The 57,051-nt window shown below is 71.4% G+C and carries 49 protein-coding genes and 2 pseudogenes (1 of these 51 only partly in view); 33 read left to right on the top strand and 18 right to left on the bottom strand.

Annotated elements, in window-relative coordinates:
• The 6 genes and pseudogenes from ACZ42X_RS14720 to ACZ42X_RS14695 form a co-directional block, all read left to right on the top strand.
• Positions 1–261, top strand: partial view of a hypothetical protein gene (locus ACZ42X_RS14720; protein WP_468288941.1) — the 3' portion only. It extends 27 nt beyond the left edge of the window; 261 of the gene's 288 nt are visible here — the last part of the coding sequence; its start codon lies beyond the left edge, outside the window; the stop codon is at positions 259–261.
• 97 nt (positions 262–358) lie between these two features.
• Complete coding sequence (locus ACZ42X_RS14715) at positions 359–1,048, top strand: hypothetical protein (protein WP_468288938.1); 690 nt, start codon at positions 359–361, stop codon at positions 1,046–1,048.
• Complete coding sequence (locus tag ACZ42X_RS14710; RefSeq protein ID WP_468288935.1) at positions 1,048–3,303, top strand: SEL1-like repeat protein; 2,256 nt, start codon at positions 1,048–1,050, stop codon at positions 3,301–3,303. Before ACZ42X_RS14715 ends, ACZ42X_RS14710 begins: the two co-directional genes overlap by 1 nt.
• 95 nt (positions 3,304–3,398) lie before the next feature.
• On the top strand, positions 3,399–4,265 hold the full coding sequence (locus tag ACZ42X_RS14705) for a GNAT family N-acetyltransferase (protein ID WP_468288932.1): 867 nt from the start codon (positions 3,399–3,401) through the stop codon (positions 4,263–4,265).
• A gap of 64 nt (positions 4,266–4,329) precedes the next feature.
• Complete coding sequence (locus tag ACZ42X_RS14700; protein WP_468288929.1) at positions 4,330–4,818, top strand: DUF4265 domain-containing protein; 489 nt, start codon at positions 4,330–4,332, stop codon at positions 4,816–4,818.
• Between the two features lie 264 nt (positions 4,819–5,082).
• A pseudogene (locus ACZ42X_RS14695) lies at positions 5,083–5,388 on the top strand (transposase); the annotation flags it as partial.
• 3 nt (positions 5,389–5,391) lie between these two features.
• Here the strand turns inward: ACZ42X_RS14695 and ACZ42X_RS14690 are convergent.
• Positions 5,392–6,585, bottom strand: coding sequence for an FAD-dependent monooxygenase (locus tag ACZ42X_RS14690; protein WP_468288926.1), 1,194 nt, complete (start codon positions 6,583–6,585; stop codon positions 5,392–5,394).
• A 126-nt stretch (positions 6,586–6,711) separates the two neighbouring features.
• Between ACZ42X_RS14690 and ACZ42X_RS14685 the strand changes: the two genes are divergently transcribed.
• Positions 6,712–7,335, top strand: a complete 624-nt coding sequence (locus ACZ42X_RS14685; protein ID WP_468288923.1) for a TetR/AcrR family transcriptional regulator — start codon at positions 6,712–6,714, stop codon at positions 7,333–7,335.
• Positions 7,336–8,010: 675 nt separating this feature from the next.
• Here ACZ42X_RS14685 and ACZ42X_RS14680 read toward each other — a convergent pair.
• Positions 8,011–8,304, bottom strand: coding sequence for a hypothetical protein (locus ACZ42X_RS14680; RefSeq protein WP_468290181.1), 294 nt, complete (start codon positions 8,302–8,304; stop codon positions 8,011–8,013).
• On the opposite strand from ACZ42X_RS14680, the pseudogene ACZ42X_RS14675 reads away from it, so the two are divergent.
• Positions 8,207–8,607, top strand: a pseudogene (locus tag ACZ42X_RS14675) (hypothetical protein); the annotation flags it as partial. The gene ACZ42X_RS14680 and the pseudogene ACZ42X_RS14675 overlap by 98 nt on opposite strands.
• A 36-nt stretch (positions 8,608–8,643) precedes the next feature.
• Here the strand turns inward: ACZ42X_RS14675 and ACZ42X_RS14670 are convergent.
• The 4 genes from ACZ42X_RS14670 to ACZ42X_RS14655 form a co-directional block, all read right to left on the bottom strand.
• Positions 8,644–9,363, bottom strand: coding sequence for a hypothetical protein (locus ACZ42X_RS14670; protein WP_468290112.1), 720 nt, complete (start codon positions 9,361–9,363; stop codon positions 8,644–8,646).
• A 74-nt stretch (positions 9,364–9,437) separates the two neighbouring features.
• On the bottom strand, positions 9,438–10,022 hold the full coding sequence (locus tag ACZ42X_RS14665; protein WP_468288920.1) for a Uma2 family endonuclease: 585 nt from the start codon (positions 10,020–10,022) through the stop codon (positions 9,438–9,440).
• Positions 10,012–10,854 (bottom strand): helix-turn-helix domain-containing protein, encoded by an 843-nt coding sequence (locus tag ACZ42X_RS14660; protein ID WP_468288917.1) that lies wholly within the window; start codon positions 10,852–10,854, stop codon positions 10,012–10,014. Before ACZ42X_RS14660 ends, ACZ42X_RS14665 begins: the two co-directional genes overlap by 11 nt.
• A 280-nt stretch (positions 10,855–11,134) precedes the next feature.
• Entirely contained in the window at positions 11,135–11,575 is a 441-nt protein-coding gene (locus ACZ42X_RS14655; RefSeq protein WP_468288914.1) for an ATP-binding protein, read from the bottom strand.
• A gap of 144 nt (positions 11,576–11,719) precedes the next feature.
• Here ACZ42X_RS14655 and ACZ42X_RS14650 point away from each other — a divergent pair, with 144 nt between their 5' ends.
• From ACZ42X_RS14650 to ACZ42X_RS14640, 3 genes are read left to right on the top strand one after another with little or no spacing between them, the layout of a single operon-like run.
• The gene (locus ACZ42X_RS14650) at positions 11,720–12,559 is read left to right on the top strand and encodes a helix-turn-helix domain-containing protein (RefSeq protein ID WP_468288911.1); all 840 of its coding nucleotides are present in this window, start codon (positions 11,720–11,722) and stop codon (positions 12,557–12,559) included.
• Positions 12,556–12,762 carry a DUF397 domain-containing protein gene (locus ACZ42X_RS14645; RefSeq protein WP_468288908.1) on the top strand — a complete coding sequence of 69 codons (207 nt, stop codon included), beginning with the start codon at positions 12,556–12,558 and terminating at the stop codon, positions 12,760–12,762. Before ACZ42X_RS14650 ends, ACZ42X_RS14645 begins: the two co-directional genes overlap by 4 nt.
• Before the next feature lie 3 nt (positions 12,763–12,765).
• Positions 12,766–12,954, top strand: coding sequence for a DUF397 domain-containing protein (locus ACZ42X_RS14640; protein ID WP_468288905.1), 189 nt, complete (start codon positions 12,766–12,768; stop codon positions 12,952–12,954).
• A gap of 46 nt (positions 12,955–13,000) precedes the next feature.
• Here ACZ42X_RS14640 and ACZ42X_RS14635 read toward each other — a convergent pair whose 3' ends face one another.
• On the bottom strand, positions 13,001–14,296 hold the full coding sequence (locus ACZ42X_RS14635; RefSeq protein ID WP_468288902.1) for an LCP family protein: 1,296 nt from the start codon (positions 14,294–14,296) through the stop codon (positions 13,001–13,003).
• Positions 14,297–14,414: 118 nt separating this feature from the next.
• On the opposite strand from ACZ42X_RS14635, the gene ACZ42X_RS14630 reads away from it, so the two are divergent.
• Positions 14,415–14,963 (top strand): acyl-CoA thioesterase, encoded by a 549-nt coding sequence (locus ACZ42X_RS14630; protein ID WP_355362269.1) that lies wholly within the window; start codon positions 14,415–14,417, stop codon positions 14,961–14,963.
• A 44-nt stretch (positions 14,964–15,007) separates the two neighbouring features.
• Here ACZ42X_RS14630 and ACZ42X_RS14625 read toward each other — a convergent pair whose 3' ends face one another.
• Positions 15,008–15,205, bottom strand: a complete 198-nt coding sequence (locus ACZ42X_RS14625) for a hypothetical protein (protein ID WP_468288899.1) — start codon at positions 15,203–15,205, stop codon at positions 15,008–15,010.
• A gap of 160 nt (positions 15,206–15,365) precedes the next feature.
• Between ACZ42X_RS14625 and ACZ42X_RS14620 the strand changes: the two genes are divergently transcribed.
• The 5 genes from ACZ42X_RS14620 to ACZ42X_RS14600 all read left to right on the top strand — a co-directional run bounded on the left by ACZ42X_RS14620 (position 15,366) and on the right by ACZ42X_RS14600 (position 22,775).
• Positions 15,366–15,755, top strand: a complete 390-nt coding sequence (locus tag ACZ42X_RS14620; protein WP_468288896.1) for an effector-associated constant component EACC1 — start codon at positions 15,366–15,368, stop codon at positions 15,753–15,755.
• Between the two features lie 2 nt (positions 15,756–15,757).
• Positions 15,758–18,328, top strand: a complete 2,571-nt coding sequence (locus tag ACZ42X_RS14615; protein WP_468288893.1) for a caspase, EACC1-associated type — start codon at positions 15,758–15,760, stop codon at positions 18,326–18,328.
• 247 nt (positions 18,329–18,575) lie between these two features.
• Entirely contained in the window at positions 18,576–21,992 is a 3,417-nt protein-coding gene (locus ACZ42X_RS14610; RefSeq protein ID WP_468288890.1) for an RHS repeat-associated core domain-containing protein, read from the top strand.
• Positions 21,993–22,014: 22 nt separating this feature from the next.
• Positions 22,015–22,218 carry a hypothetical protein gene (locus ACZ42X_RS14605; protein WP_468288887.1) on the top strand — a complete coding sequence of 68 codons (204 nt, stop codon included), beginning with the start codon at positions 22,015–22,017 and terminating at the stop codon, positions 22,216–22,218.
• Positions 22,219–22,652: 434 nt separating this feature from the next.
• Positions 22,653–22,775 (top strand): hypothetical protein, encoded by a 123-nt coding sequence (locus ACZ42X_RS14600; RefSeq protein ID WP_468288884.1) that lies wholly within the window; start codon positions 22,653–22,655, stop codon positions 22,773–22,775.
• 166 nt (positions 22,776–22,941) lie between these two features.
• On the opposite strand, the gene ACZ42X_RS14595 is transcribed toward ACZ42X_RS14600, so the two are convergent.
• Entirely contained in the window at positions 22,942–24,420 is a 1,479-nt protein-coding gene (locus ACZ42X_RS14595; protein ID WP_468288882.1) for an LCP family protein, read from the bottom strand.
• Between the two features lie 125 nt (positions 24,421–24,545).
• Here ACZ42X_RS14595 and ACZ42X_RS14590 point away from each other — a divergent pair, with 125 nt between their 5' ends.
• Positions 24,546–25,562: a glycosyltransferase family 2 protein gene (locus ACZ42X_RS14590; protein ID WP_468288879.1), complete on the top strand. Its 1,017-nt coding sequence runs from the start codon at positions 24,546–24,548 to the stop codon at positions 25,560–25,562.
• 81 nt (positions 25,563–25,643) lie between these two features.
• Here ACZ42X_RS14590 and ACZ42X_RS14585 read toward each other — a convergent pair whose 3' ends face one another.
• The 4 genes from ACZ42X_RS14585 to ACZ42X_RS14570 form a co-directional block, all read right to left on the bottom strand.
• Positions 25,644–27,299: an LCP family protein gene (locus tag ACZ42X_RS14585; RefSeq protein WP_468288876.1), complete on the bottom strand. Its 1,656-nt coding sequence runs from the start codon at positions 27,297–27,299 to the stop codon at positions 25,644–25,646.
• A gap of 30 nt (positions 27,300–27,329) precedes the next feature.
• A complete protein-coding gene (locus tag ACZ42X_RS14580) occupies positions 27,330–29,114 on the bottom strand; it encodes an LCP family protein (RefSeq protein WP_468288873.1) in 1,785 nt (594 codons plus the stop codon).
• Positions 29,115–29,313: 199 nt separating this feature from the next.
• Entirely contained in the window at positions 29,314–30,651 is a 1,338-nt protein-coding gene (locus ACZ42X_RS14575; RefSeq protein ID WP_468288870.1) for an LCP family protein, read from the bottom strand.
• A gap of 230 nt (positions 30,652–30,881) precedes the next feature.
• A complete protein-coding gene (locus ACZ42X_RS14570) occupies positions 30,882–31,634 on the bottom strand; it encodes a TIGR03089 family protein (RefSeq protein ID WP_468288867.1) in 753 nt (250 codons plus the stop codon).
• A gap of 138 nt (positions 31,635–31,772) precedes the next feature.
• Here ACZ42X_RS14570 and ACZ42X_RS14565 point away from each other — a divergent pair, with 138 nt between their 5' ends.
• The 3 genes from ACZ42X_RS14565 (at position 31,773) to ACZ42X_RS14555 (ending at position 35,489) form a co-directional block, all read left to right on the top strand.
• A complete protein-coding gene (locus tag ACZ42X_RS14565) occupies positions 31,773–33,251 on the top strand; it encodes a peptidoglycan recognition protein family protein (protein WP_468288864.1) in 1,479 nt (492 codons plus the stop codon).
• Between the two features lie 110 nt (positions 33,252–33,361).
• Positions 33,362–34,444: a mannose-1-phosphate guanylyltransferase gene (manB, locus tag ACZ42X_RS14560; RefSeq protein WP_468288861.1), complete on the top strand. Its 1,083-nt coding sequence runs from the start codon at positions 33,362–33,364 to the stop codon at positions 34,442–34,444.
• A 73-nt stretch (positions 34,445–34,517) separates the two neighbouring features.
• Positions 34,518–35,489, top strand: a complete 972-nt coding sequence (locus ACZ42X_RS14555) for a DNA-3-methyladenine glycosylase family protein (protein WP_468288858.1) — start codon at positions 34,518–34,520, stop codon at positions 35,487–35,489.
• A gap of 111 nt (positions 35,490–35,600) precedes the next feature.
• Here the strand turns inward: ACZ42X_RS14555 and ACZ42X_RS14550 are convergent, their stop codons facing one another.
• Genes ACZ42X_RS14550 through ACZ42X_RS14540 form a run of 3 tightly spaced genes read right to left on the bottom strand, consistent with a single transcriptional unit; the run spans position 35,601 to position 38,411 of the window.
• On the bottom strand, positions 35,601–36,923 hold the full coding sequence (locus tag ACZ42X_RS14550; protein ID WP_468288855.1) for a coenzyme F420-0:L-glutamate ligase: 1,323 nt from the start codon (positions 36,921–36,923) through the stop codon (positions 35,601–35,603).
• Positions 36,920–37,876, bottom strand: a complete 957-nt coding sequence (gene cofD / locus ACZ42X_RS14545) for a 2-phospho-L-lactate transferase (RefSeq protein ID WP_468288852.1) — start codon at positions 37,874–37,876, stop codon at positions 36,920–36,922. The genes ACZ42X_RS14550 and cofD overlap by 4 nt, the downstream gene beginning before the upstream one ends.
• Positions 37,877–37,889: 13 nt before the next feature.
• Positions 37,890–38,411 (bottom strand): cysteine dioxygenase, encoded by a 522-nt coding sequence (locus ACZ42X_RS14540; RefSeq protein ID WP_468288849.1) that lies wholly within the window; start codon positions 38,409–38,411, stop codon positions 37,890–37,892.
• A gap of 685 nt (positions 38,412–39,096) precedes the next feature.
• Between ACZ42X_RS14540 and ACZ42X_RS14535 the strand changes: the two genes are divergently transcribed.
• From ACZ42X_RS14535 to ACZ42X_RS14525, 3 genes are all read left to right on the top strand, one after another.
• The gene (locus tag ACZ42X_RS14535; protein ID WP_023588371.1) at positions 39,097–39,360 is read left to right on the top strand and encodes a WhiB family transcriptional regulator; all 264 of its coding nucleotides are present in this window, start codon (positions 39,097–39,099) and stop codon (positions 39,358–39,360) included.
• Positions 39,361–39,805: 445 nt separating this feature from the next.
• The gene (locus ACZ42X_RS14530) at positions 39,806–43,459 is read left to right on the top strand and encodes a glycosyltransferase family 2 protein (RefSeq protein WP_468288846.1); all 3,654 of its coding nucleotides are present in this window, start codon (positions 39,806–39,808) and stop codon (positions 43,457–43,459) included.
• Positions 43,456–45,048 carry a DUF5719 family protein gene (locus ACZ42X_RS14525; protein ID WP_468288843.1) on the top strand — a complete coding sequence of 531 codons (1,593 nt, stop codon included), beginning with the start codon at positions 43,456–43,458 and terminating at the stop codon, positions 45,046–45,048. Before ACZ42X_RS14530 ends, ACZ42X_RS14525 begins: the two co-directional genes overlap by 4 nt.
• 47 nt (positions 45,049–45,095) lie before the next feature.
• Here ACZ42X_RS14525 and ACZ42X_RS14520 read toward each other — a convergent pair whose 3' ends face one another.
• Entirely contained in the window at positions 45,096–45,503 is a 408-nt protein-coding gene (locus tag ACZ42X_RS14520) for a metallopeptidase family protein (RefSeq protein ID WP_361428781.1), read from the bottom strand.
• A gap of 243 nt (positions 45,504–45,746) precedes the next feature.
• On the opposite strand from ACZ42X_RS14520, the gene ACZ42X_RS14515 reads away from it, so the two are divergent.
• The 8 genes from ACZ42X_RS14515 to ACZ42X_RS14480 all read left to right on the top strand — a co-directional run bounded on the left by ACZ42X_RS14515 (position 45,747) and on the right by ACZ42X_RS14480 (position 54,586).
• On the top strand, positions 45,747–46,187 hold the full coding sequence (locus ACZ42X_RS14515; RefSeq protein WP_468290109.1) for a DUF3499 domain-containing protein: 441 nt from the start codon (positions 45,747–45,749) through the stop codon (positions 46,185–46,187).
• Between the two features lie 45 nt (positions 46,188–46,232).
• Positions 46,233–47,600, top strand: a complete 1,368-nt coding sequence (locus tag ACZ42X_RS14510) for a phosphomannomutase/phosphoglucomutase (protein ID WP_468288840.1) — start codon at positions 46,233–46,235, stop codon at positions 47,598–47,600.
• A gap of 643 nt (positions 47,601–48,243) precedes the next feature.
• A complete protein-coding gene (locus tag ACZ42X_RS14505; RefSeq protein WP_355362308.1) occupies positions 48,244–48,426 on the top strand; it encodes a Trm112 family protein in 183 nt (60 codons plus the stop codon).
• Between the two features lie 92 nt (positions 48,427–48,518).
• The gene (locus ACZ42X_RS14500; protein ID WP_468288836.1) at positions 48,519–49,655 is read left to right on the top strand and encodes an SIS domain-containing protein; all 1,137 of its coding nucleotides are present in this window, start codon (positions 48,519–48,521) and stop codon (positions 49,653–49,655) included.
• 38 nt (positions 49,656–49,693) lie between these two features.
• Positions 49,694–50,908: a mannose-6-phosphate isomerase, class I gene (gene manA / locus ACZ42X_RS14495; protein ID WP_468288833.1), complete on the top strand. Its 1,215-nt coding sequence runs from the start codon at positions 49,694–49,696 to the stop codon at positions 50,906–50,908.
• An 88-nt stretch (positions 50,909–50,996) separates the two neighbouring features.
• The gene (locus ACZ42X_RS14490; protein ID WP_468288830.1) at positions 50,997–51,965 is read left to right on the top strand and encodes a cation diffusion facilitator family transporter; all 969 of its coding nucleotides are present in this window, start codon (positions 50,997–50,999) and stop codon (positions 51,963–51,965) included.
• A gap of 330 nt (positions 51,966–52,295) precedes the next feature.
• The gene (ahcY, locus tag ACZ42X_RS14485; protein WP_468288827.1) at positions 52,296–53,753 is read left to right on the top strand and encodes an adenosylhomocysteinase; all 1,458 of its coding nucleotides are present in this window, start codon (positions 52,296–52,298) and stop codon (positions 53,751–53,753) included.
• A gap of 218 nt (positions 53,754–53,971) precedes the next feature.
• Positions 53,972–54,586, top strand: a complete 615-nt coding sequence (locus ACZ42X_RS14480; protein WP_468288824.1) for a hypothetical protein — start codon at positions 53,972–53,974, stop codon at positions 54,584–54,586.
• A gap of 7 nt (positions 54,587–54,593) precedes the next feature.
• Here ACZ42X_RS14480 and ACZ42X_RS14475 read toward each other — a convergent pair whose 3' ends face one another.
• The gene (locus tag ACZ42X_RS14475) at positions 54,594–55,508 is read right to left on the bottom strand and encodes an RDD family protein (protein WP_468288821.1); all 915 of its coding nucleotides are present in this window, start codon (positions 55,506–55,508) and stop codon (positions 54,594–54,596) included.
• 130 nt (positions 55,509–55,638) lie between these two features.
• On the opposite strand from ACZ42X_RS14475, the gene ACZ42X_RS14470 reads away from it, so the two are divergent.
• Complete coding sequence (locus tag ACZ42X_RS14470; RefSeq protein WP_468288818.1) at positions 55,639–56,646, top strand: stage II sporulation protein M; 1,008 nt, start codon at positions 55,639–55,641, stop codon at positions 56,644–56,646.
• Positions 56,647–57,051 lie beyond the last annotated feature (405 nt).

Below are 57,051 nucleotides of genomic sequence, written 5' to 3'. Positions count from 1 at the left end.
GCGTTGTTCCTCATCGTGACGAGCTTCGCCATCGAACCGAGTGGGTGTGGCGGTCGCTTCCACCAGTCGTGTTCCGGCGAGACGTACTGGCGCGGCGGCATCGGCTTCGGTCTCATCGCGCTGGCGCCGGTCCTGAGCAAAGTCGTACCGAGCGTTCCGTTCGAGCAAGGCGTCGGCCGGACGGCGGCCATCGCGGCCATGCTGCTGGGCGCGGCGGTCGGTGTCGGCGTCACCGTGGTGGCTGCTCGCGCGGTGTTCTGAGGCGGGCGGCCAGTCCCTGCCTCCTGACGGCGGCCAGGGCGTGTCGCTACCGTGGCCGCGGGCAGAGACGGATCGCCGCGGAAACGGAGCTGGCTGCATGCCGAACCCTGGATGGCGCGGACGGGTGCTGACCCTGGGGGCGGTGGGGGTCGGCTCGGCCGCCGTGGCCGGTGCCTTCATCTGGGCCCCCGGTGAGGTGCTGACGTGGACGGGCGGGGTGGCCGCCGCTGCCGCGGCGGCGTACCTCGGGCAGGAGGTGCCCCGCCGGATCGGTGACTCGCTCGGACGGCGCAGGGCCGACCGGGAGCTGGCGACGTCCGATCCGCTGACCTTCACGGTGCGGATCAGACACCAGGACTACGTCGTGGTCGACGACGGCGGCCGGACCATCGACGTGCCCGCGAGCGGGCACAGCGTGCGGGTGATCGTCACCGGTTCCTCCCCGTCCCCCGTGCTGCTGACCGAGCTGCGCGCCGAGGTCGTGTCCCGGGAGGAGCGCCACGGCGAGGTGTCCCCACACGCCGCCGAGGTCCCGGTGCGGCGGTTCGAGGTGCTGCTCGACGCCGATCCGCCGTCCGTGCGGCCTGTGGGGGACAGCGACTTCCCCTACAGCGTGGCGCGGGACGAGTCGGAGGTGCTCGATCTGGTCGTCACCACGGACAGCGGGGACGTCCGGTGGGTGCTGTGGCTCGACTGGACCACCGGGGGGCGTTCGGGCAGTACGCGTGTCGATCTCGGCGGGCAGCCGTTCCGGACCGCTGCCCGGCACCCCCGGCTCGGCGCCTGATGTCCGGGACGCGTGCGTTACGGGACCTGGCCCTGAAGGCAGGGCTTCCGCTGGTCGCGGGCGGCGCCGTGCTCCTCGCGGCCGGGATACGGGCGTGGCCGCCCTGGATCGCGGTCGCCGCGATCGCCGTGGTGGCGGCCCTGGCCGCGACGCGCGCCCGCCGCCGGGGACGAGCCGCGCCGCACGGTGACGCACCCGCGGCCCCCGGCGCGCCCGCGGAGACCGGGCCGGGAACAGCCATGTACGCGATGCAGCGGCCGGTACGGGCCGTCGCGGTATGCGGCCTGCCGGACGACGTGCCCTTCGAGGTCAGGGTGGTGGTGCACAGCCAACTCGCGCTGCTGGTCGAGCCAGGCGTCTCCGGCGCCCCGGAGGCCGAACAGATCCCCGTGACCGGGCACAACCTGCTCTTCACGGTCACCGCGCCCGGCGGACCGGAGGGGCGGGACGTCATCGTCCGCTCCCTGCACGGGCAGGTCACCGGGGAGCGGACGCTCCAAGCACACGGCACGAGCGTGGCGTACGACCGGATGCCGGACCTGGTGCTCGCCCCCGACCTGGCCGAGTCCGCCCTGCGCGCGGTAGCCGCGTACCGGCCGCTGCTGCGCCCGGACTTCGAGATCCGCCTGGACCGGTCGCCCGCCGCGCTCCGGGCCGTCGGACCGCAGTCGCCCGCCTTCCCGCTGACCGTTCCGGCGGGCGGGAGCGCCACGGTGGTCTGCGCGCCGGTCACGGATGCCCCGCACCAGGTGCACTGGCGGCTGACGGCCGAAATCGCCTACGGAGAACGGATCCTGAGGCCGCATTGGGACCTGCTGATCACGGCCTCGACGGGCATGGCGTCCTTCCATCCGAACGGTGCCCAAGAGCCGCTCCCGGTTCACCAGCTGTACGCCGACCACTGGGACCCGGACGCCCCGGCCGGCCTCGGACCCGGACCCGGAGCGCCGGAGACCGGGTCGAAAAAGCCTTTCTGGCAGCTCGCACACGCCACCTCCGAGGGAATACTGCTGGGCACGCCGTGGCGCGGCCCCGACCCGGAGCCGCCGCAGGCGGCGAAGGGGCGTGCGCGGGGCGACCGGTTCCTCGCGCAGGGCGCGTACGAGGCAGCCGTCGAGGCGTACCGGGCGGCGGCCGAGGAGGGCAGCGCACAGGCCGCGTTCACGCTCGGCAAGCTGCTGGACGACCTCGGCGACGTGGACGGCGCCGTCCACTGGTACACCCAGGCCGCGCGGCAACGGGTCGCCGCTGCCCACCACAACCTCGGCGTGATCGAGCGGCGACGGGGAGACCTGGCCCGAGCCGAGAGCTGGTTCCGGCAGGCGATGCGCGCCGGTGACTGGGCGGGGGCGGTGGGCCTCGGCGCGGTCATGCACCAGCGCGGCGATCTGGCGCAGGCCGAGATCCTGTGGCGGCTGGCCGCCCGGCACGACGTACCGAACGGACTGCACAACCTGGCCTTCCTGCTCGACCACCAGGGCCGTACCGACGAGGCCGAGGAACTGTTCGCCCGCCTGGCCGAGAAGGGCGAGGCGCCGGCCGCCGAACGCCTGGGCATGCTCAGGTTCCGGTCCGAGGACACGGCCGGGGCCGAACGCTGGTGGCGCACGGCCGCCGACAACGGCAGCACCCGGGGCGCCTACTACCTCGGGATGCTGCTGTACGAGGAGGGCCGCACCGAGGAGGCCGAACGCCGCTGGCGGCAGGGCGCCGAGCCGCTCGACCCCGACCGTGCCGGAACCGGAACCGCCCAGAACCCCGCGACCACCGCCGACGCGGGCGAGGTGCTCTGCGCGCACCAACTCGGTGTCCTGCTGTACGAGCGCGGCGAGCACGCCGAGGCGGAACGCTGGTGGACCCTGGCCGCCCGAGCCGGGCACCCCGCCTCCCCGGTGCTGCTCGCCGAGCAGGCCCTCCACGACCGCGAGGACCACGCGGGCTTCCTCCACTGGGCCCGCATCGCCGTGGAGCGCGAAACGACACCCGCGAAGGACCTCGGGGCGCTGGCCACGGCGCTCCACGGCCTCACCAACCGTGTGGTCACCGCCCCCGGTGCGCCCCCGCTCGCCTTCGCGGTGGAGCTGTGCACGCTGGCCGCCGACGCGTACCGCCGCCTGCACGCCACCGACGCGTCCCACCGGAAGGCATACGTCGACACCCTGCGCTTCCTGGAGTTCCTGGCCATGGCCGCCGGGGACGAGGGGGCCGCCGCTTCGGCCCGCGGCCAGCTGCTCCGCCTGGGCGTACGGCCTTAGAGGTCTTGCGCTCCGGCTAGGGCGTGTCCTGTCGCTTTGACTGGCTGAGTAAAACCAGGTGCGGCCGGTCGCCGCGATGGTGTGCGATGCGGGACATGAGGATCGTTCTGAACGAGCCCGGCGTCGACGGGCTGATCGGGGCCGTGGATGCCCTCCGCGCATGGCAGGACGACCGCACGCCGCTGCAGCTCCATCCAGGAGACCTCGGCTGGGCCTGGGCGCTGGGCGCGGAGAGGCTGGCCGCGGCCGTCCGCACCTGGAGCGTGGACGGACGGATCATTGCCGTCGGATACCTGGACGCCCCTGATCTGCTGCGCCTGACGACCGCGCCGGACCTGCGACAGGACGGTGATCTGGCGCGCCAACTGCGGGCGGACCTCGATGACCCGGAGCGCGGGGTCCTGCCGCCCGGGAAGGTCGGCCTCGAAATCCCCAACGGCGCCCTGCTCCGCGAGGTGCTCTTGGAGGCGGGCTGGAATCTGGACGAGCCGTGGACGCTCCTGCGCCACGACCTCGCCGAGCCGGTGCAGGACGCCGGCCTGCGGGTCGAGGTAGCCGGTCCGGAGACGGCGGGGGTGCGGACCGCGGTGCACCGCTCGGCGTTCGGCAGCCCGAGGTTCACCGAGGAGATCTGGCACGTCCTTGCGGCCGGGCCGGTCTACGCCGACGCCCGCTGCCTGATCGGCTACGACGACCGGGACAACGCGGTGGCCGCGGCGACGGTCTGGTCGGCCGGGCCCGGCAAGCCCGGCCTGCTGGAGCCGGTGGGCGTGCACGCCGACCATCGCGGTCGCGGCTATGGGACCGCGATCAGCATCGCCGCTGCGGCGGCGCTGCGTGAACTGGGTGCATCAAGCGCACTCGTCAGCACCCCCAGCTCGAACGTTGCCGCCGTCGCCACCTACAGGGCAGCTGGATACGAGCCGTTGCCCGAACGGCTGGACGTCAGCCGACCCGCCTGAAAATGATCAGGCGGCGGTATCGCTCGGCTCAGACCCGGTGCGGGGGACTTGTGCCGGACGGCGCATGATGACCGTCATGGAGAACGTGGTCGAGAAGATCAAGGTCTGGTTCCGGTTCGTTCCCCGCGAGGGGTGGCTCCCGCAGGACACCGAGGGCCTGTGGGCGACCAAGCTCGCTGATGACACGGCCCGTGTGCAGAACGCCCCATTTCTTCAGGACGGGGTGGCCGAGGGCGACATAGTGCGGTACCAGACCGACTTCGATGGGCTCCATTGGGCTGTCGGGCGGGTCAGTTCCTCCGGCAACTGCACGATCCGTGTTGTGCCCGTGCCCACCGGTCCCCTGGGACGTAGTCCGCAGGCGGTGCACCAGCGTCTTTCGATGTTCGGGCTCGGGGGCGAGGTCTTCAGTGAGGACTTCCCGATGGTGGCCTTCACCGCACCATCAGGTGCGGACTTCGCCGGGATCAAGGCCCTCCTGACCCGAGGGCAAGAGGAAGGATGGTGGCACTACGAGGTCGGCTGTGGCACCGACGAATGGTGGAACGCCTGACCTCTGCTGGACTTCTCGCGGCCGGCCTGTGGCACGTGCTGGCTCGAATGCTGCCCGAACTATCCAGCTCCCCTGGGCATTCGCCGGACGAGTGGGCGGCCTCGTCTGATCATGTGCTCCGACCAAGGTGCACGTGAACACGACGAAGGCCGTAAGGGCGAGTCTGCTGTCTGATGCTGTTCGGACGGACGCGTTCGCGGAAGCGTCGCGCTTCCGGGGTGAGTTCTACGCATGTCTGACTGCCCGAAGCGACGAGTTGTTGTAACGGCCGCCACCGCCGCCCAGCTTCGGGAAGTTGTGCAACGGCTCATCGCCGCAGGCCAGTGGCAGACAGGCGAACCGGACATTGTCGTCGTGTCCGACGCCGGCTACGACGTCACCCGCTTGGCCTGGGTCCTGCGGGATCTCCCCGTTGAGCTGGTGGGCCGGGTCCGTGGCGAGTCGAATATCAATCCGTACGGCACCTTCCGGCTGGAAATGGACAAGCGCCTCGACCTTGGCCCCCTGGCTGTTCCCCGCCCGCGGCGGGCCACCGAGGACGTGGCACAAGCAGCGCGATCAACCCCATGAAGGTCAGAGTCGTGAGCCACGGGCCCGGGAGTCTCCATCCGTCCGGATGGTCGGCAGTTCGCCGCAGTCGTGGGTGTAGAGCCAGGCTGTGGCCTTCTCGTAGAAGAGGCGGACCGCCAGCGGCATCACCAGGTCGCGTATCCGCCGGGTGAGCGGGCCTGCCGTCTTGGCGTCGCGGTTGTCCGAGGCCGCCTTGACCATCTTGGCGATACGGGCCGAGCGGGCGGCTTCGTACGCCGAGAGGGCGGCCGCCACCGAGGGCTCCGCAGCCAGTGACTGGGCCAGGACGAGTGCGTCCTCCAGGGCCATCGACGCGCCCTGGCCCGCACCGACGGGGTGTCCGGCGTCGCCGAGGAGTGCGATGCGGTCGTTGTGGCGGACCGGGACCGCGTCGAGTTTGTGCATCAGGGTCGGGCGGTGCAGTTCGGTGGTGACCCCGAGGATCGCGGTCGGCAGTTGTTCGTGCCGGTGCAGTTCGCCGAGGCGGTGCAGCCATTGCGCGTCCGTGAGGGCGAGATCCGGCTGTGCGGGGCAGGCGACCTGGGCCGACCACCAGACCTTGCCGCCGGGGGCGGCGAGGTGGATGAAGGCGCCGTTGCGGGTGAAGGTCATGTTGAAGACACCGGGGTCGGTCTCGATGCCTTCGGCGATGCCCGAGATGCTGTAGAGGCCGGCGTACTCGGGGGTGGGCGCGTGCGGGTCGAGCAGTGACCGGGTGGCCGACCAGATGCCGTCGGCGCCGATGAGCAGGGACGCCTCCGCCGTACGGCCGCTAGCGAAGACCGCCCGTACCCCTGCCTCGGTGGTGACCGCGTCCACCAGGCGCTCACCGGTGACAATGCGCGCCCCGGCCGCCAGCGCCTCCGCGCGCAGCGATGCGACCAGCGCGCCCCGCATCAGGGTCACGCTGTGCAGATCGTCGCCGCTCAGCCGACCCCGCGGCACATCACCCAGGAGCTTGCCCGAGCTCGACCACATGCGCTGGCCCGGCATGTCGATCCCGGCCCCCCGTATCTGCTCCAGCACGCCAAGGGAGCGCAGCACCCGCAGGCCGTTGGACGCCAGACTCAGGAACGAGCCCACCTGACCGGCTGGTTCGGCGTACGCCTCGTAGACCGTGACCTCCACACCGATGCGCCGCAGCGCTATCGCGCCGGCTGCTCCGGCCACTCCGCCGCCTATGACGATGGCAGTCATGTGCCCTCCCTGATCTCTCGTGCGGCTTCCGTGAATCCATATTCAGTGAATTTAGATTCATGGAACTGTGATTCACTATGATGAGGGCGAGGGCGACACGTCAAGCCGAACAGGAGCGCCGGGAGCATGGGCGTACGCAGGGAGCAGGCCGCCGAGACCGAGGCGGCACTGAAAGAGGCGGCGCGGCGGCTGTTCGCCGAGCGCGGCTACCTCGACACGAAGATCACCGACATCACCCGCGAGGCCGGTCGCGCCACCGGCTCCTTCTACGCCCATTTCGCGGACAAGAACGCCCTGCTCCAAGCGCTGATGCAGGACATGGACACGCAGGCCGACACGGAGATCGGCGCGGACGGCCACCCGGCCGACCACGATCTGACCGACGGCAGGCAGCTGCGCGAGCATCTGGCCGTCACCTGGCGGGTGATCCGCGACCATCTGCCGGTGGTCGCGGCCCTGATACAGACGAACTTCGCCGGCCCGCCCGGCGAGGGCCGCGCCTGGGCGAGCCTGACCGGGGAGACGGGCACCCTCCGCGAGCACCTGGACTGGCTCCGCCGACGGGGCCACCCGCTCCCGGGCGACCCCGAGCTCGTCGCCGCGGCCATGGGGGCGATGGTCTCGATGCTCGGCTACGCCGTCATCACCGCGGGGGAAGGCGGCCCGCAGGTAACCGACGAGGAGATCGTCGACACCCTCACCGCCCTGCTATTGCACGGCCTGGCCGGACCCACGCCGAGCACCAACTGACCGGTCGACATGAATCAGCGGCACCCGACGTGAGAACTCCCGGGCGGGCTGAGAAGTGTCGGCAAACGAACGTCTGCCGACACTCACTCCCGTGATCACGAACCCGCAGGTGGGCAGTGTCGGCAACTCGCGTCGGAAATCAACGTCGAAGAACGGTCCTTCGGGTAGTTTCCGGCGGTGCTCATCGGCTACTGCCGCACCTCGACGGCCGACCAGAACCCGGCGAGGGCGCCACACCCCGTTTCGTGCGCTCAAGCGGCTGTTGGCCCGTGGCGTCAGGACTAGCCTCCGCCGGTGTTGTCCGGCGCATGACCTGGTGCTCTGTGGCCGTCCGCCGTCCTATGGCTGGGGTCACTGCTCCGCTTCCAGCGTCCAGGGCTCAAGATCGTCCGCGCGAGGACGAGGCGGAGAAGTGCGGTGAGCTGGGGTGATGGGTGCGGTACCAGCCGCACCCATCACCCTGGTGAGATGGTGCAACGGCCTGTTAACAGAAGCCGGTGTAGGCTCTCGCCGCCCATGGCCAGCGGCGGTGCCGGTACCTGGTAGTTGTCACCGTGTCTCACGGCATGGCCAGCCGTTCAGTCTCACGATCGTCGCTGGCTAACCACCCGCTGACGGAGTGCAGAAGGCAAGCAGGGCACCGGCCAGAGTGGCTGGCGCTCCGCTGCCGTGCCGTCAGGCCGGTTTGGGTGTGGGCGTCTCGGTCCGGCTGCCGCTCAAAACGTCCACGATGCGGAAGTCGTCGCGCTCCAGGGCCTCGATGATCGCCACGGCCATGTCCTCAAGGCTGTCCGTGTCGGCAGGTAGGCCGCCGTGCGCCTTCTGGTAGGCGAGCATGGTGTCCACGATCCTGAGCACAACATTGAACGACCCGAAGGGCGGCCGGCCATCGAAGCAGGGTCCGGAGTTCCGGTTCGCGAAACCAGAAACCTGGCCCGCACCGACCGTCACCACCATCACGGCGACCACGAACTACGGCAAAGCTGAAGCGCAGGCGTGGGACCGGGTCCACCCGCGGCTGACCCACCGGGCCGCCTGGCTGGCGTGGGAGAAACCCGCCGACGTCAGTCCGCTAACACTGCACGGGTCCGCCGGGGGTTTCGGCACCTCCGCGCGACCATGCCCTGCCCCGCCAGAGCACCGAAACCCCACCCCTCCGGACCCGGACGGCCACCCGGTACGAAGAACAAACACCGGGCAGCCCGCTACGACGTGGGCAAAACCGTCCGTCGGGAGAAGACACTCATCGCTCCACAACGGTCGAAGAGTTAATAGACACTCCCGCACCGTTGGAGACGGGTGCGTAGGTCAAGGAGTCAGGGCGGTGGCAACCCGGGCCAGACGATCGGCTGACAGAGCGAAGGGGTTGGTGGGGTTGCGGAAGGAGTACTCGCCGTCATTCACGGAGAATCCGTGCCCAGCCACCGTCCAGCGCGCGGGGCCGGGGGCCCCTTGATCCTCCAGAAGAGCAGAGGCGAGGGTTTCGGGGTCTTCCACGCTCGTACGGGCGCGTAGCCCATCCGCCAAACGGACAACAGCCTCGTCGGGGACTGCGTCGTCGCCGAACGCAGGCAGCAGGAGCAACAGACGGGAGTGGGGATCGGTAGTGCTGCCGCCGGGCAGCATGTTGTCCGCAGCTGCCACGAGCTCGGGCCAGGACAGGCCCGGACCCATGAAGTGCCCGTCATCCCGGGCGAGGATCTCGGCCTGGTCCCAGTCGGGGTGGTGAAGGAAATAATCGATTCCGGTGTCGTTTGCGACAGTCCGGTAGACCACGTGAAGACGGTGATCAGCCGCGAGCGGAACCGTGAATGCCGGCCACTCGGACCGCTCCCAGAGCTGCCGCTGGAAGTCGCCGGCCGCGTCGTAGTCCGCGCCGAACAGCAACTCCTCGGCCTCCTCGCTCTGGACACACGAGGAGAGGTGCCCCAGCCAGAAGAGCGGCTCATCCAGGAGCCCGGCCTGGTACGTGAGAGGGCCACCGTCGTAACCCGCTATCCGGGCAGGCTGCAGGTCTGCACTGTTCATCACGGGGACATCATGCCGCCCTGGCTCCCCGCTCTTGAGGCCGGGCGCACCCGCCGCTCATCGCGGGACAGCCCTTAGGCGGAGGGGTAGCGGGGGAGGCCCCCGGTCGGGATGGTCCACTCACGGATCGTGACGTCCTCGCCGTACACGAACTCCTTGCGCGTGGCGTAACGAGGCCCCGACGGGGTGGCGTGGATGTCGCCGAGCACGGCCCCCGAGCCGGTGCGCGGGTCGAAGACGGCGTAGACCGGGATGCCCAGCAGGGGGTAGTCCCGCATCTTGCCCACCCAGTCGTTGTCCGGGTTGGAGCGCGAGACGACCTCGATGGCGGCGAGGACGGTGCGCGGGTCGAAGGAGCCCTCGCCCTCCATGTCCGCCTCGGCGATCACCATCACGTCGGGGTGTCGCATGATGCCCTCGGGCGCGCACTCCACGTCCGGTGTGCCGGTGTGGGCCACCAGGTCCTCGGGCAGGGCTTCCTCAAGGAGCTTGCGTAGCCGCAGCACGGTGAGTTCGTGCGGTCTGGCGGGTGCCCTCAAGTCGTGGACGATGCCTTCCCTGGTGATCTCGAACGTGCCGGGAAGGGTGTCGCCCATCGACCGAACGACGTCCCGCATGACCTGGTACTGGCGGGCAATCCCCGCCCTGCTAGGCCGCATCGGCGAGGTGCGTTCTGCACCCGGGGCAGTCGCCCGGCTCCGGGGAGCGGAAGGCGCGGTCGCAGGTGTCGCAGTTCTGGAGCGGGTCGGGGCGGTTGGGCCCCGTCGGTCCCGGCGGGGCGGCGGGCAGGGGTGGCGGCAGCAGTGTCGTGAGCCGGTGGGCGAGGAGCCCGGCGGGCTGTTTCAGCTGCGCGGGCAGGTTGGCGGTCAGCGCCTGCCGTACGGCCTCGGGGGCGGCGTCCCGTTCCAGCCAGGCGGCCACGGCGGGCGCCAGGCGGCGTACGTCGTGCTCGGCGAGCAGCAGCCGGGGCTCGTGACGCCGCAACCCGGCGAGGAGGTCGGTGGCCAGGCGGTGGCGCTCCAGGTCGTGAGCCTTGGGCTCCGGAAGCGGCGGCCGAGGAGCTTTTACGGGCTCGGGCTGGGGCTCAGATACGGGCTCGGGCTCGGGCTCCTGGGGTGCCGACACCGCACGGGGCTGGTTGTACGAGACCGTCCGCGTGACCAGCTTGCCGCTGGGCAGCCGCACCCGCGTGCGCTCCAGGTAGCCGAACTCCTCCAGCTCGCGCAGCGCTTCCGCGATCTTGGCCTCGCTGTCCGGGAAGCGTTCCGCCAGCGCCTTGATGCCGACCTTCGCGCCTTCGGGCAGCGACTGGATGTGAACTGCCAGCCCGATCGCGGCCATCGACATCTCGCGGTGCTGGGCGAGGTGGTTGCCCACGACGGTGAAGCGGCTGCGCTGCGCGGACTTCACGTGGGTCACCCCGGAGACGGTGACGCGCCCGGAAGCACGGGACGAGGCGCGCGACGGCGCGCTAACCTGCTGAATGTCCATCGGGAAGTCGTCTCTTCCTCGGTGGTCAGGCCCTCGTCCGGGATGCCAGTCCCGGCGGGGGCCGTCGCATGTCTGGTGTTGTCGCGGCGAGCATATGCCCGCCAACCCGCCCGAAATCCAGCCCAATCGGGAAACCTCACCCGTGTGAGTGAGCCAGGGGCAGGGTGGGGAGGGGAGGTTCTTTCCCCGGTTCTTTCCAGGGTCTTTAAAAGCTTTTGTGTCGTGCGGCACCGCGTCGCGCTCCACCGGGTCGTGGAAAACCGCGACCCGGTGAAGCCGGTCACGGTAGGAGGTCGAGCTCGGCCCAGACGGTCTTGCGCGGCACGGGCTCCAGCACCACACCCCACCGGTCCGCGAGCGCCTCCACGATCAAAAGCCCCCGCCCCGCCTCCGAGTCACTGGCCGGTACGGCGACGGCTCCGGGCCCGGGCGGCAGACGGTCACTCCGGGTGTCGGTGACCTCGATCCGCAGGCGCTTGCCTTCGTCCTCGACCGCCAGGTCCAACCGGAAGTCCCTGCCCGGCACGCGACCGTGGACGGTGGCGTTGGTGGCGAGCTCCGCGACGATCTGCGCAGCCGCCTCCGACTCCACGCCCCAGTCGCTCAGTTGCGCCGATGTCAGCAGCCGGGCGAGCCGGGCCCCCCGGCGGGTGGGGGAGAGCAGCACGGTGAACTGCCGTGCGGGAGCGGAACATTCAGTTCGGGTGATTTCCAGATTCACGTGACTCAGAGTGGCCGGTTGGCGCTTACGCTGAAAGGAGCGACGCCTGTACGGAGAGTGACTGTCCAGGTGAGGTACGACCATGTCCAGCCTGTACGGCGTCGCACGGAGGCACGGCACGGACACGGGTGAAGGTGGTGTCGTATGACGGATGAACCGGACCAGGACGTCGACCTGGAGGACGACGACTCGGGCGCGGTGATCGCGGTGGTCGGCAGGCAGATCCGACTCTGGCGCGAGGCCGTGGGCATGAGCGCGGCGGAGCTCGGCAGGGACATCGGCTACAGCGAGAACCTTGTCTACAAGGTGGAGGGCGGTAAGCGGATCCCCCAGCCGGAGTTCCTGGACAAGGTGGACCAAGTCCTGCGCGCGGGTGGCAAGATCGCCGCGATGAAGAAGGACGTGGCGGAGGCGAGGTACCCGAAGAAGGTACGGGACCTCGCGAAGTTGGAGCGGGAAGCAGTTGAGCTCGGGGCCTACGACAACCACAACCTGAACGGCCTGCTCCAGACGGAGGAGTATGCCCGCGCGCTGTACGAGATGCGGCGTCCGTCGTTCAGCCGAGACGAGGTTGATCGGTACGTTGCGGCGCGGATGTCACGCCAGGAGGTCTTTGAACGGCAGCCGCTCACCATGCTGACGTTTGTCCTGGAAGAGGCGACGATCAAGCGGCCTCTCGGGGGCAAAATGGTGGCACGCCGTCAGCTCGAACGCCTGCTGGAAATCGGCCAGTTGCGAAACGTTGAGATTCAGGTGATGCCGACAGACCGGGAGGACCATGCCGGGATGGGTGGGCAGTTCCAACTGCTCAAGTTCGACGACGGCACAGCGGTGGCACACTGGGAGGGCCAGCTGTCCAGCCGCCTGATCTCCGACCCCAAGGAGGTCCGGATCATCGAGCTACGGTACGGAATCATCCGGGCCCAGGCTCTCACCCCACGGGAGTCGCTGGCCTCCATCGAGAAAGCGCTGGGAGAGACATGACCCGCAACACCTCAGGCGGCTCCCACTCCGAGCTGGAGTGGATCAAGAGCAGCTACAGCAGCAACGACGGCCCTGCGTGCGTCGAGGTGGCGGCCGCCCCCCGCACGGTCCACGTCCGTGACTCCAAGAACGTCCCCGGGCCGCAGCTCGGCTTTACGCCCGCTGCCTGGGCAGACTTCGTGACGTACGCATCCGGGCGCTGACCCATGACCCACAACACCTCGCTGACGTGGGTCAAGAGCAGCTACAGCAGCAACGACGGTCCCGAGTGCGTCGAGGTCGCGGCAGCGCCCCGTACGGTCCACGTCCGTGACTCCAAGAACGTCTCCGGCCCGAAGCTTCGCTTCACGCCCGCCGCCTGGGCGGACTTCGTGACGCACGCCTCCGCGAGCTGAGCCGGGCGCTCGCGCCCCCGGGCCGGAAGGCCGGGGGCCCGAGGCTCTACTTCTCGGTGACGGTCACCTTCTCGTCGTTCTGGATCTGCTTCACCAGCTGCTGCACCTTCGCCTTGTCCCAGACGAGGTTGCTGCCACGGGTGCCGTTGGTCGGCATGTTCATCGACGTGCCCTCGCCGCCGCTGATGCCCTTCATCGCGAAGAACATCTCGCCGAGGTCGAAGAGCGACATGTCCTTGTCGACGATGAGGGTGTCCAGGCCCGCGCCCAGCGTCGGGTAGAGCTTGAACGGGTTGAGGATCGTGCCCGGGGTGGCGGCCTGGCTGGCGAGGGCCGACAGGAACTTCTGCTGGTTCTTCGTACGGGCGAGGTCCGACTCGGCGAAGGCGTACCGGGTGCGGACGAAGGCGAGGGCCTGCTCGCCGTTGAGGGTCTGCTTGCCGGCCTGGAAGTCGGCGCCGGACTTCTTGTCCTTGAAGCCCTTCTCGATGTTCATCTCGACGCCGCCGAGCGAGTCGACGATGTTGGCGAAACCGGCGAAGCCGATCTCCGCGTAGTGGTCGATGCGCAGCCCGGTGTTGTGCTCGACGGTGCGGACGAGCAGCTCGGGGCCGTCCTCGGCGTACGCGGCGTTCAGCTTCACGCGGCGGCCCTGGGCGGGGAAGGTCTTGCCGGACTGGGAGCCGACGAAGGACGGGATCTCGACGTCCGAGTCGCGCGGCAGCGAGATCATGGTGTTGCCGCTGGAGCAGGCCGCCAGGATCATCATCGAGTCGGTGCGCTTGCCGTCGGCGGAGCCGGTGTGCAGCCGCTTCTTGTCGTCGGCGGTCATGCCCTCGCGGCTGTCGGAGCCGACGATCAGGTACGTGGTGCAGTCGCCCTCGGCCGGGCGGTCGATGACCTTGGCGAGGTCGACCTCGCGGCGCATCTTGCCGTCGGCCCAGAAGTACGTGCCGATGCTCGTGCCGAGGACGGCCACCAGGACCACGATGGAGCCGACCTTGATCCGGCGGCGCCAGTCGGGCGCGGGACCCGGGGCACGCACGGAGCCACGGTCGGGGACGCGGGGCCCGCCGCCGCGGGGACCGCCGGGCCGGGGGCCCTGGGGGGCGCCGTAGACCTGGCCTGTGTTGTAACCGCTGTCGTACGACGCCGGCGCCTGCGGCGGCACGGCGGCGGCCTGCGGGGCGCCCACCGGCTGCGGCGGGACCGCCTGCGGCGGCACCGCGGGGCGGCGCCGCACGTGCGGCATGGACCGTACGCCCTCGGGCTGGGCATCGGCGCTGCCACGGCCGTAACGGGCGTTGCGGTCGTCGGACCATCCTTCAGGCCAGTCATTCATGCGGACCAGTGTGCAGGCCGCCCAGGTCAGGCCGACAGGGTGGGTGGGATTCCGCAGCGGGGCTGTAGCGAAGCTGATGCAATGAAGCCGTAACGTACTCGGGCATAGGGTGGAGGGCATGACAGATCAGGCCCCGCCGCAGGGCGTCCAGCTGGAGGGAAAGCCCACGTCGGCCTCCCGTACGACCCTCAGCCACATCATGACCGGCAGTGACACCAACCTCCTCGGGACGGTGCACGGCGGCGTGATCATGAAGTTGGTGGACGACGCGGCGGGCGCCGTCGCCGGACGGCACTCCGGCGGCCCGGCCGTGACCGCGTCCATGGACGAGATGGTGTTCCTGGAGCCGGTCCGCGTGGGTGACCTTGTTCACGTGAAGGCCCAAGTGAACTGGACCGGCCGGTCCTCGATGGAGGTCGGCGTCCGCGTCCTGGCCGAGCGCTGGAACGAGTCCACCCCGGCGACCCAGGTCGGCTCGGCGTACCTCGTCTTCGCGGCCGTCGACGCGGACGGCAAGCCCCGCCCCGTACCGCCGGTCATACCGGAGACGGAGCGCGACAAGCGCCGCTACCAGGAGGCCCAGATCCGCCGCACGCACCGCCTGGCACGCCGCCGCGCGATCAAGGAACTGCGCGAGAAGCGCGCGGCGGAGGGCATCGAGGACTGACCCCCGAGGACCCGTGGCCTGCTGCCTTGAGGCAGCGGGCCTTTTCACTGGCTGGGGCGCTCGCCTGGGGCGTGGGCGTGGGTGAGGTCGCCGGGGGCGTAGACCTCCGTGCCGGATGCGGGGAACCTGACGAGCACCTCGCCGTCGGTGGTGACCATGACGACCTCCCCGACGGGATCTTCGGGGTGATCGAAGGCGACCGTCGGTGTGACGAGGGCCCCTACGGGCCATTCCGTGGCCATGCTTCCTCCGGCGTGCTCGGGTCTATCGGAGCGCGACAAGCGACGTCTCGGAAGGCCTGTGATTACCCGCCCGTGACGGGGGTCGCTGCCGATAGGATCGGTGCTCCTGGTGCTGTTCGGGTGGCGGGCCGCCCGAGTGGGGGACGGAGGGCGCAGGCGCATGCAGGTCGACATCGTCGTGGAAGCGGGGGACGACGACCGCTTATTGGCCTCCCTGTACCGCTGGCTCGCTCAGGACCCGGACGTGGTCCGGCACGCGACCCTCTCCCTCGTACCCGGCGCCGACCAGGACGGGGACATGGGGGGCGGCGCCTTCGAGATCATCAACGCCGTCGTCGCCAACAGCATCGCGCTCGGGAGCCTGGCGGTGGCGTGTGCCACGTGGCGAGGCTCCCGGCGTACGGCCCCGGTGGTGCGGATCACGCGAGGCGAAGTCACCGTCACCGTCGAGAACGGCTCACCGGACGAGGTGAGCGGCATCGTCGACGCGCTGGGCGCGCCGGGTCCTGGCACCGAGCCGAGTGCGGACGACGGGACGGGCCGACCGTAGCCATGGCGGCCCTGCCCGATCCGGCCACCTCGCGGGCCCTCCTCATCGGCGTACACGCGTACCGGACGCTGCCGGACCTGCCCGCCGTGGAGCGGAACCTGACGGGGCTGGCGCAGGCGTTCGCCGCCCCGGACCTGTGGGGGCTGCCCCGGTCGAACTGCGTCACGCTGGCGCAGCCGCCGAACGCCCAGGCGGTGCTCGACACCCTCAACCGCGTGGCCCGGAGCGCCGACGACACCCTGGTCGTCTATTACGGCGGCCACGGCCTCACCGACCCGTACAGCGACGAGCTGTACCTCGCCTTGCCCGACACCGACCCGGAGCGGTCGTACACCGCGCTGCCGTACGACTGGGTGCGCCGGGCGCTACTGGACCCGCGCGTACGGGCCCGGCGCAAGGTGGTGATCCTGGACTGCTGCTACAGCGGGCGGGCGCTGGTCGGCGGGATGAGCGCCACGGACCAGGTGGCCGACCACGCGGGCATCGACGGCACCTCGCTGCTGGCGGCCTCGGCGGAGACGCGCAAGGCGCTGTCGCCGCCGGGGGAGACGTACACCGCCTTCACCGGCGAGCTGATCACGGCGCTCACGGAGGGAGTTCCGGGCGGCCCGGAACTGCTGGACATGGACACCGTGTACCGGCACCTGTACGGGAGGCTGCTGGCCAAGGCGCGGCCGCTGCCGCAGCAGCGCAACCGCAACGCGGGAGGGCAGATCGCGCTGGCGCGCAATCGCGCGTTGACGGTCCCGGAGCCGGAGCCGGAGCCGGAGCCGGAGCCGGAGCCGGAGCCGCAGCCGGAGCCGGAGCCGCCGCAGCCACCGCAGCCGCCGCGTCCGGCTGCGGTGCGGGCACCACAACGTCAGGGGCGGCAGCGCCGGCTCGCCATGGGCGTGGCCGTGGCCGTGGCCGTTGTCCTCCTCGCCGTCGGCATCCCCGCCCTCATCGCCTGGCGGGGCGACGCACCGGAAGGCGCCGACAAGGCGGCGGGCGCGGGGTATGGCGCCGCGAACGACAAGGTGGTCAACAAGTCCAGCGCCACGAGCGGCACGTTGAGTTTCGTCGCCGCCAACGACGCCGACTCCTGGGACCCCCAGCGCATGTACTACACCTACGCGTGGAACTTCGCCCGCTTCTACACCCGCCAACTGGTCACGTACGACACGAAGCCGGGCGTCAACGGCACCAAGCTGGTGCCCGACCTGGCTGCCGGCCCTGCGGAGATCTCCGACGGCGGGAAGACGTACACCTACAGGCTCCGCTCCGGGATCACCTGGGAGGACGGCTCGGCCATCACCCCCCAGGACATCAAGTACGGCATTGAGCGCCTGCGGGACCAGGAGGCCGTCTTCGGAGGCCCGCTCTATCTCAACGACACCGTGAAGGCCATCGAGACGCCCGACGCCAGGACCATCGTCTTCAAGCTGGCCAAGCCCAACGGCGACTTCGAGCACATGCTCGCGATGCCCGCCGGGTCCCCGGTGAAGAAGGAGGAGGACAAGGGCGCCAAGTACGGCTCGCGCCCGTTCTCCAGCGGCCCGTACAAGTTCCACAACTACCAGCCGAAGAAGTCGCTGGAACTCGTACGCAATGACAAGTGGCAGAAGGCGTCCGACCCGGTGCGTGCCGCCCTGCCGGCCAGGATCACAGTCAGATTTGTCGGCACGAGCCTGCAGGCGGAGCACGAGCTTCGCAGTGGGGGTTACGACCTCGACCTGAACGCCACCGGGATGAGTGCCCAGAGCGCCGCCCAGATGCTCCAGGACCCTGACTTGAAGCGGAACCTGGACAACCCGCGGAGCGGCTTCCTCTCCTACGTGGCCCTCCCGCGCACCGTGGCGCCGTTCGACAACGTCCAGTGCCGCAAGGCGGTCCTCTACGCCGCCGATCGCGCGGAGGTGCAAGCGGCTCGCGGCGGCCCCACAGCCGGTGACATCGCGCCGCACATGCTGCCGCCCTCGATCAAAGGCAGCGACCCCGCGTACGACCCGTACGGTGTCCTGCGCAACGCCCGGGGGGACCAGGCCGCCGCCAAGAAGGCCCTGGCGGCCTGTGGCCGGCCGAACGGCTTCACCACCACCATCGCCGTCCGGGCCGGCAATTCGTCCGACGACGCGACGGCCGAGGTCCTCCAGCAGTCACTGAAGAAGGTCGGGATCACGACGCGCATCGAGAGGCTCAACACGGAAACCACGCTGGACCCGTCCGATTACCGGAAGGTGATCAAGGAGAAGGGCTACGGCCTCGTCATCCGGGGCTGGGGCGCCGACTTCCCGACCGGGCAGGGTTTCCTGCTGCCCCTGGTCGACGACAGGGTGGCGGGTTCGTACAACTTCGCCGAGATCGACGACCCTGCCATCCACCGGCTCCTCGACCGGGCCGTGGCCGAGACCGACCCCGACAAGGCGGCGCAGACCTACGCCGAGATCAACCGTGCGGTGGCCGAGGGCGCCCACTATCTGCCGCTCCTCCACGGGAGGCGCCTGCTCTGGCGCGATCCCCGGCTGACCAACGTCTATACGACCGACGCCTACGGCGCCTACGACTACGTCTCGCTCGGCGTACGCGACAGCTGACCACCGAACGTTTCAAGCCATCTTCGGCGGCGAGCACCCGGCGGTGAACTGCCAGGACCGCGACCCGCGAGGGCGCTTTGCCCTCCAGGGGGCCCTATGGGAGGGGAAGCGGTAGGACTCATTCCGCCCCACATATGTTCGAATTTTGGGGGCAGCGGGCCGCTCCTCTTCAACAACCCGTGGCAGGTTGTGGGCGCCCGGTGACCACTGGGGTCACTGTGGCCACTCTTCCTGTGGGGGGAAGTTGATGCGTTCACGTGCTTCGCGCACGTCTCTTCGGCGTGCCCGCAGATCCACCGTCACCTCTCGCTACACCCTGACCGCGGCCATCACCGCCGTCTCCCTCGTCGTGGCCGGCGCCCCGGCCTTCGCGGCTCCGACATCCGCCGCCGAGCTGCCGCAGGCCACCACGCCGTGGACGACTCCGGGCAAGGCGGCGAGCGCGCCGCCCGTTCCGGCGGGCGTGACCAAGGCACCGGCGTCGGTGCCGGAGGCCGAGCCGTCCGCCGCCGTGGCGGCGTGGCGGGCGGCGCAGAAGGCGCGCGCCACCGGCGACGCGACCGGCACCACCACCACGCGCAGTGCCGCCGCCGCGCCTTCGGCGGTCGCCGCCGCCGAAACCGCCACGTACGTGCCGGAGGGTCAGGGCCAGGTCCCCTGGCACGAGTTCTCGGACACGCGCCTCAGCGATGCGCTCGTGGCGCGGGTGAACCTGTCCAACGGCAACCTGATGCTGGCCGCGACCGACTTCGACATCGCCGGAGTCGGGCAGAAGCTGCAGCTGACACGCACGTACAACTCCCTGGACGCGCCCTGGGGGAAGGTCTCCCAGCGGTGGTGGCAGGGGTACGAGCGGTACGCGCAGATCCTCGACACCGAGGTCGTCGTGTACGACGCGACCGGCGACGCCGTCCGCTTCACCAAGAACGCCGACGGCACGTACACCACGCCGACCGGCTACTCCAAGGACCTGAAGAAGAACGCGGACGGCACGTACACGCTGACCGACCGCAAGTCCGGCTCCAAGGACACGTACAGCGCCTCCGGCACGCTGACGAAGGTCACGGACAAGAACAACGGCACCCTCACCGTCGACCAGCACGACGAGACCGGTGAGCACAAGGGCTTCAAGCTGACCGAGAGCCGTTCGGGCCGGTGGATCGACCTGGTGAAGACCGACGCCTCGCAGTGGCAGGCCAAGGACCACACCGGCCGCACGGCCGTCTTCGACCTCAACCCGGCCGGCGACATCGCCCGCTCGACCGACACCGCCGGGAAGACGACGGCGTTCGAGTACGACTCCTCGCGGCGGGTGACGAAGGTGACCACGCCCGAGGGCACGGTCACGCTGTTCACCTACGACGCGCACAACCGGGTCACCTCGGTGAAGCGGGCGACCGGTACGGATGCCACCGGCCACACCGGGCCGACCTGGCGCTACGACCACTCCGGCGCGACCCCGTCCGACGCGGGCACGACGACGGTGACCGACCCCGACGGCGACAAGACCGTGCACACGCACAACGCCGACAACGAGATCACCAAGGTGACCGACCCGCTGGGCCACGCGCGTTCGAAGTCGTACAAGGGCCATCTGGTCCAGACGGCGACCGATGCGATGGGCACGGGCACCGACGGCACGGGCGCGAACGTCACCACCTACGGGTGGGACGCCCGCAACAACCCCTCCTCCGCCAAGCTGCCCACCGGCGCGACCGCGGCCGTCTCGGCGTACCAGACCATCGCGGGCACCGACCTGCCCCGGGACTTCAGCAGCGCCGACGGGCAGAAGGACGACTTCGCCTACGACACCAACGGCAACACCTTGTCGGTGACCACCACCGGCACCGCGGGCGGTACCCGCTCCTACACGTACAACCCCGCCACGCCGACGTGCGGCGGCTTCGAGGGCCAGCGGTGCACCGCCAAGGACGCCAACGGCAAGGTGACGTCCTTCACGTACGACGCCAAGGGCAACCTGTCCAAGGTGACCCCGCCCGCCCCGCTCGGCGCCGTCACGTACACCTACGACACCCTGGGCCGGGTGGAGACCGTCACCGACGGGCGCGGCATCAAGAGCGTGTACGTCTACGACAGCCGCGACCGCGTCACCAAGGTGTCCTCCACCAACACGACCGTCACCTACACCTACGACGGGGACGGCAACCTCACCTCGCGCACCGACGCCACCGGCGCCACGGTCTGGACCTTCGACAAGCTCAACCGCGAGGCGACCCGCACGCTCCAGCACGGCGCGCAGACGGTCCTCGCCTACACCCCGGGCGGCGAGGTCGACCACTACACCGACCCCAACGGCAAGACCGACTACACCTGGGACGCGGCCGGACGCCTGGACTTCCTGATCGACCCGGCGGGCAAGAAGACCGACTTCGACTACGACAACAACGACAAGCGCACCAAGACCGTCTACCCCGGCGGCACCACCCAGACCGTCACCCTCGACCAGTCCAGCCGCCCCAAGGCCGTCAAGACCACGTCCGGCACCACCACGCTCGTGGACCTGGCCTACACCTACGGCTACACGTCCGGCACGACGGCCAAGGACGGCACCAAGATCCGTACGCGTACGGACAACGCCGCCAAGCTGACCACCAGCTACACCTACGACTCCCAGGGCCGGCTGTCCTACGCCAAGGAAGCCGACGCCGCCGGTGCGCGCAAGGCGTCCTGGCTGTACTGCTACGACAAGGCCGGGAACCTCACGCACTACGACTCCACGGCCGCCACCTGCCCCACCACGCCGACGTACGGCTACAACGACGCCTCGCAGCTCATCTCCGCGGGCGGCTCGACCACGGGGTGGTCCTACGACAAGTCCGGCAACGAACTCGCCGGCGACCCCACCTCCGGCTACGCCCGCTCCGGCGAGACTTGGAGCGACCACAGCCAGCTGAAGACCATCACCACCGGCGGCACCGCCCGCGACGCCTCCCACGCCGGCACCGACAACAGCGAGCGCACCAAGCTCGGCGAGACGTGGTTCCACCACACCGCCTTCGGCCTGACCGGAACCACAACCGCCGGTGCCGACACCGGATTTGTCCGCGAACCCGGGGGCACACTCAACTCCATGCGCACCGGCGGGAAGAGCCACTACTACCTCACCGACGCGACCGGCAACGTCCTCGGCCTCGTCGACGAGACCGGTGCCCGCACCCACACCTACGCCTACAACCCCACCGGCCGCGCCCGCACCACCACCGAAACCATCCCCCAGCCCTACCGCTTCGCCGGCGCCTACGCCGACCCGACGGGCCTCTACAAGATGGGCGCCCGCTACTACGACCCCAACACCAGCCGCTTCACCCAGCCCGACCCCTCGGGCCAGGAGACGAACCCGTACCTCTACGCAGCCGGGGATCCGGTCAACCGGACCGACCCCACGGGGCTCATCTCGTTCGGCAGCATCACGGATGGGCTCGGGTACATCGGGGACGCCTTCGACGTCTACCAGATAGGCAAGGATCTGGCCTCGGGAGACGTGGTGGGCGCAGCACGCGGGTCTGCCGGCCTCGCCGCGGGCTTTGTCGTCGGTGCGGCATGCGAGGCAGCGGTGGGGCCGGCAACGGGTTTCCTCGCCACCGCGGGCTGTGCTGCCGCAGGTGCCAACACAGCCGGCCTCGTCGAATGGGCCCTTTCATGAGCAGCCGGAAGGAGGTGCAACCATGAGGAGCCCCTGGATCAGCTTCACCCTGGCGCTGGTCACCCTGTATCTGGTGATCGCAGTGGTGATGACCGTCACCGGAGCGCCCGCCGGCCAGGCGTGGGGAACCCCCGCGGCCGTCTTGCTCGGTCCGGCGCTCGGGATCGCCTTCGTACGCCGCAAAAAGCTCCAGAACCAGCAGAACCCGGACGGTCGGAACACTTAGATTCCGAGGCGCCCATGAGCCCGCCATCAAAGTGATCGGGCTTCTGCTGAGCCTCACGAACTGAGGTGGGGGAGGAACAGCGCCGGCTGCTCCTCCCCCAGCAACTGCACTGAGTGGGTGTACCCACAACTGCAGGGGGTGAACGATGGATTCGGCAGTCCTGACCGGGACCTCCCTCGCTTCCGGAGGCTACATCTGGATGGTCGTCATCGGTTTCCTCCTGGCGCTCGCGATCATCCTCTACGCCAAGAAGAGGTGAGCCTCGTCGGCAGGCCCTCGACCTGACCGGAACCACCTGGGAAAGGAGAAGCCATGGACCTCGCACGGTCCGGATTCGCGAGTCTGCCCACCGCCTTGGCTGTCGCGGTCCTCGTCATAGGCCTGGTGATCGGCGTACTCCTTATCGTCAGGGGCAGAAAGAGAGGAGGCCGATAATGCTCTCCGACATCGCCGCCGGCGGTGCCGGTTCCGGGAACGCGGCTGTGAGCGTGGTTCTCGGTGCGCTGTTCATCCTGGGCCTGGTGGCGATGGTGATAGCCAAAGGGAGGCGACGTTGAGGCCAGAATTTCTCGTGCAATCACCCCCCGACTCGGATGCGCTGGCCTACAAGGGGCTCGACGGCATCCCCCTCTGGGTGCTGTTCGGAATCGCCGTCCTGGCTTTCGTCATCCTCGGAGTCGTACAGGCCAGGAAAAGGAAGTAGACGGCTGACGCCCCAGCCCCCTACCCGCAGATCACCTGGTCCCCCGTCACCACGCCGAACTCGCCCTGGAAGGCGTTCTCCGCCCGTACCGCCACCACGCCCGTGAAGTTCGCGCCCGCCGTCACCTTCAGCAGGGCGCCCTGGCCCGGGACCGGGCGGAGTTCCGCGCCCGGGAGGGCCGTGGCGAGGGAGCGGGCCGAGCGGTCCCAGCGGGGGTCGAACCAGACGATGGTGCGGTGGACGTCGCGCCGCGCCCAGTTCAGCGGCGTACGGGTCGTGCGGAAGCCGGTCCCCCGCAGCGCCGAGTCGACGCGCGCGCCCAGGCCGTGCACGCGGGTGCCGTTGTAGACCTGCACCCGGATCTGCTGGGGCGAGACCTCCACGAGCTTCTTGCGCACGGAGCTGCGGGCCGCGTACGGCGCGAGCGGCTTGTCCTCGCGCAGCGCCCGGAACAGCTTCTTCGACTTCACCGGGTCCCACCGCACCGTCGAGCCGAGCCCCTTCACCGGGAAGCTCGCCTGCGCGACCGGCACGGACGTGAACTCCGACGACGCCGCCTTGAAGCCGCGCATCGCCTTCGCCAGCGCCAGCATCTCCTCCGTACGGAACCCCTCGTCGGCCCGTACGGAGCTGAGGACCGACCCCACGACCTCCTGGAAGCGCACCGGGTTCAGCAGCACGCCCTCGCTCGTCGCCCGGTCGATCAGCGCCGCCAGGAACCGCTGCTGGCGCTGCATCCGGCCCAGGTCGGAGGCGCCGTCGATATGGCGGGAGCGTACGTACTGCAGCGCCTGGCCGCCGTTGAGCTCGTGCGTGCCGGCGGGCAGGGCGAGGCCGGTGTAGGAGTCCTTCATCGGCTTGGCGGTGCAGATCCGCACCCCGCCGACCGCGTCGACGGTCCGCATGAAGCTGGTGAAGTCGACCTCCAGGTAGTGGTCGACCTTCACGCCGGTCATATGCTCCACGGTCCGTACGGTCAGCTGGGGCCCGCCCTCCGCGTACGCCGCGTTCAGCTTCACCGGGTGCTTGGGGTGCAGCTCACCGGTGCGGGTGTCGGTGTGCTCGGGGATCTCGGCGTACGAGTCGCGGGGCAGCGAGACCGTGCTGGCGCGCTTCCGGTCGGCGGAGATGTGGACGAGCATGATCGTGTCGGTGCAGCGGCACCCGGCGCCGCCCAGCCGGTACCGCTGCTTCTCGGCCGGGGTGATCTTGTCGCGGCCGTCGGTGCCGACGACGAGGATGTTCGTGCCGTGGCCCGACGCGGGGCGGTTCTTCATGTCGCGGAACGGGTCCACCCGGCCGATGCCGGTGTCGAGGCTGGTCACGACGGCGTGGCCGATCCCGCCGACGCCCAGCACCAGCACCGAGAGGGTCGTCACCATCCGCATGCCCCACCGGGGCCGCGGCACCGGCCGCGGCGGCTGCGCCGGCTCCGGCCGTCGCGGTCGCCCGGGCACGGGAGGCCTGGGGCCGGCAGGACGGCGGGGCGGCGTGGGCACGAAGGACACCTCCGCGGGCGTACAGGGGGATCATGAGCACAGTAGGCCCATACGATCAGTGCCCGCCCGCATCGCCCGGGCGGCGCGCACCGGTGTCCCCCGTTCGCGGTAACGTGGCGGGCGATATGAACGCCACGCCTCCGCCCCCGGTTTCCGTGATCATGCCGGTCCTCAATGAGGAGCGGCATCTGCGCACCTCGGTCCGTCACATCCTCGAGCAGGAGTACGACGGCGAGATGGAGGTGGTGATCGCCCTCGGCCCGTCCACGGACCGCACGGACGAGATCGCCGCCGAGCTCGTACGGGAAGACCCCCGCGTCCACACCGTGCCGAACCCCACCGGGCGCACCCCCGCGGCCCTCAACGCCGCGATCAAGGCGTCCCGCCACCCCATCGTGGTGCGCGTCGACGGGCACGGCATGCTCTCGCCGAACTACATCGCGACCGCCGTCCGCCTCCTGGAGGAGACCGGCGCGCAGAACGTCGGCGGCATCATGCACGCCGAGGGCGAGAACGACTGGGAGCACGCGGTCGCCGCCGCCATGACGTCGAAGATCGGCGTGGGCAACGCCGCCTTCCACACCGGCGGCGAGGCGGGCCCCGCCGAGACCGTCTACCTCGGCGTCTTCCGCCGCGAGGCGCTCGAACAGCAGGGCGGCTACAACGAGGAGTTCATCCGCGCCCAGGACTGGGAGCTGAACTTCCGCATCCGCGAGGCCGGCGGCCTGATCTGGTTCTCGCCGGAGCTCAAGGTCAGCTACCGCCCCCGCCCCTCGGTGCGCGCGCTGGCGAAGCAGTACAAGGACTACGGGCGCTGGCGCCACGTCGTCGCCCGCTACCACCAGGGCTCCATCAACCTGCGCTACCTCGCCCCGCCGACGGCCGTCTGCGCCATCGCGGCGGGTGCCGTCGTCGGCGCGACCCTCACCCCGCTGGGCTTCGTCGTCCCCGGCGGCTACCTCGCGGCGATCGTCGCGGGCTCCCTCCCGGCGGGCCGCGGCCTGCCGCTGAAGGCCCGCCTCCAGATCCCGGTGGCGCTGGCGACGATGCACATGTCGTGGGGGTACGGCTTCCTGACCAGCCCGCGCTCGCTGGCGAAGAAGGTCATCGCGAGCCGCCGCCCGGCGGTGCTCGCCCGCTAGTCCCCACAGGACGGTGGTACGGCGAAGGGCCCCAGAGCAGTCGCCCCGGGGCCCTTCGCCGTACCGGCGGGCAGAAAGGCCCTACCAGGTGAAGTTCGGGTCGACCTCCATGCACGTCGTCTTGTCGCCCGCGCTGAGCGGGTTCGCCGACTTCGGGGTCTTGCCCTCCGCCGCGCCCGCCGACTTCGGGTAGGTGTCGCCCTCCCGCCAGTCCGCGCCCACGACGAGCGTGATGCGCGTGACGTCGGCGGACTTCTTCACCGCGGAGGCCGGGATGCCGAGCGCCTTCGCGAGCGCCTGCGCGTCCCCCTCCAGCTCCGCGCTCGGGAACCGTACGAGCGTCTTCTCCTGCGGATTGGTCGCGGAGTCCGCCTTCGCCCGCGTGTAGCCCTTGCCGGACAGCACCCCGGCGATCTCGGTCGCGCGCCCCTTCGACGATCCCAGCTGCGGGGTGTAGGTGCCGTTCTGCACCATCACCTCCGTCTCGCCGACCGGCGCCGCCGGGTCCTTGGAGGCGGCCGGCTTCTTGCGCTTGGACGCCTTGCCGTCCAGCGGGATGTCCTCGCGGATCATCTCGAAGATCTGCTCGGCCTCGCCGGGCTTGGGCTCGACCTTGCCCCGCAGGCGCGTCGAGTAGACGTTGGGCATCGTCGTCATCGTGATGCGCTCGGTGGGGACGCTCTTGAGCTCCTGCCCCAGGTCGTACAGCTTGGTGATGGTGCCGAGGCCCTCGTCCACGGTGAGCGCCTCGGTCGCCGCCTCGGCGAGCTTGCGCAGCTTGTTCGGGTCGGTCAGCTTGGCGTTGGCGCGCAGCTCCCGGACCATCGAGTTCATGTACATGTGCTGGGCGCGCGCCCGGTACAGGTCGCTGCCGTCGCCGAAGCCGTACCGCGTACGCAGCCACTGCAGCGCCTGCTCGCCCTGGATGGGGTGGGTGCCCTTCGGGAGCTTCAGACCGGAGCCCTTGCCGTCCCGCGTACGCGAGTGGATGTTCTTGTCCACGCACACCGGTACGCCGCCGACGGCGTCCGCCATCGACACCACACCCGCGAAGTCGATCATCATGAAGTGGTCGATGGTGATGCCGGTCAGCTCGTACCAGGTGGCCACCGTGCAACCGGGGCCGCCGCGGCCGAGCGACTCGTTCGTCTGCGCCCACTGCCGCGCCGGGTACACCTTGCCGGTCTCGGGGTCGGTGCACTCCGGGATCTTCAGCATGGTGTCGCGCGGCATGCTGATCACGGAGACGTTGCTGCGGTCGGCGGAGAGGTGGATGAGCATCTGCACGTCGGCGAGCGGGGGGCTGTTGAAGGTGTCCCTGGCACCGCCCAGCGCCTGGTTCTCCTTGGAGTCGCGGGCGTCCGAGCCGATGAGCAGGATGTTGAGCGGGGTCTGGCCCGCGGCGTTCACCTTGTGCTCGGCCATCTTGTTCTTGCCGAGGTTGAGCTTGTCCTTCTTGATGTTGCTGTTGAGGTGCTCGTAGTACACGTAACCGGCCCCGGCCGTGCCGAGTATCAGCAGCGCCAGCACGGCGGCCACCCAGCGCCCGACGCGCCGCTTCCCCGTCTTCTTGCCCTGCTTGGCGGCAGGGGAGGGCCCGGGCGCACCGCCGCCGTCGCCGGCGGGCGCCTTCTTCCTCGTTCCGTCCTCCTCGTAGAGGCTGTCGTCCCATCCGAGGTCACGGGCGTGCGGTACGCGGTGTCGTGTCCCCTCCCCGCGTACGCGGCTCTGTCCCACCCCAGGTCCCCCTGTCACGTCAGGTACGCGTCACTGCGCGCATACCTGCTTGTCCGCCTCTACCTTCTCCACGTCCGGCACCGTCGTCGGAGCGGCGATGGGCACCCCTGCGCCCTTGAAGTCGCCGCCGAGCGTCAGCACCATCGCCTGGAGCCCCTGCGCGTCCTGCGTCCCCTGCTTCAGCGCCGAGGCGGGCAGACCCATCAAGTCCGCGAGCTTACGGGCCTGATCGGCCTGGTTCGGCGCGAACTCCAGTGTCGTCTTGGCGATCTTCTCAGGCGCGTTGCTCTTGTTCGTCGACTTGAGCACGCCCTGGTCGTTCTGCAGCCAGAGCAGCGTCGACTGCGCGGCACCGACGGTCTCGCTGCCGTTGTAGACGTCGACGCGTACGTCGGCGGCCTCGGCCCGGGGGCCCTTGAGCAGCGCGGCCTGCTTGCTCTTGGCCTCCGCCGCCTTCTCCTTCTCCTTCTTCTTCACCTCGGTGAAGGAGACGTCGTTCTGCAGCATGCGGAAGACGTCGGGTGCCTTGCTCTCGTCGAGGACCACGGTCGCCTTCACCGTCTCCCTCGGGTTGTCCTTCACCGGGACCGTCATGAACGAGATGTTCTTGAGGTTGATCCCGCCGAGCTCCTTGGCGAGGGTGGTCAGCTTCGGGATGTCACCGATGCCGCTGTCCACCGTGAGCGCCTTGGTCGCCGCGTCCGCGAGGTCCAGCATCTTCTTCGGGCTGCCGAGGGTGTCCTCCTTCATCTTCCGGATCATCGACGCGACGAACTGCTGCTGCATCTTGATCCGGTCGAGGTCGCTCTCGTTGCCGAGCCCGTGCCGGTTGCGGAGGAAGGCGAGGGCCTGCTCGCCCTGGAGGGAGTGCTTTCCGGCCGGCAGGTCCAGCTGGGAGTAGTCCTTGTCCTTGATGGGCTTCGTCAGACAGACGTCCACGCCGCCGATCGCGGTGGTGAGCGTCTTGACCGCGTTGAAGTCGGCCATCATGAAGTGGTCGATCGGCACCCCGGTGATCTGCTTCACCGTACGCATCGTGCAGCCCGGGTCCCGGCCGTTCACGCCGTAACTCTCGTTGAACTTCGTGTCCGGCGACCCCGGGATCACCTTGGTCGAGCCGTCCGGCTGCTTCGTGGGGCAGTCCGGGATGTCGATCTTCAGGTCGCGGGGGATGCTTATCGCGGTCGCGTTGGTGCGGTCCTCGGAGACGTGGAAGAGGAACGTCGTATCGGCGTGACCGGTGGTGTTCTCCCGGTTGCCGTAGCTCTCGTTGCCCTCGCCGGTGCGTACGTCGGACCCGATGAGCAGGATGTTGATCGGCCCGTCCTTCAGGGAGCCGCCGTTGGCCGCGTCCCCGACGTCCACCGTGTTGAGGTTGCCGTTGAGGCGGTCGTAGATGAGGTACGCGCCGACCGACGCTCCGACGACCACGACGCCCATGACGCCCGCCGTCCACAGCAGCGCCTTCTTCTTGCCGGACTGCTTCTGCTTGCGCTTGCGGCGGCCGCTGCCACCGCCGCCGTCCGCGGCGTTGGCGCTGCGCCGGCCTCGCTGGCCCGGAACCGAACGGCCGGGGGCGGTTGCCGGGGCCGCAGCCGGGGAAGTGGAGGAGGAGCCACCACGGGAGCCACGGGCGTCACGAGTGCCACGGGTGCTGCCGGAGCCACGCGAAACACGCGAGCCACGGGGCTGGGCCACCTTGGCTTGCTCTGTGGATTCGCCCAGTCGCAGTTCGTAGTTGCCGGTGTCGGGGTTGAGTACCCACTGGTCTGCGGGGTCGATGTCGTCCACCCGCCCACGGCTCTGCGCATCCACGGTTGCTTGAGTCCTCCGTCGGTGCCACTCGAGACGCCCCTCCCCCGGAAAGGAGACGCTCGGCTCGAAAAACCGGTTGTGCGCGACCTCGCGGTCTGTCTCACCCACCGGATCGCGTCACACTATCCGCTCAGTTCAGCGCCGGGCGACGCCCGTGACAAATTCCACGGCCCTTACAACCGGGCATTCCGCCCAATCGTCATAGACCGCCGCCCCCGTTGGCCCCACTTTTGCCCACTCCCTTGCCTGTTCTTTGCCCACAGGCCCCGGTGGCCGCGTTCGTCCCCGTGAAGGTCGGCGTCGCGGACGCGCTCGACGACTCGTCTTCGTCCCCGTCGGACTGCCCACGGCTCGGCCGCCGGTCGGCGGGGACCACCGTCACCGGCGCGTCGTCCCGCAGCCGCTTGAAGAGGGTGCCGGCCTTCGGCTGGACGAGCATGTCCCGGTTCGGGTCACCGCTGTACGGCTGCCGCGGCACGGTCAGGAACTGCACCTTCTCGGTCGGTACGCTCCGCAGGGCCCGCGCCAGGTCGTACAGGTCCTTCAGGGAGTCCAGCCCCGGGTCGGTCGTGACCGACTTGGTGGCGGCGTCCAGCACCGGGTAGAGCCGCGCCGGATTGAGCAGGACACCATTGCTCTGCACCTTGTTGACCAGGGCCCCAAGGAACTGCTGCTGACGGTCCATGCGTTCGGTGTCGCTGCCGTTGCCGAGCGATTTGCGGGCCCGTACGTAGCCGAGGGCCTGCTCGCCGTGGAGCGTCCGGGCGCCGGGCTTCAGCTTGATGCGGGCGTCCGGGTCGTCGATCGGCTCCGTGACGCAGACGCGTACGCCGCCGACGGCGTCCACCATGTCCTTGAACCCGCGGAAGTCGATCACCATGTGGTGGTCGATGCGGATGCCGGTCATCTTCTCGACGGTGCGGATCGTGCATGCCGTACCGCCGAGCTGGTACGCCCAGTTGAACTGCGCGAACTGCGGCCGCGTGCGCGTACCGTCCCGCTTGCCGCAGGCGGGGATGTCCACCATGAGGTCGCGCGGGAGCGAAACGGCGGTCACCCCCCGCCCGTTGGCCGCCAGGTGCAGCAGGATCGTGGTGTCGGAGCGCTGGCCGTCCTCGTCGTTGCCGTACTCGTCGTTGCCGTCACCGGCGCGGGTGTCGGAGCCGATGAGCAGGATGTTGCGCGCCCCGCGCACGAGGGAGGAGGGCCGCTCCCGCTCGTACCGCTCCAGCTCGGCGGCGGCGGAGGTGTCGGTGGTGATGTTGCCGTCCAGCTTCTGGTAGAGCCACCAGCCGCCCCCGGCCGCCCCCAGCACCAGGAGCGCGGCCCCGAAGGCGCCGCAGCGCAACCAGCGGCGGGCGGGGCTCCCGGCGGGGGGCGGCGGCGCGGCGGGTGGGGTGGAAGCGGCGGAGGTGACCGGTGCGGCAGCGGCGCGCGGGCGCTTCTTCCTGCGCTTCTTCGACGGGGCACTGGCACGCGGCGGCTCGGATCCGCCCCGGCGGGGCGGTTCGGCGGGCGTGCCAGTGCTGTCCGTCACGTCGTGGTCCGTCCTTCGTGCCGTCGGGCCGATCGATGGAGGATCGAGGTGGCTCGCGGTGGCTCGCGGTGGAGCGAGGTGGAGCGAGTTCCTCTGTGACGATCATCCATCGGAGTCGGCTCCGGGACCCGGGGGAGCGGGCGCACCGTGCGCCGGACGGGTGCACTTCCGGCGTATTCGGAAGGAATCCGCAGATCCGGCGTACGCGGTGGGTCAGAGGGCGCGGTGGGTCAGAGCGCGCGGTGCGTGATGCGCTCGCTCTCGACGCGCTTCTCCAGCGCGTCCGCCGCCAACCGGTCGAGGTTGCGGCACAGCACGACCGACGCGCCCGCCGCCAGCGGCGCGTACAGCCCCGCCGACACGCCCTCCCAGGTGTCGTACCCGAGTCCGGACAACAGCCGGGACCCCGCCCGCAGCCCGAGCTGCCGCGCGTCGGCGAGCGCCCGCTCCACGATGTCGCTGCCCGTCAGCTCCGCGCCGGCGACGGTCAGCGCGGGCGCGTCCGCGTCGACGGGCGCGTACGGACGGAAGACGTCGCCCTGCGTCGGGACCTCGACGGCGTAGTCGTCGTACCCCTCCGGCGCCGTCGGGAAGCGGCGGCCGAGCGGGGCCAGGGACAGCGCGAGCCGCTCGCCGCGGCAGGCGCGCCCGTCGTCGAGCCGGTCGGGCCCGGCGACCACGTGGTCGGCGGCGGCGGGGTCGCCGTCCAGATCGGCGACGACGCCGACCGACGCGCAGGCGAGCAGCCACACCGCGGTCTGCCAGTGCGCGGGCAGCAGCAGTGCGACGCGCTCACCGGGCTCGGCGGAGAGGCCGTCCTGGAGGAGGTTGGATGTCTTGGCCACCCAATTGGCGAAGGTGGCGACGGACAATTCGACGCGCTCACCGGTGGCGTCGTCGTAGTACGTGACCAAGGGGCGTGCCGGGTCCGCGGCGAGCGCGGAACGCAGCAGGTCGGCGGGGGTACGGTCGCTTGCGTTCACCCGCGTTAGCGTACGCGCGCGGCACCCGCGTGTGCGGCCGTCCCGGTGACACCGTCCACCGTCCGGACCGATGGCCCGTCACATTTCAGGGCGTTTCCCCGAGAAGCGCATCACGCCGGGAATGTCCACGATCGGCTCATGCGTGCCTTCCTTGCATCCTCGATCGGCGTCGCGTGCGCCGCCGCCGCCCTCGTACTGCCCCCGCTGTCGGGCGACGCCCGCGCCGACGACGCGTCCCTGCCCGGCTCCACCCAGTCCCTCCCCCTGGCGCCCCTCACCGCCGAACGGGCCCCGGGCGTGCCCCAGCAAGGGCTGCTGAAACGGGCCGTAAAGCCGTTCTCGCTGGTCGGCGTGGTCTGGGACGACCCCGACGACGAACTGCACGGCACCGTCCAGGTCCGCACCCGGACCACCGCCACCGGGCAGTGGTCCGGCTGGCAGGCGGTGGAGACGCACAACCACGCCCACGCCGCCGACCTCGGCACACCCGAGCGCGAGGCGGCCTCGGTCCGCGGTTCCACCGCGCCGCTGTGGGTGGGCGACTCGGACGGCGTGGAGGTCCGCGTACGGTCCGAGGCGCCCCGCGCCGGCGGTTCGGCGGCGCCGCTGCCGAGGGGTCTGCGCATCGAGCTCGTCGACCCGGGCGACGACCCGCCGCCCGCCCCGCCCGCCCCGGCCCCCGGCCCGGAGAACCCCGGCACCGGTACGGGAACGGGCACGGGCACCACCCCGAACCCCGGCACCACCCCGAACCCCGGCACCGGCACCGGCACGGGCACAGACACCGGAACGCCCACCACCGACACCGGCACGGGCGCCGGCACAGCCAACGGCGCCGACCCCAACCAGGACCAGACCTCCGGCTCCGCCCTCACCCCCGAAGAGGCCGCCAGCTCCGCCGTCAACGCCGACCTCGCCGCCATCGGCGCCCTCGAAATCCCCGAGCTCACCAAGGAGGAGACCGAGGCGAGCCTCGACACCGGAACCGACGCCGACGTCGTGGCGAAGCCGTTCATCGGCCCGCGCCCCCGCATCATCACCCGCAAGGGCTGGGGCGCCGACGAGAAGCTGCGCGAACGCGACTTCGTCTACACCAAGTCCGTCCAGGCGGCGTTCCTGCACCACAGCGCCACCGGCAACAACTACACCTGCAAGGAGGCGCCCTCCGTCCTCCGCAGTATCTACCGCTACCACGTCGTGAGCAGCGGCTGGCGTGACATCGGCTACAACTTCGCCGTCGACAAGTGCGGAAACATCTACGAAGGCCGGGCGGGAGGCGTGGCCAAGCCGGTGATGGGCGCGCACACCCTGGGCTTCAACAGCAACAGCATGGGCATCGCCGTGCTCGGCACGTACAGTTCCAGCACGCCGCCCGCCGCATCGGTGACGGCCATCGCACGGCTCACGGCGTGGAAGCTCGGCCTGCACGGCAAGGACCCACGGGCCAAGACGACACTGACGTCCGGCGGCGGAAACCTCTACCCGAAGGGAACCAAAGTCAAGCTGAACGTCATCTCCGGGCACAGAGACGGGTTCTCGACCGACTGCCCGGGTGACCGCCTCTACGGCAAGCTCGGCACGGCCCGGGCCTCGTCGGCCAAGTACCAGGGCCGCTGACGAACCGGGGACGGCTGTACCGAACGGTCTGCATACACTGTCCGGTCGTATCGGTCATATGACCGGTGTCCCCTCCATCGACCGGCCCCAGCAGGAAGCAGAGACGACTGGTGACAGAAGCGATCCTCCTGGTCGGTGGCAAAGGAACCCGGCTTCGGCCGATGACCGTCCACACACCCAAGCCGATGGTCCCGGCGGCCGGCGTGCCGTTCCTCACGCACCAGCTGGCCCGCGCGCGGGCGGCCGGCGTCGAGCACATCGTGCTGGCGACCTCGTACCTCGCCGAGGTGTTCGAGCCGTACTTCGGCGACGGCTCGTCGCTCGGCCTGCACATCGAGTACGTCACCGAACGGGAGCCGCTCGGCACGGGCGGAGCCATCCGCAACGTCGCCTCGCGCCTCCACTCGGGGCCGGACGAGCCGGTCCTCATCTTCAACGGCGACATCCTGACGGGCCTGGACATCCGGGCGCTGGTGGACACCCACCGGTCGTCGGGCGCGGACATCTCGCTGCACCTCACCCGCGTCGAGGACCCGCGCGCCTTCGGGCTCGTACCGACCGACCCGACCGGGCGCGTCACGGCCTTCCTGGAGAAGCCGCAGACGCCCGAGGAAATCGTCACGGACCAGATCAACGCGGGCGCGTACGTCTTCCGGCGCTCCGTCATCGACACCATCCCGACCGGGCGTCCCGTCTCGGTCGAGCGCGAGACCTTCCCGGACCTGCTGGCGGAGGGCGCGCACCTCCAGGGCATGGTGGACAGCACGTACTGGCTGGACCTCGGCACCCCGCAGGCGTTCGTGCGCGGCTCCGCCGACCTGGTGCTGGGGCGCGCCCCGTCGCCGGCCGTGCCGGGCCGCTGCGGCGACCGGCTGGTGCTGCCGACGGCGACGGTCGCCACGGACGCCAAGCTGACCGGCGGCACCGTCATCGGCGCGGGCGCGACGGTCGGGGCGGGCGCCCGGATCGACGGCAGCGCGGTGCTGGACGGCGCGGTCGTGGAGGACGGCGCGGTCGTCACGGACTCGCTGATCGGCGAGGGCGCGCGGATCGGTGCGCGCACGGTGCTGCACGGCGCGGTCATCGGCGACGGCGCGCACGTGGGCGCGGACAACGAGCTGCGCGACGGCGTACGGGTGTGGTGCGCGGCACACATCCCGGACGGTTCCATCCGCTTCTCGTCCGACCAGTAGCTTCTCGTCCGACCAGTAGCGGCGGCCGGGGGGCTAGTCTCGAAGGGCACCCAACCCCCGAAGGACTCTCCCCGTGGCCGGCCGATACGCCCCCCGCCCGCGCAGCCCGATCCCCGCCCAGGCGTCCGGCCCGCGCTCCATCGCCCGGACGCGTACCTGGACACCGCCGTGGCCGCTGGACGTGCCGCTGGTGCTGTCCCCCCTGCGGCGGGGCCCGGGCGACCCGACGTTCCGTACGTCACCGGACGGCGCGGTCTGGCGGGCCAGCCGCACCCCGGCGGGCCCCGGCACGCTGAGGGTCGCGGTACGGGGCGGCCGCGTGGAGGCGGAGGCGTGGGGCCCGGGCGCGGACTGGTTCCTCGACGGCCTCCCGTCGCTCCTCGGCGCCGACGACGACCCGTCGCTCTTCACCCCCAGGCACCGCCTCCTCGCCGCGACGCTCCGCCGCCGCCCGGGCCTGCGGCTGGGCCGCTCCGGCCTGGTCCTGGAGTCGCTGATCCCGTCGATCCTGGAGCAGAAGGTCACCACGGACGAGGCGTACGGCTCCTGGCGTGTCCTGGTCCGCCGCTTCGGCGAGCCGGCCCCGGGCCCGAACGACCGGCTGTACGTCATGCCGGAGCCCCGCACCTGGGCGCTCATCCCGTCCTGGGAGTGGCACCGCGCGAACGTCGACGCCAAGCGCTCCGCCACCATCCTGCGCGCGGCCCGCGTGGCCCGCCGCCTGGAGGAAGCGGCGACCATGCCCCCCGACCAGGCCCGGCAGCGCCTCGAACTGATCCCGGGCATCGGCCCCTGGACCTCCGCCGAGGTCGTCCAACGCACCAACGGCGCCCCCGACGCGGTCACGGTGGGCGACTACCACCTCCCGAGCATCGTGGGCCACGCCCTGGCGGACAACCGCGCCGCCGACGACGCGGCCATGCTGGAACTGCTCACCCCTTACGCCGGCCAACGCCACCGCGCCACCCGCCTCATCCTCCTGAGCGGCCACACCCCACCACGCCGCGCCCCCAAGATGACGCCGAGGAACATCACGACACTGTGAGACGGGGGGCCTGCGGCCTCACCGGGCCGCGCCCCTACGCGGCGCGAAGCTGCCGCGCACGGCGGCCGTGGGGCCGTGGGGGCGTGGGGGAACAGCCCGCGCAGCGGAGCCTCACCGCACCTCCACGAACGCCCCCACCTCCCGCTCCCCCCGCTCCCGCGGCACCCCCGCCGCCCGCCCGACAGCCACCGCCCCCATCGGATCCCACGCCCCCGGCAACCCCAGCACCTCCCGCACCACCTCACGGCAGAACATCGTCGACGACACCCACGCCGACCCCAGCCCCTCACCCGCCAACGCGACGAGGAAGTTCTGCACGCCCGCCCCCGCCGCGACCACGAACATCTCGCGCTCCGCCGCGTCCCGCCGCGCGTCGCCGTACGTATGGGCGCCGTCCGTCACGAGGCACGGCACCACCAGGTACGGCGCCCGGCGCAGCACGTCACCGCGCCGCACCCGCCGGGCTATCGCCTCCTCGCCGAGGCCGTCCGCGCGCAGGTCCGCGACCCACGCGTCCCGCATCGCGTCCAGCAGCCGCAGCCGCGACTCGGCCGACTCCAGCAGGACGAAGCGCCACGGCGTGGTGTGATGCGGCGCGGGCGCCGTCAGGGCCGCGGCGACCGCACGCCGCACGGCGCCCGGGTCCACGGGGGCGTCCGTGAACTCCCGCACCGTGCGCCGAAGCGTCACCGCCTCCCGTACCGCCTCGGACGTGCCGAGCCGGAACATGTCGCTTTCGGCGTCCCGCACCAGCGCCCGCGCACCGTCAGCCGCATCGCCCACCAGGTGCGGCAGCCCGCGCACCACCGCGACCGGCAGCCCCGCCGCCTTGCCCTTCACCAGGTCACCCGCCGCGGCGAGTTCGTCGGCGCTGGCGACGACCGTCGCCACCAGCGGATTGCCGTACGCATCGGTGCCGCCGCGCAGGTCGTCCAGCACCCGCACCCCCGCCGCGCCGATCGCGACGTCGGTCAGCCCGCTGCGCCAGGGCCGGCCGAAGGTGTCGGTGACGACGACACCCACGTCGACCCCGAGTGCGTCCCGCAGCCCGTCCCGGATGGCCCGCGCCGACGCGTCCGGGTCCTCGGGCAGCAACAGCACCGTCCCGGCGGGCGTGTTGGACGCGTCGACGCCCGCCGCGGCCATGACGAGCCCCTGCCGGTTCTGCACGATCCGCAGGGTGCCGCGCCGCGCCACCACCCGTACCGTCTCGGCGTCGATCGCGGCCTCACGGTCCTCGGCGGTGACGACCCGCCCCTCCGCCTTGGAGACGATCTTCGACGTGACGATCACCACGTCCCCGTCGGCCAGCCCCGGCTCCGCCGCCGCGATCAGCCCGGCGAGGTCGTCCCCCCGCCGGACCTCCGGCAGCCCCGGAACGGCCCACACCCGATACGACGACGCCGAGGACGACGACGAGGGCGTCACGCTCACGCCCGCACCTCCTCGGCGAGGTCCAGCGCCTCACGCGCCATCCGCGCCGCCGCGTTCACGTCGGTCATCATCAGCGGCACCGCCCGGCAGCGGATCCCCGCCGCCTCGACCTCCGCGACCGCGCCCGCGTCCACGGTGTCGACGAGCCAGCCGTCGAGCAGCCCGGAGCCGTAGTGCTCGGCGACCGCCGCGGCCGTCGCCTCGACACCCACCGCCGCCAGCACCTTGTCGGCCATGCCGCGCACGGGCGCGCCCCCGACGATGGGGGAGAGGCCCACGACCGGCACGCCCGCGTCGGCGATGGCCTCGCGGATGCCGGGCACGGCGAGGATGGTGCCGATGGAGACGACCGGGTTGGACGGCGGGAAGAGCACCACGTCGGCCTCCCCGATGGCGTCCAGCACCCCGGGCGCCGGCTTGGCCTGCTCGGCGCCGACGGGCACGATCGCCTGCGCGTCGACGGAGGCGCGCAGCTTCACCCAGTACTCCTGGAAGTGGACCGCCTTGCGCTGTCCGTCGACCTCGACGGCGACATGGGTCTCGACCCGGTCGTCGGACATCGGCAGCAGCCGCACGCCCGGCTGCCACCGCGCGCACAGCGCCTCGGTGACGGCGCTCAGCGGATAGCCGGCGCCGAGCATCTGCGTCCGCACGATGTGCGTCGCGAAGTCGCGGTCGCCGAGCCCGAACCACTCGGGGCCCACCCCGTACGCGGCGAGCTCGTCCTTGACCGTGAAGGTCTCGTCCGCCCGCCCCCAGCCCTGCTCTTCGTTGATGCCACCGCCCAGGGTGTACATCACCGTGTCGAGGTCGGGGCAGACCTTCAGCCCGAACAGATGGATGTCGTCACCGGTGTTGCCGACGACCGTGATGTCCGCGTCCGGCGCGGCCTGCTTGAGGCCGCGCAGGAAACGGGCACCGCCGATGCCGCCGGCCAGAGCCACAATGCGCATGCACAGCAGTCTGTCAGGCGGGTACGACACCCCGTGTCGCCGGGGAGCACGACCGGCTCGCCTGCGGCGCACGCATCGGCATCTCGGTCAGACCCGGGTAGTAGACGTGCAGGCTGACGGCCGGTTCGAGCGAGTCGTTGACGACCTCGTGCGCGTACCCGGGCGCGAAAATCCGCTGCGCGCCCTGCGACAGCTTCCGCGCGCCCCCCTCCGCGCGCTCCGTACGCTCCGTCAGTTCGCCCGCCAGGACGGTCAGTACGCCGGAGGAGCCGCCGTGGTCGTGGAGCCCGGTGCCCTGCCCGGGCACCCAGGACAGGAGCCACACCTCGTACCCGGGCCCGGTGCGGAGCCGGTGGTACCAGCGGGTCGTGGCGTCGTACCGGACGAGCGGCTCCCACTGCGCGCGGTCGGCGGCGATGGAGCGGGCGAGCCCGGCGAACTCGGCCACGGTGGAGGGGTGGGCCTTGGCGGGCTGGAGCAGGTGCTGGACGGCGAGGATGTCGCCGGCGATCTGGAGGTCGCTGTCGCTGTTCATGGAGTGGGGTGGTCCCTCGGCATAAAGAAGCGGTACGCAAAGACGGCGGAGCACGCGCGAGAACGCGGGGGAGAAGGCAGTGGCTGGAGCGCTACGGCATCAACAGCAACAGGAACGGCGACAGCGACAGAGCGCGCTCAGGCGCGTCGGGGCAGCGCTGCGGAGCCCACGGGCGTGGGTCGCGGAAGGCGCTGTGGTCGCTGGCATGCGTCAAAGGTGACCGGCCCGATATCCCTCTGTCAACCCAATGCCCGGTTTGGGTGCAATGTTTCACCTCATCCGGTTACTCCGTCCGGAGAAAGGTTTGTGCGCCCGCGAAGCCGGAGACATGGCGCAGCAACCGCCCGCGCAAACGTCGTCGCGGTCTCGTGACCTGACTGTGATCCGGGTCGCTTCATCGTCTCGATCGCAACAAGATCGAAGCCGTGGACGTCCTCCCTTGATGAGGGGCGCAGACGTGCCGAAAGACAAGGGTGCGGGCGCGGAGGCGGCATGTGTCTCATTTTTGGTTATTTGAACACTTTCCGCATAGCTTTGGTTCCGCCGAGTGAATACCGGGCTCAATAGCAGATCTCGGCTTGACTGGCCCGGAGCACCGCACTTGTAATTTCACCCGTGTCGTTCGCCCGAAAACGGGAAAGCGGGGCGACATACGCGGGGACGCAATGACAGACGAGGGGCGCACATGACCGAGTTGTTCCAGGAACTGCTGGTCGAGGACGCGGACGAGGAACTCGGCTGGCAGGAGCGCGCGTTGTGCGCCCAGACCGATCCGGAGTCCTTCTTCCCCGAGAAGGGCGGTTCCACGCGCGAGGCGAAGAAGGTGTGCCTCGCCTGCGAAGTCCGTTCGGAATGCCTTGAGTACGCGCTCGCCAATGACGAAAGATTCGGAATCTGGGGCGGGCTGTCCGAGCGCGAGCGCCGACGGCTGAAGAAAGCCGCTGTCTGAGCGCCGCTCGGCCTCTACCGACCGCATCACGACCAGAACGCGACAAGACGTCGACTGATCTGTCCGCATCTCGACCGCATCTCGACCGCATCTCGACTGCGTCGCGACGACGCACGGGCCGTACGAGCAGCGATCCGGCCGCGGGACCCGGCCACCCGAGCCGGCCGTGGGACCCGGCCGCCGCAGGACCGGCCGCGAGGCCCGTCGTACGACCGCGCGGCGCACACGCGTACGCAAAGACGCAAAGAATGACGCAGGAGAGACGCGACGTGACGTGCCGCGCGGCTGGGGAAAAGGCCGACGCGAAGACGTGAGGAACGGTCCGCCGCCCGTGCTCTGTCCACAGGCGGCGGACCGCTGTCGTGTCAGCCATTAGTGTGGGCCTCCGTCCGAGACGCTCCCACGCCCCCAGCGGGCGACCCCCGGCCGGAGGGCCCGTACCTCGATGTCCGCCACCACAGCCGCGTTTTCCCCCGATTCCGCCGCTTCCGCCGCCTCGGCGTCGGGCGGGCCGGAGTTCCCGCGCCACGTCGTCACCGCCGTGCTCGTCTCCCACGACGGCGCGCGCTGGCTGCCGGACGTCCTCGCCGGGCTGCTCGGCCAGGAACGCCCCGTACAGAACGTCATCGCCGCCGACACCGGCAGCGCCGACGACTCCGCACGGCTGGTCACCGAGGCCATCGGCGACGAGCGGGTGCTGCACCTCGCCCGCCGTACCGGATTCGGCACCGCCGTGGAGGAAGCCGCCCGCACGGCCCCCGTCCTCGGCCCCGACGACCTGCCCTACCTGAAGCGGCCCAGCGGCTGGGACCCGGTCAGCCGGACCTGGCGCGACGACGCGTACGACCTGCCGGAGCTCCCGCACGGCGAGCCCGTCCAGTGGCTGTGGCTCCTCCACGACGACTCCGCCCCCGACCCCGACGCCCTCGCCGAGCTGCTGCGCGTGGCCGACGGCGACGAGCACGCCGCGATCGTCGGACCCAAGCTGCGCGGCTGGTACGACCGCAGGCAGCTGCTCGAAGTAGGCGTCTCCATCGCCAACAGCGGCCGCCGCTGGACCGGCCTCGACCGGCGCGAACAGGACCAGGGCCAGCACGACCAGGTCCGCTCCGTCCTCTCCGTCTCCAGCGCCGGCATGCTCATCCGCCGCGACGTCTTCGAGCGGCTCGGCGGCTTCGACCGGCGCCTGCCCCTGATGCGCGACGACGTCGACCTGTGCTGGCGCGCCCACGCCGCCGGCCACCGCGTCCTCGTCGCCCCCGACGCCGTCCTGCGCCACGCCGAGGCCTCCGCCCGCGAACGCCGCACCGTCGACTGCGTCGGCCGCTCCGTCGCCAGCCCCCACCGCGTCGACAAGGCGGGCGCCGTCTACACCCTGCTCGCCAACGCGCGCGGCGCCGCCTTCCCGTACGTCCTGCTCCGGCTCGTCGTCGGCACCCTCCTCCGTACCCTCGCCTACATCCTCGGCAAGGCGCCCGGCCAGGCCGTCGACGAAGTGATGGGCCTGTTCGGCACGTTGCTGCGGCCCGAGCGGATCATCGCCGCCCGCCGCAGGAGGAAGAACAGGGCCGTCGAACCGGCCGAACTGCGGCCGCTGTTCCCGCCGCCCGGCGCGACCGTCCGCGCGACCGTCGAACAGGTCATGTCCAACTTCGGCGGTGCGGACGCCGATTCGGGCGGCTCCCGGCACGGCGCCGTCGAGTCCGGACCGGGCGGCGACGACGCCGACTACCTGGAGATCGAGCAGTTCGCCCGCCTGAAGAAGATCGCCCGCAAGCCCGGCCCGGTCCTCTTCGCACTCCTCCTGCTCGTCTCCGTCGTCGCCTGCCGCGGCCTGTTCGGCGGCGGCTCCCTGGCGGGCGGCGCCCTGCTGCCCGCCCCCGACGGAGTCGGGGAGCTGTGGAGCCGGTACGCCGACGCCTGGCACCCGCTCTCCACCGGCGGCACCCAGACCGCGCCCCCGTACCTCGCGGTGCTCGCCGCGCTCTCCGGGCTGTTCCTCGGCTCCACCGGCCTCGCACTCACCGTGCTGCTGGTCTGCTCCGTGCCGCTGGCCGGCATCACCGCGTACTTCGCCTCCCGCTCGCTCGTCGAGTCCCGGCTGCTCCGCGCCTGGGGCGCCATCGCGTACGCCTTCCTGCCCGCCGCGACCGGCGCCCTGGCGACCGGACGCCTCGGCACCGCCGTCCTCGCCGTCGTGCTGCCGCTGCTCGCGCGCGCCGCCGTCGCCGCCCACGGGCTGCGCGGCGGCGGCCCCGGCGCGCCGCGCGGCAGCTGGCGCGGGACCTGGGCGTACGCCCTCCTGCTCACCTTCACGATGGCCTTCACGCCCGTCGTGTGGCCGCTCGCCGTCGTCCTCGGACTCGTCGTGCTCGCCCTGCGACGCGACGACTTCACGGCGTACGCCCTCCGCTTCCTGGCGGCCGTCGGCACCCCGCTGCTGGCGCTGGCCCCCTGGTCGCTGTCGCTGCTGACGGACCCGTCCGCCCTCCTCCGGGAAGCCGGCATGGACGTCCGTACGGGGACGGCGACGGCGCTCGACCTGCTCGGCGCCAGCCCCGGCGGCCCGAAGACCGTCGGCGGACTCGTCCTGATCGGCCTGGTCCTGGCGGCGCTGGCGGCCCTGCTGCGCGCGGAGCGGCAGTTCGCCGTCCGTACGGCCTGGGTGGCGGCGCTCGTCGGCCTGGTCACCGCCGTCCTGTCCAACGGCTCCGGCCCGGCCGGCTCCGGCTGGGCCGGTCCCGCGACCCTCGTGTACGGCGGCGCCCTGATCGCCGCCGGCATGCTCGGCGCCGAGGGCGGCCGCACGCGCGTCGCCGCGCAGAGCTTCGGCTGGCGCCAGCCCGTCGCCGTCCTGATCGCGCTCGCCGCCGCCGTCGGGCCGGTCCTCTCCGCGGCCGGCTGGATGCTCGGCGGCGCGGCCGGACCCCTGGAGCGGCGCGACCCGGTGCAGGTCCCGGCGTTCGTCGCCGAGGAATCCGACACGCGCGACCAGCCCCGCACGCTGATCCTCGGCGGTACGTCGCCGGGCGAGGTCTCGTACACCCTGGTCCGCGGCTCCGGCGGCCGCCTCGGCGACGCCGAGCTGACGGAGGCCGGCGGCGGCGACGCCCGCCTCGACAAGGTCGTCGCGCACCTCGTGGCGGGCTCCGGCGCCGACCAGTCCGACCAGCTGAGCGGCTTCGCCATCCGGTACGTGCTCGTACGGGACGGGGCACCGCGCCAGATGAGCCGCGTCCTGGACGCCACGCCCGGCCTGAGCCGCCTCAGCCAGCTGGACGGCAGCGCCCTGTGGCGGGTCGACCGCCAGGTCGCGCGCGCCACCATCGTCCCGGGCGGCAAGGGCGAGCGGCTCCCGGTCGCCTCCGGGCCGGTCGAGGCGCACACCGAGATCCCGGCCGGCGGCTCCGGCCGCGTGCTGCGGATCGCCGACCGCGCGGACGACGGCTGGCAGGCCACCCTCGACGGCCAGGCCCTGAAGAAGACCACCGTCGACGGCTGGGCCCAGGGCTTCGAACTGCCCGCCGAGGGCGGCCGCCTCGACCTGACGTACGAGGCCCCGCTCACCCACCGGGCGTGGATCTGGGGCCAGTGCTTCCTCGCCGTCGTGCTCCTGATCCTGGCCCTGCCCGGGCGGCGCCGTGACGTCGACGACGACCTCCCCGAGGAGCCTGTCGCGATCCCGGCGCAGGACATCACGGGCGACGGCCGCCGGGCGCGCCGCCTGCGGGCGGCGGCGGAGGCGGCGGAAGCGGAGGCCGCGGAGGCCGCGGCTCAGGAGCCGGAGCCCGCGCCCGTACCGGACGCGGATATGAATCCGGTTCAGGCTCCGGTTCCGGATCCGTACCAGTACGCGCAGCCGGATCAGCAGTACGACCCGTACCAGCAGCAGCCGTACGACCCGTACCAGCAGCAGTACCCGCAGCAACAGCAGTACGAGCAGCAGCAGCCGTACGACCCGTACAGCCAGGGCACCTACGACCAGGGCCCGTACCAGCAGAACCAGTACGGCGCGTATGACCCGGCGTACGGCTACGCGTACGAGAACGAGAACGAGCACGAGCACGAGCAGCGTCCCGACGGGAGTGGCAACCAGTGAACCGGACGACCCTCTCCCTCTGCGCGGCCGTCACCGCCCTCGCCGCCGTCACCGGCTTCGCCGTGCTCACCGAGCCCGACGGGGGCACCGCCCCCGCCGCGGCCGTGAAGGCCCCGACACGGCTGCCCGTGGAGCGCTCCACCCTGCTGTGCCCGGCCCCCAGCACCTCGGAGGTGGCGGAGACGGTGTACACGTCGTTCACGCCGGCGGGTTCCACTTCGGGTTCCGCTTCGGGAGACGCGGCGGGCCAGGCGGAGCTGAAGCCGGCGACGGCGTCGGCGGCCGACGACACGACGGCGACCCCGAAGAAGAAGGACGAGCAGGCCGAGGAGGACCAGAAGGACGAGGAGGCCGCGCAGGGCGCGAAGAAGCCGGCCGCCGCCGCCGACAAGCCCGTGGTCGCCCTCGCCCAGCCCGGTAAGCCGGTCTCCGCCGAGGCGAACGGCGGCGACGCCCCCGCCCTGGTCGGTACGGCCTCCGGCCGCCTCGCCCCCGGCTGGACCACCCAGCAGACCACCACGGTCCCCGCGGGCGGCGCGCGCGGCCTGCTCGGCGTCAGCTGTACGCCCCCGGACACCGACTTCTGGTTCCCCGGCGCCTCCACCGCCAAGGAGCGCCAGGACTACGTCCACCTGACCAACCCCGACGACACGGCCGTCGTGGCCGACATCGAGCTGTACGGCCCGAACGGCGCCCTGAAGTCCCAGCTCGCCGAGGGCATCCCGGTCCCGGCCCGGTCCAGCGTCCCCGTGCTGCTGTCCACCCTGACGACGGACCCGGCCGCCCCCGACGTCACCGTCCACGTCACCACCCGCAGCGGCCGGGTCGGCGCGGTGGTGCGCTCGGCCGACGAGACCGCCGGCAGCGACTGGCTGCCCGCCTCCACCGACCCGGACGCCACGCTGGTGCTGCCGGGCATCCCGGCGGACGCCACGTCCGTACGGCTGGTGGCGTACGCGCCCGGCGAGGACGACGCCGACCTGAAGGTCCAGCTCGCGACGGGGACGGGCACGATCGTCCCGGCCGCCGCCCGCGAACTGCACGTCAAGTCGGGGATGACCGCCTCCGTCGACCTCAAGGACGTCACGCGCGGCGAGGCCGGCTCGCTGATCCTGTCGCCCGCTCAGAAGGGCCGGGCGACGCCCGTGGTCGCGGCGCTGCGCGTCGTACGCGGCAAGGGGGACAAGCAGGAGGTCGCGTTCATCCCGGCGACCGGCCCGGTCGGGCAGCGGGCGACCGTCGCCGACAACCGCGCCGAGGGCACCGCCCTCTCCCTCACCGCGCCGACCGCGACGGCCCAGGTCAAGGTGGTGGCGTCGGCGGGCACCGAGGGCGGCACGCCGACGACCAAGACGTACACGGTCAAGGCCGGTACGACGCTCCCGGTCGAGCCGCCGGTGCCGGCCGGCCTGAAGGGCTCGTACGCCCTGACGATCGAGACGGTGTCGGGCGGCCCGGTCCACGCGGCGCGGACGCTCACGGTGCCGGACGACGGCGTTCCGATGTTCACCGTGCAGACGCTGGCGGACGACCGGGGCACGGTCGAGGTCCCGGCGGCCCGCCAGGACCTGTCGGTCCTGGAGGACTGAACCGGTCTGTTGGCCTGCTGGCCTGCTGGCCTGCCGGTCTGCCGGTCTCAGTCCTGGCCGTACCGGGGGTCGACCGACTCCGGGGCGAGCCCGAGCAGATCGGCCACCTGCTCGACCACGACCTCGTGGACGAGCAGGGCCCGCTCGTCGCGGCTCTTGGCGCGCAGTTCGACGGGCCGCCGGTAGACGACGATCCGGGCGGGCCGGTCGCGGCCGGCCGGGAGCGAGACCCCCAGCGGTACGGAGTCCTCCGGGGACTCCGGTACCTCCAGGACGTGGAAGTCGACCTCGGCCAGCTGGGGCCAGCGCCGCTCCAGCCGCTCGACGGAGTCCTGCACCAGATCCCGGAAGGTGTCCGCGCGCGTGGCGGAGAGCGGAACCTGGGGCGGGGCGACGGGCCCGCGCATGCCGCGGCCGTGCCGATCGCGGCGGCGGGGTGGTACGGAACTGTCCATCACTCACGCAGGGTAGCTCTCTCGTCGCCCCTGTCGCTTATTGAACATTCCGGCCAAGCTCGGGATCGATTCGGCACGGCGGAACGGCCGCGATGACGGCCGGTATTGACCGCATTCGTTCCGGCTCTCGTCGGCCGACCCGGCCGCGCGGATCCGGGCCGTTCCCCCTCCCGCGCAGGTCAGCGGAGCCGCCGCACAGGGCCCTGTGCCGGACGTCACACCGCGACACGGGCGAGTGACGTGGTGGAGAGTCGTCGCGGCCCGCTCAAGAGTGCGGTACCGTCCAACATCGTGAGCCCTGTACGTCGCTGTTCGCGCACCGCGTGCGGCCGCCCTGCCGTCGCGACACTGACGTACGTCTATGCCGATTCGACCGCGGTCCTCGGCCCGCTCGCCACCTACGCCGAGCCCCACTGCTACGACCTGTGCGCCGAGCACAGCGAGCGCCTGACCGCGCCGCGCGGCTGGGAGGTCGTCCGCCTCTCGGACGGCTCCACGCCCACCCGCCCCAGCGGTGACGACCTCGAAGCGCTCGCCAACGCCGTACGGGAAGCGGCCCGCCCCCAGGAGCGGGAGCGCGCCGCCCAGGCCCAGGCCGGCGGCAAGACGGGCGGCCGGGCGGGCGACCCGGTGGAGGTCGGCCGCCGAGGCCACCTCCGCGTACTGCGCTCCCCCGACTCGTAGGTAGGTTGTTCCTCCTCATCGAAGGCTTGCAGGAGGGTAGGGGCAGTGACTGCTGCTGATCTGTCACGGATCGTGAAGGCGTACGACGTCCGCGGGGTGGTGCCGGATCAGTGGGACGAGGAGCTGGCCGAGCTCTTCGGCGCGGCGTTCGTCCGGGTGACGGCCGCCGAGGCCATCGTCGTCGGACACGACATGCGCCCCTCCTCACCGGGCCTGTCCGGCGCCTTCGCCCGGGGCGCGGCGGCCCAGGGCGCCGACGTCACCCTGATCGGCCTCTGCTCCACCGACCAGCTGTACTTCGCGTCGGGGATGCTCGACCTGCCGGGCGCGATGTTCACGGCGTCGCACAACCCCGCCCAGTACAACGGCATCAAGCTGTGCCGCGCGGGCGCGGCGCCGGTCGGCCAGGACACGGGCCTCGCCGAGATCCGCGAGCTCGTCGAGTCCTGGCTGTCGGCGGGCGCCCCGGCCGCGGCCGCGACGCCCGGCACGCTCAGCGAGCGCGACACCCTCACCGACTACGCTGCCCACCTGAAGTCCCTGGTGGACCTGGCGTCCATCCGCCCCCTGAGGGTCGTGGTGGACGCGGGCAACGGCATGGGCGGCCACACGGTCCCCACCGTCTTCGAGGGCCTGCCCCTCACCCTCGTACCGATGTACTTCGAGCTGGACGGCACCTTCCCCAACCACGAGGCGAACCCGCTCGACCCGGCGAACCTCGTGGACCTCCAGGCCCGCGTCGTCGCGGAGGGCGCCGACCTGGGCCTCGCCTTCGACGGCGACGCCGACCGGTGCTTCGTGGTCGACGAGCGCGGCGAGCCGGTGTCCCCGTCGGCGATCACGGCCCTGGTGGCGGCACGCGAGCTCGCCAAGCACCCGGGCGGCACGGTCATCCACAACCTGATCACGTCGTGGTCCGTCCCCGAGGTCGTCCGCGAGAACGGCGGCACGCCGGTACGCACGCGGGTGGGCCACTCCTTCATCAAGGCGGAGATGGCCCGCACCGGCGCGATCTTCGGCGGCGAGCACTCCGCCCACTACTACTTCCGCGACTTCTGGAACGCGGACACCGGCATGCTGGCCGCCCTCCACGTCCTGGCGGCCCTGGGCGGCCAGGACGGCACGCTGTCGGCGCTGGTCTCGTCGTACGACCGCTACGCCGGCTCCGGCGAGATCAACTCCACGGTCCCGGACCAGGCCGCCCGCACCGCCGCGGTCCGCGAGTCCTTCGCCGCCCGCCCGGACGTCACCCTCGACGACCTCGACGGCCTCACGGTGACCTCCTCGGACTGGTGGTTCAACCTCCGTCCCTCCAACACCGAGCCCCTGCTCCGCCTGAACGTGGAGGCGAGGGACGAGCCGACGATGACGAAGCTCCGCGACGAGGTCCTGGCCCTGATCCGCAGCGCCTGACCACCGCGGCGCTGACGCCCGCGGAGCCGCGGCTACGCCGCGGGCGCGCCGCGCAGGGGGTCTGGGGCCCCGGCCGCCCCGCCGACTGGCGGTGGGCCGGGCTCTTGGCCCGGGCCGGAGCCTCGGGTGTTCCGCGCGAGGTCTGGTACCGGCCTGGGGTGCGCCCCGGGCGCGCTGGCGGTGGGCCGGGGGCCCGGGGCCTTCCCGCCGATCGGGTCTCGGCTCGATGCCGGCGCACGGGCCGCCGAGCCTCGACGCCCGCAGGCCCGCCGGCCGGCCGGGCCGGGCCGGGCCCCGGCAGTTTCCGGGCCCCCGCGCCCGCACGCCCGCAGGGCGCGGGGCGGCGCCCGGCGTGGTGCCGGTGCACGCGTCAGGGGCCGGAGCCCTGCTCCCCGCGCCCGCTGGGCCGCAAGGGGAGCGCCGCCGCCCGCGGCGGACCGGGGGCCGGGGGCTTGCCCCCGGTTTCGGGAAGGGGCGGGGTGGGGGAAGACCCCCGCCCCACCACAACGCCCCCGCCGCCCCGCCAACCCGCGCCCCCCCGCCCCCCAGCGGTAGGCTGACGTGGCGTTGCCGCACAGCCGCCGCACACCCCGCGGCCACCACCACGACCACCACGTTCGACACGCTCGAAGGGACCCACCCCATGCCGCTCGAAGCCGGCCTCCTCGAGATCCTCGCCTGCCCCGCCTGCCACGCCCCGCTCAGCGACCGCACGGCGGACGAGACCCCCGAGCTGATCTGCACCGGCAAGGACTGCGGCCTGGCGTACCCCGTACGGGACGGCATCCCGGTGCTGCTGGTCGACGAGGCCCGCCGCCCCGCCTGACGGCGTCGCCCGGGCGTCGCCCCGCCTGACGGCGCCGCCACCCCGCCCGGCACCCGCCCCACCCACCGCACGGCGATCGGAGGCCCCACCCCATGCTCGACGAGTCGCTGCTCGACGACCCGGACGCTCTGGCCCGCATCGACAGCCGCAGCTTCCTGCGCGGGGCCGCCGAAGCCGGCGCGCGGGTACGTACCGCCGCGCGCCACGCCGCCGAGGCAGGCGTCACCGAGCTGCAGCCCGAGGGCCGCCCGCGTGCCGTGCTCGTCGCGGGCCCCGGCACCGCCGCCACCGGCGTCGCGGACCTGGTCGCCGCTCTCGCCGGCGCCTCCGCGCCCGTCGCCCACCTGCACTCCACCGGCGTGGCGCCCGCCGCCGGCGCCCTGCGCTGGGCGCTCCCGGGCTGGGCCGGCTCCGTCGACCTGCTCCTGATCGTCACCGCCGACGGCAGCGAGCCCGGCCTCGCGCTCCTCGCCGAGCAGGCGTACCGCCGCGGCGTCACCGTCGTGGCCGTCGCCCCGCAGCGCTCCCCGCTGTCCGAGGCCGTGGACGGCCGGCACGGCCTCGTCGTCCCGATGGCGACCGCGCCCCACGAGCTGTCCGAGGAGACGCACGCGGCGAGCCCGAGTGCGCTGTGGGCCCTGTTCACACCGCTCCTCGCGCTCCTCGACCGCGTCGGCCTGATCACCGCCCCCGCGGACGCCGTCCAGAAGGTCGCCGACCGCCTCGACACCACCGCGGAACGCTGCGGCCCGGCCGTCGCCACGTACAGCAACCCCGCCAAGACGCTCGCCACCGAGCTCGTCGACACGCTGCCCCTCATCTGGACCGAGGGGTCGGTCGCCGCCCCGGTCGGCCGCCGCTTCGCCGCCGTACTGTCCGAGCTCGCCGGTCGCCCCGCCATCGCCGCCGAGCTCCCCGAGGCGCTCCCGGCCCACGGCGTCCTCCTGGAGGGCGACTACGCCGCCGGTGCCGACCTCGACGACTTCTTCCGCGACCGCGTGGAGGAGGCACAGGCCCTGCGCGCACGGGTCGTGCTGCTGCGCGACCACTCCGTGGGCGGCCTCAGTGCCGCCCCGGCCGCCCGCGAGCTCGCCCTCAGCCACGACACGGCCGTCAGCGAACTCGAACCGGAAGAGGGCACCGAACTCGAAGCCCTGGCCGAGCTGCTCGCCGTGACGGACTTCGCGGCCGTCTACATGGCGCTGGCGTCGGGCCCTCCCACCCCCTAGACCCGCAACCCACGCGACGGACGAGAAAAGCGAAGAACATGGACCGCCTCTCCAACACCGTCCGCCCCTACGCCTGGGGTTCCACGACGGCCATCCCGGAACTGCTCGGCACCGCCCCCACGGGCGAGCCCCAGGCCGAGGTGTGGATGGGCGCCCACCCCGGCGCCCCCTCCCGCGTCACCCGCAGCACGGGCGACAGCACCGGCACCGGCACCAGCACGGGCGCCGGCACCAGCACCGGCGAACAGACGCTCTCCGCCCTCATCGACGCCGACCCGGAGCGGGAGCTCGGCCAGGCCACGGTCGCCAAGTTCGGCCCCCGCCTCCCCTTCCTCCTCAAGCTCCTCGCGGCCGCCGCCCCCCTCTCCCTCCAGGTCCACCCCGACCTCACCCAGGCCCAGGAGGGGTACGCCGCCGAAGAGCGCGCCGGAATCCCCCTCGATGCACCGCACCGCAACTACAAGGACGCCAACCACAAGCCCGAGCTGCTCTGCGCCCTCACCCCCTTCGAGGGGCTGTGCGGCTTCCGCGACCCGGACCACACCGCCGAGCTCCTCGGCGCCCTCGGCGTCGACTCCCTCAAGCCGTACGTCGACCTCCTCCACGCCCACCCCGCGGACGCCGCCCTGCGCGAGGTCCTCACGGCGGTGCTGTCGGCCGACCGCACCGAGATGGCGGCCACCGTCGCCGAAGCCGCCGCCGCCTGCGAACGCCTCGGCGGCCCCCACGCCCCGTACGCCACCCTCGCCCACCACTTCCCCGGCGACCCCGGCGTCATCGCGGCCATGCTGCTCAACCACGTACGGCTCCAGCCCGGCGAGGGCCTCTACCTCGGCGCCGGCGTCCCGCACGCGTACCTCAGCGGCCTCGGTGTCGAGGTCATGGCCAACTCCGACAACGTTTTGCGCTGCGGCCTCACCCCCAAGCACGTCGACGTCCCGGAGCTCCTCCGCGTCGTCCGCTTCGAGGCCGGCGACCCCCTGATCCTGCGCCCGGAGGCGTCGCCCGTGTTCGGCGAGGAGGGCTACGAGACGCCGTTCGACGACTTCCGCCTCTCCCGTTACGTACGGGCCGAAGGCGCCGCCCCGGTCGACCTCACCACCCGCGCCCCGCAGATCCTGCTCGCCACCGCGGGCGCCCCCCGGGCGAACGACCTCACCCTCGCCCCAGGCCAGTCCGTCTTCGTTCCGGCGGGCGAAAAGACCCGACTGTCCGGTACGGGCACCATCTTCCGGGCCACCGTAGTGGCCTGACGCACCCTCCGCCCCGCCTGCTGCAACAATGTGCGGCCGTACGAACCACCACCCCCCTCTAAGGAACAACGAAGGGACACCCGCACGCATGAGCGCGTCAGGCGGAACCAAGGCGATTGTGGCGGCGCTCGCCGCGAACCTCGCGATCGCGGTGGCCAAGTTCGTGGCATTCGTCTTCAGTGGTTCGTCGTCGATGCTGGCGGAGAGCGTCCACTCCCTCGCCGACTCCGGCAACCAGGGCCTGCTGCTCCTCGGCGGCAAGAAGGCACAGCGCGAGGCCACCCCGCAGCACCCCTTCGGCTACGGCCGGGAGCGCTACATCTACGCCTTCCTCGTCTCGATCGTCCTCTTCTCGGTCGGCGGCATGTTCGCCATCTACGAGGGCTACGAGAAGATCAAGCACCCGCACGAGATCGAGTCCTGGTACTGGCCGGTCGGCGTCCTCGTCTTCGCGATCATCGCCGAGACGTTCTCCTTCCGCACGGCCATCAAGGAGTCGAACCAGCTCCGCGGCAACCTCTCCTGGAAGGAGTTCGTCCGCCGCGCCAAGGCCCCCGAGCTGCCGGTCGTCCTCCTGGAGGACCTCGGCGCGCTGGTCGGCCTGATCCTGGCCCTGGTGGGCGTGAGCCTCGCGCTGGTGACCGGCGACGGCGTCTGGGACGGCATCGGCACGCTCTGCATCGGCATCCTGCTGATCCTGATCGCGATCATCCTGGCCGCCGAGACGAAGTCGCTGCTCCTCGGTGAGGCGGCCGGCGTCGACGAGGTGAAGAAGATCGAGGAGTCGCTGGTCGACGGCACCACCGTCACGGGCATCATCCACATGCGTACGCTCCACCTCGGCCCCGAGGAGCTGCTGGTCGCGGCGAAGATCGCCGTCCGGCACGACGACACCGCCGCCCAGGTCGCGGCGGCCATCGACGCCGCCGAGGAGCGGATCCGCACCGCCGTCCCGATCGCGCGCGTGATCTACCTGGAGCCGGACATCTACAACGAGGCCGCCGCGGCGGGCACCGACCCCGTCAAGCCCTTGGGCGGCCCGGCCGACGCCCATTGACCACCCCCGGGGAATAAGCCCCCGGGTGCCCCCGGTAAGGCCCGTGAGGCCCCCGCACGCAGCCGCGCGCGGGGGCCTTCGCGCGTCGGGCACGACTCGAAGTGGGCTGAATCCCACACCCATACGGACTGTGGGACGCGGGAGCGATCGGTGTAGATTCGTGACACAGCCAGACGTCGCTGCTGATGGCGGTCGGGCGGTCCCCGACGGACCGTCCGAGGGAGAGAGGGCCTCCGACGACTGCACTGCGCGTGCCCGGGCATCCTTGTGCCCGTCACACGCAGAGCCAGCCGTACCCACCCTCGACCCAACACGAGGAGCAGCTCAACAATGACGACTGTCGCCAACCGACAGGACTTCAAGGTCGCCGACCTCTCCCTGGCCGAGTTCGGCCGCAAGGAGATCACGCTCGCCGAGCACGAGATGCCCGGCCTGATGGCGATCCGCGAGGAGTACGCCGAGGCCCAGCCGCTCGCCGGCGCGCGCATCACCGGCTCGCTGCACATGACCGTGCAGACCGCCGTGCTCATCGAGACCCTGGCCGCCCTCGGCGCGCAGGTCCGCTGGGCGTCCTGCAACATCTTCTCCACCCAGGACCACGCCGCCGCCGCCATCGCGGTCGGCCCGAACGGCACCCCGGACAACCCCCAGGGCATCCCGGTCTTCGCCTGGAAGGGCGAGACCCTCGAGGAGTACTGGTGGTGCACGGAGCAGGCGCTGACCTGGCCGGACGCCCCGACCGGCGGCCCGAACATGATCCTGGACGACGGCGGTGACGCCACCCTCCTGGTCCACAAGGGCGTCGAGTTCGAGAAGGCCGGCGAGGCCCCGGACCCGTCCACCGCGGACAGCGAGGAGTACGCCTGCATCCTGCGTCTCCTGAACCGCACCCTGGCGGAGAGCCCCCAGAAGTGGACCCGCCTCGCCTCGGAGATCCGCGGCGTGACGGAGGAGACCACCACCGGTGTCCACCGTCTGTACGAGATGCACCGCGACGGCACCCTCCTGTTCCCGGCGATCAACGTCAACGACGCGGTCACCAAGTCGAAGTTCGACAACAAGTACGGCTGCCGCCACTCGCTCGTCGACGGCATCAACCGCGCCACCGACGTCCTGATCGGCGGCAAGGTCGCGGTGGTCTGCGGCTACGGCGACGTCGGCAAGGGCTGCGCGGAGTCCCTGCGCGGCCAGGGCGCCCGCGTGATCGTCACCGAGATCGACCCGATCTGCGCGCTCCAGGCGGCGATGGACGGCTACCAGGTCACGACCCTCGACGAGGTCGTCGACAAGGCGGACATCTTCATCACCACGACCGGCAACCGCGACATCATCATGGCCTCGGACATGGCCAAGATGAAGCACCAGGCGATCGTCGGCAACATCGGCCACTTCGACAACGAGATCGACATGGCCGGCCTGGCCAAGATCCCGGGCATCGTCAAGGACGAGGTCAAGCCGCAGGTCCACACCTGGACCTTCCCGGACGGCAAGAAGATCATCGTGCTGTCCGAGGGCCGCCTGCTGAACCTGGGCAACGCCACCGGTCACCCGTCCTTCGTGATGTCCAACAGCTTCGCGGACCAGACCCTGGCCCAGATCGAGCTGTTCACGAAGCCCGAGGAGTACCCGACCGACGTCTACGTGCTGCCCAAGCACCTCGACGAGAAGGTCGCCCGTCTCCACCTCGACGCGCTCGGCGTGAAGCTCACCAAGCTCCGCCCCGAGCAGGCCGCCTACATCGGCGTCGAGGTCGACGGCCCCTTCAAGCCGGACCACTACCGCTACTGATCCCTGCTCCCCGGCCCACCGGCCACCGCCGACGACACCCGTGCACGGGTGCACATCGGCAGCGGCCGGGGGCAAGGAGCGGGAAGCAGGAAGCAGGGAGCAGCAGGCTCAGCCGGTAACAGCAGCAGCACGCACCAAGGCAGGCCCCCGCACCCCCGTGTCGGGGGCTTGCCTCGTACGCGGGCTCCTTAACGCCGACCCCAAGGACCCGAGGACCCATGCCCCGCGGCCGTTATTCGCTCCATGACCCGCACGATCACACCCCCCTCGGCGACGAGCACTTCCACTGCGCCCCCGGCCCTTCCGGCTGGCGCTACGTATCCCAGATCACCACCCCCTCCGGCGCTCACGCCGGCTCGGTCGACCTCGCCATCGACGACCTCGGCCGCCCCATCCGCCTTGAGCTGCACGCCGCGAGCTGGCAGGTCCGCGGCGCCGCCCTCGACGGCGTCACCTGGGTCCGTACCGACCCCACCGGTACGCATGCCACCGAAGGCAATGTGCGCGCCCATGCCTTCACCGGCACCTCACCGGCGTTCCTCATCGCGATCTCGCGTCTTCTGCGCCTCACCCCCTCTTCCCCCGCGACCCGCGTCCGCCTCGTGGCGTTCACGGACCCGGTGCTCGCCCCGCTCACCGTCGACCAGTCCTGGGCCCTGGTGAACAGTGAAGCGCACACCACTGACAACGGCCCCCTGACCGTGGACGCGTACCAGGTCAGCGCCCTCGACACGGGGGAGCAGCACATGATCCACATCGCCGGCGACGTGGTGCTCGCAGCTCCCGGCATCGAGCTGGAAGACCTCGACACCCCACCGTCGGTCTTCCCCTGACCCCTGTCTACGCAGGCGGCGCGAACCCCGTCGCCCGTGTGACCCGCTCGCCGCCGCCGTCCGCGCCGCTTACGGCGCCCCGCACCTCACGCCCGGCCCCCGGCCCCGTACCGGCGGCGTCCGCACTCGGATGCACCGCCACCCCCTCACCGCCACCAGTCCCTGCACCAACAGCAGGAGGCGCAAACGCCCGCCGCGCTTCCCGCGCCTGCCGCTCGTTCAGCACACCGGCGAGATAGTCCGCCGCGGGCACCCCCGGCGGCGGAGGCGTCCCCGTCCGCGCCACCAGGTCGTCGGCGAGCCGCTCCGCCAGCTCGCGCCCCACCTGCGGGTCGAGCTGACGCATCCGCGTCAGGTACTGCCGGATCGCCAGCCACAGATCGTCCGGCACCGCGGACAGATCCAGCTGCGAGAACCGCCCCACCAGCCACGGCGGCGGAGGCACGGCCGTCGCCCGCGCCGCCGGAACCCGTTCCCGTACGACCAGCGTCCCCGCGAAGACATCGCCGATCCGCCGCCCCCGCGCCGACACCAGCGAGGCGATACACGCGATGACCCCAAAGGTCATCAGGATCTCCACCACCGCCATCGCCCCGCGCACCAGCGCGTGCCGGAACCGGATCGGCCCCCCGTCGTCCCGCACCACCCGCAGCCCGCACGCCATCTTCCCCAGCGAGCGCCCATGCGTCAGCGTCTCCACCGCGATCGGCGCACCCACCAGCACCAGCAGGAACGTCGCTATCGACACGGCCATGAAAGCCGCCTCGTCCAGTGACGCCGTCGCGAACGCCAATCCCACGGATATGAGCAGATACGCCGCCCACACCACCACCAGATCGATGAGCAGGGCGAGCGCCCGGCTCGGCAGCCTGGCGGGCTGCAGTCCGAGTACGACGGCATCCCCCGTCACAACCCCGCTCATGGCGCCCACCCTTCTTCACCCTTCCCCGACCCCTTCGAACCCCAGTCTGCCAAGCTGACCATCAGCGCGCCGCCGCAGTAGAACCGCACGCACGCCCGTACGCACCGAGTGCCTGGAGCAGCAGCCGATCATGGACCTCGACGTCTACGTCACCGCCCACCGAGCCGAGTGGGACCGCCTGGACCAGCTCCTGCGCCGCGGCAAGCACCTCACCGGCGCCGAGGCCGACGAACTCGTCGCCCTCTACCAGCGCACGGCGACCCATCTCTCCCTGATCCAGTCCAGTGCGCCCGACCCCATGCTCACGGCCCGGCTCACCCAGCTCGTGGCCCGCGCCCGCGCCACCGTCACCGGGACCCGCCGCGCCTCCTGGCGCGACGCCGCCCGCTTCCTCACGGCCGGGTTTCCGGCCGCGGTCTACCGCTCCCGCCACTGGTGGATCCCGACGGCCCTCCTGTCCACCCTCCTCGCGGCGGTCATCGGCTGGTGGATCGGCACCCACCCCGAGGTCCAGTCCGCCATCGCCGCCCCCGCCGAGCTGCGCGAGATGACCCGCCCTGGTGGCCAGTACGAGACGTACTACTCCAGCCACCCGGCCGCCTCCTTCGCCGCCCAGGTGTGGACGAACAACGCCCAGGCCGCCGCCATGTGCCTGGTCCTCGGCGCCTTCCTCTGTGTGCCGGTGCTCTGGATCCTGTTCCTGAACATGCTGAACCTCGGCGTCGGCATCGGCCTCATGTCCTCTGCCGGCCGCCTCGACACCTTCCTGGGCCTGGTCCTCCCGCACGGCCTGCTCGAACTGACCGCCGTCTTCGTCGCCGCCGGCACGGGCCTCCGCCTCGGCTGGACCCTCATCGACCCCGGCCCCCAGTCCCGCCGCACGGCCCTCGCCCAGCAGGGACGCGCCGCCGTCGGCATGGCCATCGGCCTGGCACTGGTCCTCTTCGTATCCGGCGTCATCGAGGGCTTCGTCACCCCTTCCGGGCTCCCGACCTGGGCCCGCATCACCATCGGCATCGCCGCTGAGCTGGCCTTCCTCGTGTACGTGTACGTCCTCGGCGGCCGCGCCGCCCGCGCCGGCGACACGGGCGACGTGGACACCGCCGAACGCAGCGCCGAGCTCCCCACCGCCGCCTGATGTGCGGAGGGCCTGCCTGACCTGCTAGTCTCCTCTTCGCCCGCCAAACCCGTTGACACGGGAGCGGTGGGGAGGTAGATTCAAACGGTTGCGTGGAGCTGGACAAGCTCAAGCGCAGCGGCTAGTCTCGATCTCGCTCCACTCGGGAACGCGATTCCTGCGGAGCCACTCCGATTCCCTTTCGAATCACCAAGCCGATTAGGTCGGCCAAAATGATTCTGATAAAGTCGGAACAGCCGAAAGGCAAAGGCCCTCCAACGGCCACTGGAAACTGAATCCGAACCGGAAACGGAACGGAAAGAGAATCTGATAAGGTTGGAAACACGAAAGACCGAAGGGAAGCGCCCGGAGGAAAGCCCGAGAGGGTGAGTACAAAGGAAGCGTCCGTTCCTTGAGAACTCAACA

It is taken from the genome of Streptomyces sp. NPDC030862 (assembly GCF_055571835.1).
The sequence above is the reverse complement of the archived record's forward strand: the minus strand, read 5'-3'. Positions and strand labels throughout refer to the sequence as shown.

What these genes read in the sequence shown, in the direction of transcription:
- ACZ42X_RS14715 (WP_468288938.1), top strand. Translation starts at nt 359, where the DNA reads ATGCCGAACCCTGGATGGCGCGGACGGGTGCTGACCCTGGGGGCGGTG.
- ACZ42X_RS14710 (WP_468288935.1), top strand. Translation starts at nt 1,048, where the DNA reads ATGTCCGGGACGCGTGCGTTACGGGACCTGGCCCTGAAGGCAGGGCTT.
- ACZ42X_RS14705 (WP_468288932.1), top strand. Translation starts at nt 3,399, where the DNA reads ATGAGGATCGTTCTGAACGAGCCCGGCGTCGACGGGCTGATCGGGGCC.
- ACZ42X_RS14700 (WP_468288929.1), top strand. Translation starts at nt 4,330, where the DNA reads ATGATGACCGTCATGGAGAACGTGGTCGAGAAGATCAAGGTCTGGTTC.
- ACZ42X_RS14690 (WP_468288926.1), bottom strand. Translation starts at nt 6,585, where the DNA reads ATGACTGCCATCGTCATAGGCGGCGGAGTGGCCGGAGCAGCCGGCGCG.
- ACZ42X_RS14685 (WP_468288923.1), top strand. Translation starts at nt 6,712, where the DNA reads ATGGGCGTACGCAGGGAGCAGGCCGCCGAGACCGAGGCGGCACTGAAA.
- ACZ42X_RS14670 (WP_468290112.1), bottom strand. Translation starts at nt 9,363, where the DNA reads ATGAACAGTGCAGACCTGCAGCCTGCCCGGATAGCGGGTTACGACGGT.
- ACZ42X_RS14665 (WP_468288920.1), bottom strand. Translation starts at nt 10,022, where the DNA reads ATGCGGCCTAGCAGGGCGGGGATTGCCCGCCAGTACCAGGTCATGCGG.
- ACZ42X_RS14660 (WP_468288917.1), bottom strand. Translation starts at nt 10,854, where the DNA reads ATGGACATTCAGCAGGTTAGCGCGCCGTCGCGCGCCTCGTCCCGTGCT.
- ACZ42X_RS14650 (WP_468288911.1), top strand. Translation starts at nt 11,720, where the DNA reads ATGACGGATGAACCGGACCAGGACGTCGACCTGGAGGACGACGACTCG.
- ACZ42X_RS14645 (WP_468288908.1), top strand. Translation starts at nt 12,556, where the DNA reads ATGACCCGCAACACCTCAGGCGGCTCCCACTCCGAGCTGGAGTGGATC.
- ACZ42X_RS14640 (WP_468288905.1), top strand. Translation starts at nt 12,766, where the DNA reads ATGACCCACAACACCTCGCTGACGTGGGTCAAGAGCAGCTACAGCAGC.
- ACZ42X_RS14635 (WP_468288902.1), bottom strand. Translation starts at nt 14,296, where the DNA reads ATGAATGACTGGCCTGAAGGATGGTCCGACGACCGCAACGCCCGTTAC.
- ACZ42X_RS14630 (WP_355362269.1), top strand. Translation starts at nt 14,415, where the DNA reads ATGACAGATCAGGCCCCGCCGCAGGGCGTCCAGCTGGAGGGAAAGCCC.
- ACZ42X_RS14625 (WP_468288899.1), bottom strand. Translation starts at nt 15,205, where the DNA reads ATGGCCACGGAATGGCCCGTAGGGGCCCTCGTCACACCGACGGTCGCC.
- ACZ42X_RS14620 (WP_468288896.1), top strand. Translation starts at nt 15,366, where the DNA reads ATGCAGGTCGACATCGTCGTGGAAGCGGGGGACGACGACCGCTTATTG.
- ACZ42X_RS14615 (WP_468288893.1), top strand. Translation starts at nt 15,758, where the DNA reads ATGGCGGCCCTGCCCGATCCGGCCACCTCGCGGGCCCTCCTCATCGGC.
- ACZ42X_RS14610 (WP_468288890.1), top strand. Translation starts at nt 18,576, where the DNA reads ATGCGTTCACGTGCTTCGCGCACGTCTCTTCGGCGTGCCCGCAGATCC.
- ACZ42X_RS14605 (WP_468288887.1), top strand. Translation starts at nt 22,015, where the DNA reads ATGAGGAGCCCCTGGATCAGCTTCACCCTGGCGCTGGTCACCCTGTAT.
- ACZ42X_RS14600 (WP_468288884.1), top strand. Translation starts at nt 22,653, where the DNA reads ATGCTCTCCGACATCGCCGCCGGCGGTGCCGGTTCCGGGAACGCGGCT.
- ACZ42X_RS14590 (WP_468288879.1), top strand. Translation starts at nt 24,546, where the DNA reads ATGAACGCCACGCCTCCGCCCCCGGTTTCCGTGATCATGCCGGTCCTC.
- ACZ42X_RS14565 (WP_468288864.1), top strand. Translation starts at nt 31,773, where the DNA reads ATGCGTGCCTTCCTTGCATCCTCGATCGGCGTCGCGTGCGCCGCCGCC.
- cofD (WP_468288852.1), bottom strand. Translation starts at nt 37,876, where the DNA reads ATGCGCATTGTGGCTCTGGCCGGCGGCATCGGCGGTGCCCGTTTCCTG.
- ACZ42X_RS14540 (WP_468288849.1), bottom strand. Translation starts at nt 38,411, where the DNA reads ATGAACAGCGACAGCGACCTCCAGATCGCCGGCGACATCCTCGCCGTC.
- ACZ42X_RS14535 (WP_023588371.1), top strand. Translation starts at nt 39,097, where the DNA reads ATGACCGAGTTGTTCCAGGAACTGCTGGTCGAGGACGCGGACGAGGAA.
- ACZ42X_RS14530 (WP_468288846.1), top strand. Translation starts at nt 39,806, where the DNA reads ATGTCCGCCACCACAGCCGCGTTTTCCCCCGATTCCGCCGCTTCCGCC.
- ACZ42X_RS14520 (WP_361428781.1), bottom strand. Translation starts at nt 45,503, where the DNA reads ATGGACAGTTCCGTACCACCCCGCCGCCGCGATCGGCACGGCCGCGGC.
- ACZ42X_RS14505 (WP_355362308.1), top strand. Translation starts at nt 48,244, where the DNA reads ATGCCGCTCGAAGCCGGCCTCCTCGAGATCCTCGCCTGCCCCGCCTGC.
- ACZ42X_RS14500 (WP_468288836.1), top strand. Translation starts at nt 48,519, where the DNA reads ATGCTCGACGAGTCGCTGCTCGACGACCCGGACGCTCTGGCCCGCATC.
- manA (WP_468288833.1), top strand. Translation starts at nt 49,694, where the DNA reads ATGGACCGCCTCTCCAACACCGTCCGCCCCTACGCCTGGGGTTCCACG.
- ACZ42X_RS14490 (WP_468288830.1), top strand. Translation starts at nt 50,997, where the DNA reads ATGAGCGCGTCAGGCGGAACCAAGGCGATTGTGGCGGCGCTCGCCGCG.
- ahcY (WP_468288827.1), top strand. Translation starts at nt 52,296, where the DNA reads ATGACGACTGTCGCCAACCGACAGGACTTCAAGGTCGCCGACCTCTCC.
- ACZ42X_RS14480 (WP_468288824.1), top strand. Translation starts at nt 53,972, where the DNA reads ATGCCCCGCGGCCGTTATTCGCTCCATGACCCGCACGATCACACCCCC.
- ACZ42X_RS14475 (WP_468288821.1), bottom strand. Translation starts at nt 55,508, where the DNA reads ATGAGCGGGGTTGTGACGGGGGATGCCGTCGTACTCGGACTGCAGCCC.
- ACZ42X_RS14470 (WP_468288818.1), top strand. Translation starts at nt 55,639, where the DNA reads ATGGACCTCGACGTCTACGTCACCGCCCACCGAGCCGAGTGGGACCGC.